Source organism: Nonomuraea sp. NPDC049649, from assembly GCF_040675175.1.
Taxonomy (GTDB): Bacteria; Actinomycetota; Actinomycetes; order Streptosporangiales; family Streptosporangiaceae; genus Nonomuraea.
The window spans coordinates 1-57,671 of sequence record NZ_JBFAOH010000005.1 but is presented as its reverse complement, the minus strand read 5'-3'; the positions used below and the strand labels follow the sequence as shown (position 1 = coordinate 57,671).

Sequence of the window (57,671 nt, the reverse complement as noted above, 5' to 3'; positions counted from 1 at the left end):
GTGGGCCTGATCGCGATCATCGTGGACCTGTTCGCGACCCGGCTGCGCAAGGCGGCGCTGGCCGGGCTGCCGCTGCTGGCGCTGGCCGCGGTGCCGGCCACGATCCTGGCCGACCCGATCAGCTGGCCGGCGTTCATCCTCGCGGCGCTCGGGTTCACCGGCCTGCTCATCGCGGACGGCCGTGAGCGGGTGGGCCAGTGGGGCCGCGCGGTGCTGGTGCGCCGCACCCGCCTGGGGGACGACCGGCGGCCGGGCGCGACCGCCGACACCAGCGGGCTGCGGGTGTCGGGCAAGCGCATCGGGTTCGCCGCGATCGCGCTGGCCGTGCTGCTGCCGGCGCTGCTGCCGCCCATGGAGCCGGTCTCGTTCTTCACCTTCGGCGTCGGCGGCAGCGGGGCCGGCCGGGGCAACTCGATCAGCATCCCGAACCCGATCGCGAACCTGAAGGGCCAGCTGGAGCTGCCCGAGCAGCGCACCGTGCTGACCTACACCAACAGCGACAACCGGCCCCGCTACCTGCGCATCTACTCGCTGGACACCTTCGACGGCGACCAGTTCGGCATGACGCAGCCGGAGGGCGCGCCCGAGAACCGGACGGAGAACGGCCCGCTGCCGCCCCCGCCCGGCCTGGGCGGCGGCGTGGAGCTGAGGCACATCCAGACCACGGTCGCCGTCAGCGACGAGATCGCCAAGCTGTCGTTCCTGCCGCTGCCGTACCCGCCGCGGGAGATCCGCATCGACGGCGACTGGCGGGCGGACGTCAGCTCGCTCATGGTCTTCTCCACCCGCGACCAGGCCGCGGGCCTGGAGTACCAGGTGGCGACCAGCGAGCCGGTGGCCACCGCCGACGTGCTGGACTCGGCGCCGTCGTCGCGCCAGAACATCGAGGAGCGCTACCTGGAGCTGCCGGACGACCTGCCTCCGGCGATCGTGGATCTGGCACATCAGGAGACGCGCGGCGCCCGTACGAACTACGAGGCGGCCGTGAAGCTGCAGGAGTTCTTCACCGACACCGGCGGCTTCGTCTACAGCCTGCGCACCCAGGGTCACGGCAACTCGGCGCTGGCCGACTTCCTGCTGCACAGCCGGGCCGGCTACTGCGAGCAGTTCGCCGCCTCGATGGCGGTCCTGGCCAGGGTCGTGGGCATCCCGTCCCGGGTGGCGATCGGCTACACGGGCGGTACGCAGATCGGCGGCGAGTGGACGGTGGCCACCAACGACTCCCACTCCTGGCCCGAGCTGTACTTCGAGGGCGTGGGCTGGCTGCCGTTCGAGCCGACGCCCACGGGCAGCCTCGGCCAGGGCAGCGCCCGGGTGCCCGACTACACCCGGCCGCAGCCCGAGGCCACGGCCGACCCCACCTCCCCGTCGCCGGACCGGACCTCCGCCGCCGGCTCCGAGGAGGAGCAGGACCCGCAGAGCCGGCGGAACGTGCGCGAGCTGGACCGGGAGGCGCTGCTGGCCGACGGCGGGCTGCCGCCGGAGGACACCACGCCGGTGGCCGCGCAGATCGGCATCGGCGCCGCGGTGCTGCTGCTGGTGCTGCTGATCCCGGCCGCGGCCCGGCTGATCGTCAGGAGCAGGCGGGTCCGTACGCTCGGCTGGAAGGTGTCGGGACCGGCCGACGAGGTGACGGCCAGGGTCGTGGCGGGCCGCCATCCGGCGGTGGCGGCGGCCTGGGCGGAGCTGGACGACGTGCTCTGCGACTACGGGATGGCCCGCGAGCCGAGCGAGACCCCGCGCCAGCTGGCGCGGCGGCTGACCGAGCAGTACGAGTTCGGGTCCGGACCGGCGGCGGCCGTCACGTCGATCGCCTCGGCCGTGGAGCGCGTGCTGTACGCCCGGGAGCCCGGCCGGATCCCGCCGCTGGGCGGGGACCTGCGCGAGGTGCGCAAGGCGCTGGCCGCGACCGTGTCACGCCCCCGGCGGGTGCGGGCGGTGCTGCTGCCGCCGTCGACGATGCGGCGGCTGCGGAACCTGGGCGAGGGGCTGCTGGACGGGTTCGACCGCCTGGAGAACATCAGGCTGCGCAGGACGGCGCAGAAGGGCGCGTGAGCGCATGACGGAAGGTGCGGTCGTCTCCCCTGGGGGGGGACGGCCGCACCTCCGGTTTAGAGGGATGTCTTTTCCGGGGGAATCGGATCAGCGCTCGTCGTGACGACGGCGCCAGCGCTCCTCCATGCGCTCCATGAAGGTACCCCGGTTGCCCCGGCGTACCTGCTTGCCCTGTGGCTGCCCCGGAGCCGGGGAGTCACCGAACCCATTCATGCGTTTCCAACTGGACAGGCCCCACAGACACGCGGCGAGCATGACCACGAAACCGCCGACGCCGAGCGGGATCATGTTGATCACCACGCCGACCATCAGCAAGACGACGCCGAGGGCAAAGCCGATGGAGGCCTTGATGAGGCGTCGCTTGTAATGGCTGCGTGGGTCACTGATCCTTACGGTGTTGGCCCACTTCGGGTCCTCGGCGTAGAGGGCCTGCTCGATCTGGTCGAGCAAGCGCTGCTCGTGCTCAGAGAGCGGCACGGCGCCTCCCAAGGACGGCCCCAGGACGGGGAAGACGGCAACGGACGACACGGGGTGTCCGAACCTCGCGGTCGGTTATCCCCAGAATACGAGGCTGTAGACGTAGGCGAAAGCAAACGTCCAAGGCAGACCAAACCGGAGGTGACGTCATAGCTTCATTCTGGGCCATCTTGGACTCCTCCCCCGAAGTCGTGACATCGCCTCACGCCTCCATTTCATCAAGTTTGCCCCGAACAAGCGAAGCCGGCAGCACCGCATCGGGTCCGAATCTCCGGATCGCCCGGTCCATCGCCTGTTCGGCCTCCCGCCAGCCTGCCTCGCGCTCGCCCAGAGTGAGCTGACGGGAGGCCGTCTCAGCAGGCCGGAGGTTCTCCATGCGGACGCCGACCAGACGCAGGCGCACCCGCTCCAGACCAGCCGCCCGGTAGAGCTCGCAGGCTGTGGCGTAAATCTCCTGGGCGACGTCGGTGGGCTCGGGGAGAGTCCGGGACCGGGTGATGGTGGAGAAGTCGGCACGGCGCAGCTTCACACTTACAGTCCTGCCCACGTGTCCGGCCTTACGCATCCTGGCGGCGACGCGTTCGGACAGCCGCAGCAGCTCGCGCTCGATGACCTCGGGGTCGTCGACGTCGACGGCGAACGTCTCCTCGGCGCCGATGCTCTTGTCGGGGACGTGCGGGCTGACCCGCCGCTCGTCGCGGCCCCACGCCAGCGCCGCCAGGTGGCTCCCGGCGGCCGGGCCCAGCTCGCGCTGGAGGGTGGCGACCGGCACCCGGGCCAGGTCGCCGACCGTGCGGATGCCGAGCCGCACCAGGGCCTGCTCGGTGCGCTCGCCGACCCCCCACAGGGCGGAGACCGGCAGCGGATGGAGGAACGCCACCACCTCGCCGGGCGGCACCACCAGCAGGCCGTCCGGCTTGCACTGCTTGGAGGCGAGCTTGGCGATGAACTTGCTGGCGGCCACGCCCACCGAGCAGGTGATGCCGTAGCGCTCCCGCACCTCCGCCCTGATCATGGCGGCGATCTTCGCGGGCGGGCCCAGCCGGCGCCGGGCACCGCCGACGTCGAGGAACGCCTCGTCGGAGGCGATCGGCTCGACCACCGGGGTGATCGCGTGGAAGATCTCCATCACGCCCTTGGAGACCTCGGAGTACTTCCCGTGACTGGGCGGGATGATCGTCGCCTGCGGGCAGAGCCGCCGCGCCCGGCTCATCGGCATGGCCGAGTGGACGCCGAACGCCCTGGCCTCATAGGTGGCGCTGAGCACCACGCCGCGCCCGGCGGGCGAGCCGACGATCACCGGGCGGCCGTGCAGCTCGGGCCTTTCGAGCAGCTCGACGCTGGCGAAGAAGGCGTCCATGTCGACGTGGAGGATCGGGCAGCCGGCGTCGTCGGCCCCGGTCCGCGGAGCGGGGCCGATGCCGGTGATCTGCTTGCGTGCCACGCCCCGATTCTATCCGAACAGGTGTTCTATGCCGACGGACGGCGGCCGACGACGTGCAACTGGGCCGCGATGTCGCGCAGCACCGGGTGGGACGAGGCGGTCTCCTCCAGCGCCACCAGCGCCTCCGCCGCGCCCGGCTCGCCGTCGACCAGCCGGCTCGGCACCAGGTCGGCGAAGACCCGCACCCCGAGGACGGGCCCCGCCTCCAGCCCGGCCTCGGCCAGCAGACCGGTGAGCGCGCCGCCGGTGAAGCGGCGCGGCGTCGGGTCGCGGTCGCCCCAGCTGCCGAGCGGGTCGGCCAGCACGGCCCCGGCCTCGTCGAACTGCCCGGCGAGCGCGCGGTGGACGGCGGCGCCCACCGGGTTGGCGGCCAGCACGCTCACCGCCCCGCCGGGACGGAGCAGCCCGGCCATCGCGGCCAGGGCGTCGGCCGGGTCCTCCACGTACTCCAGCACGCTGTGACAGAGCACCAGGTCGGCGCTGCCGGGGCTGAGCAGCTCACCCAGGTCGGCGGCGTCGCCCTGGAGCCCGCGGACCGCCACCCCGCTCTCCTTCGCCCGGCGTTCGAGCGCCGCCAGCGAGTCGGGGCTGGGGTCGACCACGGTCACCGTGTGACCCAGCGCCGCCAGGGGAACGGCGAAACCTCCGGTGCCGCCGCCCGCGTCGACGATGTCGAGCACGTCGCGCCCGGTGGCGCCGGCCAGCTCGGCCAGCACCGCGCGGAGCGCGTCCCAGACGACGGCGGTCCGCACCGCCGGGGTCCTCGTGACTTCAGCTCGCAACGTCGGCTCGCCTCCCTCTCCTCGTGGCTGCGCACCAGCCTACGCCGTACGCGCGATCGCCCGCTCCCCCACGACCGCAACGACTCCCCTGCCGTTCGCCAAGGCGGCGTGGAGGCTTCCGTGTACGGGAGAGGACCCGCCCTCTGCTGTCCGTGGACGCTCCCGTAAAAGGCCGACGGCGTTCCCCGGGCGCTCTCGTACGAGCGAGAACCCGCCCCGCGGACGCTTCCGTACGGACGAGAAGCAGGCGCCGGTCAGGCGTCGAAGGCTGCGGCGAGCCGTTTCGGGGCGCGCAGCCGCCAGGCGTCGGTCAGCAGCTCGCGCAGCTCCTCGTCGTCCACCTGCGCCAGCCGCACCAGCACGACGGCGTACCCGTCGAAGTGCGGCGTGGTGAAGAACGCGTCCGGACGGGCGGCGACCAGCTCCAGCTTGTGCTCCTCGGAGGGCACCGGCACGGCGAGCACGCCCGGCTCCTCCCGCATCCTGGCGAACCACTTGCGGCGGACGTAGAACGCGGGCGTGCCGTACATGGGCTTCTCGGCGGTCTCGGGCAGCGCGAGCGCCAGCCCGCGCACGTCGTCCTCGGTGGCCATGATCCGATCGTCACCCGGCCCGCCCCGCCGGGGCAACCTCCGGCCCGGGCGTCCGCAGCCGGGGCATGCCCCGGACCAGGAGCAGCGCGGGCGGCACGAGGAGGATGACGGCCGCCGCCGCGCCCAGCACCGCCGCGGGCCCGGCGATCCCGGCGAGCGGCCCGGCCAGCGCCTGCCCGAACGGCAGCAGCCCGAAGCCGCACAGCCAGGCGAACGAGCTGACCCGCCCGATCAGGTGCTCGGGGATCTCGCGCTGCAGGGCGACCTCCCAGTGGATCGCGTACATCTCCACCCCCGCCCCGGCGATCGCGAACGCCACGAGGATCGTCGCCGGGGACGGGGCGGCGATCAGGGACAGGGGCGCGGCGGCGTAGAGGGCGATCGCGGTCAGCGCCACGACCCCGGGGGCCCGGGGCCGCCACGCCATCGTGAGCAGGCCGCCCACCAGGCCGCCGGTGCCGTAGCAGGTGAGCGCCATCCCATACACGGCGGGCGTGCCGAACGCGGCGGTGGTCATCACGGGCAGCAGCACCTGCGTCGGCGCGATCACGAACATGAGGTTCACGGCGGAGAAGACGAGGACGGCCCGCACCCAGGGCCGCCGCCGCGCCTCCGCGACGCCGTCGCGGACGTCCCGGGCGAACGAGGCCCGGGGAGCGCTTGCCCGGCGCGGCTCCCCGGCGAGCCGGAGCGCCAGGACCGCGCCCGCGAAGACCACCAGGGCGATCCCGTACGCGGCCCGGGTGCCGGACACGGCGATGACGCCGACGCAGAGCGCGGGACCGCCCATGACGCCGGTGCGGACGGCCACGCTGACCAGCGACCGGCCGGAGACGCGCTCGCCGTCGGCCAGGACTCCTTGCAGGAGCGCGTTGAACGCGGGCCGGACGAACGCCTCGGCCAGCCCCGACAGCAGGACGGCCGCACCCGCGGCCCAGACGGGGAAGGCACCCGGCACGGCCAAGGCCGCCGCCAGCAGGGCCTGGGCGGCGTAGGCGGCCGTCAGGACCCGCCGCCGCGGCAACCGGTCGGCCCAGACGCCGCCCACCGGCAGGAACGCCACCAGCGTGACCCCGCGCACGGCGAGCACCAGGCCGAGCGCGACCGCGTCGCCCCCGGCCTCCAGGACGGAGACGGTGATGGCGACGGCGAACAGCTGCTCGCCGACGACCGCGAGCGCCTGGCCGAGCAGGAGCCGGCGGAAGCGGGGGGTGCGGAGCGCGGCGAGCCTGGGCAACGGCTCAGCGCGGGGCCGGGGATCTCATGGGGACGATGCTCGCACAGCGGGCGCGTCACCGGCGGCGGTTACGCCGGGCGCGCAAAGCCCCGGGTCAGAGCGTCAGGCTGGGCTTGAGCTGCTTGAAGCGCGCCAGCAGCCCGTTGACGAACTGGGGGGACTCGTCCGTGGACAGCTCGCCGGCCAGGTGGACCCACTCGCTGATGACCACGCCCTCCGGGACGTCGGGCATCCACAGCAGCTCGTAGGTGCCGCCGCGCAGGAGGTTGCGGTCGACGGCGGGCATGCGTTCGAGGGACCAGCCCTCGGAGTAGGTGGTGATCAGCTCGTCGATGCGGGGCAGCTGGCGGGTGACCCCTTCGACGAGGGTTTTCGTGTACTCGTTCACCGGCGGCTCCCGCCGCTCGATCCGCTCGGCCAGGATCTTCAGCGGGTCCTCGCTCCGGAGCTCGGCCTCGAACAGGATGTCGAGAGCACGCCGGCGTGCTTTGCCCCGTGCCGACACCTCAGGCCCGGCCGAGGTACTCGCCGGTGCGGGTGTCGACCTTGACCCGCTCGCCGGTGGTGATGAACAGCGGCACCTTGATCTCGGCGCCGGTCTCCAGCGTGGCGGGCTTGGTGCCGCCGGTGGAGCGGTCGCCCTGAAGGCCCGGCTCGGTGTTGGCGATGGTGAGCTCGACCGCGGCGGACAGCTCGACGTAGAGCGCGGAGCCGTCGTGGAAGGCCACGGTGGCCATCGTGTTCTCCAGCATGTAGTTGGCGGCGTCGCCGACGGTCGCCGCGGACACGTGGACCATGTCGTAGGTCTCGGTGTCCATGAACACGAAGTCGTCGCCGTCGCGGTAGGAGTACTGCATCTCGCGCCGGTCGACGTTGGCGGTCTCCACCTTGACGCCGGCGTTGAAGGTCTTGTCGAGGACCCGGCCGGTGAGCACGTTCTTGAGCTTGGTGCGCACGAACGCGCCGCCCTTGCCGGGCTTGACGTGCTGGAACTCGACAACGGCCCACAGCTCGCCGCCTTCGAGCTTCAGCACCATGCCGTTCTTGAGGTCGTTGGTCGTCGCCACTCGTTCTCTCCCGCGTGCGGCCGCTCTAAAGGACGAGCAGCTCCTTGGTCGTCTTGGTGAACAGTTCCGCCCCACCCCGCCGGGTCACGAGGGTGTCCTCGATGCGAACACCGCCCCGGCCCGGAAGGTAGATCCCCGGCTCAACGGTGATCGGAACTCGATCCTCGAGTCTACCGGTCCGTGCGGGACCCAGGAACGGCTCCTCGTGGATCTCGAGCCCGACGCCGTGGCCGAGGCCGTGCCGGAAGTGGTCGCCGTGGCCTGCGGCGGCGATGACGGAGCGGGCGGCGGCGTCGACCTCGCGGGCGCCGGCGCCGGGGGCGACGGCGTGCCGCCCGGCCCGCTGGGCCTCGGCGACGAGGTCGTAGATCTCGCGCTGCCACCCGGCGGGCGGGCCGAGGCAGACGGTGCGGGTCATGTCGGCGTGGTAGCCCTGGTAGGCGGCGCCGAAGTCGATGGTGACCAGGTCGCCGGAGCGCAGCTCCCGGTCGGTGGGGGCGTGGTGCGGGATGGCGCCGTTCTCGCCGGCGGCGACGATGGTGTCGAAGGCGGGCTTGCTCGCGCCCAGTTCGATCATGCGGGCTTCGAGGAGGCGGGCCACGTCGCGTTCGGTGACGCCGGGCCCGATGGTGTGCAGGACGTCGGCGAAGGCCTGGTCGGTGATGGCGCAGGCGGTACGGAGGAGCTCCAGCTCGTCGTCGTCCTTGACGGCCCGCAGCCCTTCGACCAGGGGCCCGAGCGGGACGAGCCCGGGCCCGAGCCGCTGGTAGGTGGCCACGCTCATGTGGGCCGCCTCGATGCCGACGCCGGGGGCGGCGAGCTCGCCGGCCACGTCGGAGGCCTCGACCGCCTGGACGTCGAGGCCGTGCGTCTTCTCGATGTACCGGTTGTCGGTCACGAGCAGCGCCGAGCCGTCGGCCCTGACCAGGACGGCCGCGTTGGAGCTGGTGAGCCCGGTGAGGTAGCGGACGTTCACGGCCGAGGTGACCAGCATGGCGTCGACCTCGTGGGCGGGCAGCAGGGCGGCGAGCTTCGCCCGCCGCTGTGCGTAATTGAAGGTCACGCGTTCAATGTACGTTGATCACCGGTTGGTCCACTATCCGGCTAGACCCGCCAGTCGTCGAGCCATTCCGACAGCGGGCCTTCCGGGGCGACCTCCCCCTTCGCGCGGGCCCTCTGCAGGTCGCGCATGACGCGGGAGACCTCACGGACGCCGGACCGTTCCTTGCCCTCGGCGAACTTCCGCGCCGCCTTCCTGAGCTTGTCCTGGGCCTTGCCGGCGACGCGCGGGTCCACCAGGCCCATCGCCATCTGGCTGCCGATCGCCTGGTCGAACTGGCTCACCCAGGCGTTCCAGCCGCCCGCGGGGGCGAACTGGCCGACGGTGCCCTTGGGGACGGGCAGGTCGGTCCCGCGCAGCTCGGTGGGATCGGGATCCGGTTCGTAGTCGGGCGACGGCGTCGCCGGGGTGGGCGTGGGGGTCGGCGTCGGGGTCGGCGTCGGGGTGACGGACGGGGCCGCCTCGCCGGTGACCTGCGTCGTGACGGGGGTGGCGGGCGGCTCGTCCCGGTTGCCCAGCATGATCATGCCGGCGGTGACCGCCACGATGGCCGCCAGCGCCGCCCCGGCCTGGATGAACAGGCGGCGGTTCTCCCGGTCGGGCTCGGGGGCGAGCTCGGCCGCGTCGAAGATCGCGGTGTCGCCGGCGCGTGCCTGCGGCGGCGCGGCGGGCGGCGGGGGCGGCGAGGGCACGGCGGTGCGCGGCCTGGCGATGGCGGCCAGCGCGCGGCGGACGGTCTCGCCGCTCGCGGGGCGGGCGGCGGGCTCGGGGGCGAGCAGGGCGAGCAGTAAGCGGTCGAGCTCGGCGGGCACGTCCTGGCGCAGGGTGCTGGGCGGCGCGATCGGCCCCTCCGCCGCGGGCGGGCGGCCGGTGAGCAGCTCGTAGCAGACGGCGCCGAGCCCGTACAGGTCGGACCGGGCGTCCCCGTCGCCTCCGGCGCGCCGCTCGGGCGCCAGGTAGCGGGGGTCGCCGCCCCGCTGGCCGGGCAGGCCGAACCCGACGACCTTGAGCACGCCGCTGCCGGCCAGGCGGAAGCTGTCGGGCTCGACCTTGCCGTGGGCCAGCCCGGCCCGGTGCGCCGCGTCCAGCCCGCCCGCGGCCTGGCCGGTCAGGTCGCAGACCTCCACCACCTTGAGCGGGCCGCGCGCGGCCAGTTCCTCGCCGAGGCTCGGCCCGGTCAGGAACTCCGTCACCAGGAAGGGCGATCCGTCGTGCTCGCCGACGTCCAGCACCATGGCGACGTTGGGGTGGATTACCCGGGCGACGGCCTGCGCGTGCTGCCGCAGCACCTCCCTGGTGGCCGCTCCGGCCGCCTTGGCGCCCAGCATCTTCACGGCCACGGTCCAGTCGGCGCGGGTGTCGTATCCCCGCCAGACCTCCCCCATCGAGCCGCTGCCGATCCGCTCATCGAGCCGGTACCGGCCGGCGATCAGGGACGGCGTCGCGTCGGACATATCTCCGCCAATGCATAGCAAACTTCAGTTTCGACCCACCATAGGGCCGAACGGAAACGCCCGCCTCCCCAGCTACGGGAAGGCGGGCGTTCCTACGAAGTGCAACCGGTGTGCAGGTCGCCTCTCGGCGAAAGGCACAACGCGGCTCCAGCCGTACGGTATTCCGCGAAGGCGATAGGTGAGGCCCGGGGACACTGGACACACCGGCCACGCTCAATGTAACGGCGGGCCACCTCCGGACATTCCCGGCACCGCCCCCGGCCTCCCGGCAGCGCGCAGCCAGGCGAACGAGCCGACCCGCCCGTCAGGCGCTCGCACCGCGGGGCGGGCGAGCCGACCCGCCCGTCAGATGCTCGCGCCGCCAGGCGGGCGAGCCGGCCCGCCCGTCAGATGCTCGCGGCGCGGGGCGGTCAGGAGGCGAGGTTCGTGATGGTCTCGATGAGGCGGACGCGCTCCTCGTGGGTGCGGCCGAGCGGGGTGACGTTGAGGGTGGTGACGCCCGACTCCTTCATGGCCTGGAGGCGGTCGCGGATGAGGCCCTCGTCGCCGATCAGCGAGGTCTTCTCCAGCAGCTCGCGCGGCACCAGCGCGGCGGCCTCGTCCTTCTTGCCGTCGAGGTAGAGCTCCTGGATCTGCTCGGCCTCCTTCTCGTAGCCGTAGCGCCGGGCCAGGTTGTTGTAGAAGTTCTTGCCCTTGGCGCCCATGCCGCCGATGTAGAGGGCGGCCATCGGGCGGCCGAGGTCCAGCAGGCCTTCGGAGTCGTCGCCGATGTAGAGGGACGCCTGGGCGACCACGTCCAGCTCGCCGAGCTCCGGGTCGCGCTTGGCCTTGCCGGCGGCCAGCGCGGCGCCCCACACGTCACCGGCCTTCTCCGGCACATAGAAGATCGGCTCCCAGCCTTCGGCCAGCTCGGCGGCCATCTCGACGTTCTTGGGGCCGATGGCGGCGATCACGATCGGGATGCGCGGCCGTACCGGGTGGTTGATGAGCTTGAGGGGCTTGCCGAGGCCGGTGCCCTGGTCGGCAGGGAGGGGCAGCGTGTAGTGGCGGCCCTGGTACTCCAGGCGCTCGCGCCGCCACACCTTCCGGCAGATCTCGATGACCTCCCGGGTACGGCCGATCGGCGCGGTGTAGGGCACGCCGTGGAAGCCCTCGATGACCTGCGGGCCGGAGCTGCCGAGGCCGAGGGTGAAGCGGCCGTCGGAGACGTAGTCGAGCCCGGCGGCGGTCATGGCCAGCAGGGCGGGGGTGCGGGAGTAGAGCGGCAGGATGCCGGAGGCGATCTGCAGGCGCTCGGTGACCGCCGCGATGTACCCCAGCTGGCTGACCGCGTCGAAGCTGTAGGCCTCGGGCACGAAGACGATCTCCAGCCCGGCCTTCTCGTAGTCGGCCAGCGCGGTGACCGTCTCCTTGAAGCCCCCTGAGTAGTTGAGTGTCATTCCGATACGCATGCCGGCTCCCACCCACAGAATGATGTTCCGTTCGGTTGCCGCCAGGTTAGCGTGTCCCCGGACAGGTCATGGAGGGGCTACCTTGTTCGGGTGCTGAAGCGCGTCGTCGTCGTCCTGTCCGCGGCCGTCGCCGCGGTGCTGGCCGGACACCGGTTCGTGCCGTCGCTGGGCGGTTTCACGACGGTCATGGAGAGCCTGCTGCCGTGGCTGGGCCTGGCCGTGCCCGTCCTGCTGCTCGGCGCCGTGTTGGCACGCTCCACGGCCGCCGCCGGGGCCGTCCTGGCGCCCGCCTTGGTGTGGGCGTTCATGTTCGGGCCCGCGCTGCTGCGCCGGCCGCCCGGCGGGCCGAGCGACCTGGCGGTCGGCACGGTGAACGTGGGCGTGCGCAACAACGCCTCCGGCGAGGCCGTGCGCGCCGTCGCCAAGGACCTCGACCTGCTGGCGGCGCAGGAGCTCACCCCGGGCGGCCCGGCCGCCGCGCAGCTCGACCGGATGTTCCGCCACCGTTACGCGGTGAGCACGGTCGGCCTGTGGAGCCGCTACCCGATCACCCGCAAGCGCCCACTGGACGTCGGCATGGGCTGGGTGCGGGCGCTGCGCGCGACCGTGCGGACCCCCAAGGGCGACGTGACGGTGTACGTGATGCACCTGGCCTCGGCGCGGCCGGGCGCGACCACCTCCAGGGACGCCTCGCTGGAGCAGGCCCGCAAGCTGATCGACGGCGACGCCAGCAAGCGGATCCTGCTGCTGGGCGATCTGAACACGGCCACGACCGACCGGGGCATGCGCGGGCTGACGCCGCCGCTGCAGGACGCGCAGGAGGTGGCGGGCGGCGGGTTCGGGTTCACCTGGCCGGCCCGGTTCCCGGTGACGCGCCCCGACCACATCCTGTTCCGCGGGATGGTGGCGACGGAGGCGAAGGTGGCGCCGGCGACCGGCAGCGACCACCGGGCCGCCATCGCCTCGTTCCGGCTCTGAGGCCCTACAGGAGCGCCCGCAGGCGGGCCAGGTCGTCCGGGGTGTCGATGTCGGCGGGGTCGCCGGGGCACGGCACCTCGGTCACCAGTTCGGGGTGGGCGGCCAGGAACGGCCGGGCGCCGACGTCGCCCCGGGCCAGGGCGGCCACCTCGGCGAAGTGGCGGCGGCCGAGCAGCACCGGGTTCCGGCGCCTGCCGCCGTACGTGGCGACGGCCACCTCGGCCCCGGAGCCGATGAGCGCGCGGACGGCCTCCGGGCGCACCAGCGGCTGGTCCACCAGCGCGATCACCACGGCCCGCGGCTCGGCGGGCAGCGCCGCCAGCCCGGCGCGCAGCGAGGACCCCATGCCGGAGCGCCAGTCCGGGTTGCGCACGGTCACCGCGCCCCGCACCTGGACGGTCGCGGCCCCGAGCACCACCACGACCGGGTGGCAGCCGCCCTCCTGCAGCAGCCGCACCCCCCGGTCGACCAGCCGCTCCCCGCCGAACTCCAGCAGCGCCTTGGGCGTCCCGAGCCGGGCGCCCTCGCCCGCGGCGAGCAGCAGCCCGGCCACAGCGCTCCCCGTGCTGTCCTTCACGCCGTCCTCTTTCACACCGGCCTCCTACGTGTCGCGGTGGATGCGGCCCCGGGTGGTCGACAGCGGCTTGCCGGACCCGCCCCAGCGGATCTGGATCAGCTCGGCGGCGATGGACACGGCGGTCTCCTCGGGCGTGCGCGCCCCCAGGTCCAGCCCGATGGGCGAGCGCAGCCGGGCCAGCTCGTCCTCGGTCATCCCGGCCTCGCGCAGGCGGGCCATCCGGTCGTCGTGGGTGCGGCGTGAGCCCATGGCTCCCACGTACCCGGCGGGCGTGCGCAGCGCCACCTCCAGCAGCGGCACGTCGAACTTGGGGTCGTGGGTGAGCACGCAGATGGCCGTGCGCTCGTCCACCTCGACGGACGACAGGTAGTCGTGCGGCCAGCTGACCACGACCTCGTCGGCCTCCGGGAAGCGCTTGGCGGTGGCGAAGACGGGCCGGGCGTCGCAGACGGTGACGTGGTAGCCGAGGAACTTGCCGATCCGGGCGACCGCCGCGGCGAAGTCGATGGCGCCGAAGACGAGCATCCGGGGCGGCGGCGCGAACGAGTGCACGAACACGGCCAGGTCGTCCAGCCGCCGTTCGCCCTCGCCTCCGTAGTGGCGGATCCCGGTCAGCCCCTGGGCCAGCATGCCGCGCGCGTCGTCGTCCACGGCGTCGTCGAGGCGGCGCGGGCCGAGCGAGCCGGAGGCGCGGTCGGGCCAGATGACCCGGCGGGCGCCGACCTGGCCGGGGCCGGAGATGACGGTGGCGACGGCGACCGGCTCGTGCTTCTCGATCGACTCGGCCACCTGGCCCAGCTCGGGGAAGGTGTCGCGGGAGACCGGCTCGACGAGGATGTCGATGATGCCGCCGCAGGTGAGCCCGACGGAGAACGCGTCGTCGTCGCTGACCCCGTACCGCTGCAGGACGGGGGCGCGGGTCTGGGTGACCTCGGTGGCCAGCTCGAACACCGCGCCTTCGACGCAGCCGCCGGACACGCTGCCGACCACCTCCTGGCCGTGCACGGCCATGGCGGCGCCGGGTGGCCTGGGGGCGCTGCTGAAGGTGCCGACCACGGTCGCGAGCCCGAACTCGAGCCCCGACCTCCACCAGGACATGATCTCGGGGAGCACGTCACGCATGGGCGAGCCTTTCGGTGAGTTCCTCGTAGGCGGCCAGGCTGTGCCCGGCCACCAGAGCGTCGAGGTAGGGCAGGGCGGCCCGCATGCCGCCGGTGAGCGGCTGGTAATCTTCGTACCCTTTATGCGGGTTTACCCAGATTACCCGGTGTGCCTGCCTGGCGAGCCTGGCCATCTGCGCGCGCAGCAGCTCCGGGTCCCCCCGCTCCCAGCCGTCGGAGGCGATGACCGCGATCGCGCCGCGCGCGCTGTACCGGCCCAGGAACTCCTTCAGCTCCTCCCCCAGCCGGGTGCCGCCGCTCCAGTCGGGGATGGCCCGCGACACCGCGTCCAGGGCGGTGCCGGGGTCGCGGTGGCGCAGCTCGGCGGTGACGGGGGTCAGCCGGGTGCCGACCGAGAAGACGCGGGTGGCGCGCGGCTCGCTGCGCACCAGGGCGTGCGCGTAGCGCAGCAGCGTCTCCGCGTACGGCGCCATGGAGCCGCTCACGTCCACGAAGAGCACGACGCGGCGCGGCTTGGTGGTGTGCCTGCGGTGCCGCAGCCGGGCCACCTCGCCTTTCCTGAGCGCGTCGCGGATGGTGCGGCGCTGGTCGAGCACGCCCCGGTGGGCGCTCTCGTACCGGCGCGATCGGCGCGGCGCCCGCCCGGCCCTGAGCATGGCGAGCATCCGGTGCACCTCGGCGCGCTCGGCCTCGGTGAGCCGGGCGACGTCCCGGTGGCGCAGGACCTCGGTGCGGCTGGCGGTGGCGGGCGCGGCCTCGCCGTCCTGCTCGCCCTCGGCGCTCTGCGCGTCGGCGGCGGTGTGCCGGGTGACGGAGGTGACGGCGGCCGGGGCGGCGGTGGCCTTGGCGCCGCCGAAGTACGCCTGGAAGCAGCGGTCGTAGCGGGGCAGGTCGTCGGGGCCCGCGCAGAGCGTGAGGCGGCCCGCCCAGTAGACGTCGCCGGGGTCGGCGACGTCGAGCTGTTCGAGCGCGCTCAGGAAGCCCTGCGTGCGCTCGTGGTCGGCCGCCACCCCGGCCGCCCGCAGCGTACGGGCGAAGCCGGTCATGGTGGCGGCCAGGTCAGCGCTCATGGCGGAGCAGCCCGTCGCCGAGGACCCGTTCGACGTCCTCGCGGTACTTGAGCGCGGCGCCCAGCGTGGCGGCGGCCCGGTCCGGGTCCAGCTCGCGGGCGCCGAGCGTGAGCAGCGCCTCGGTCCAGTCGAGGGTCTCGGCCACGCCCGGCGGCTTGACCAGGTCGGCCGCGCGCAGCCGGGCCGCGGCCCCGGCGACCTGCCGCGCCAGCGTCTCGGTGCAGGCGGGCAGGCGGCGCAGCAGGATCGCCACCTCGCGGTCGAAGCTCGGGTGCTCCAGCCAGTGGTAGAGGCAGCGCCGCTTGAGCGCGTCGTGCACCTCCCTGGTCCGGTTGGAGGTCACCACGACGACCGGCGGCGTCTCCGCCTTGATCGTGCCGAGCTCGGGGATGGAGATGGTGAAGTCCGACAGCACCTCCAGCAGGAACGCCTCGAACTCGTCGTCGGCCCGGTCGATCTCGTCCACCAGGAGCACGCTCGGCTCCGTCTCCAGCGCCTTGAGCAGGGGCCGGGCGATGAGGAAGCGCCGGTCGTAGATCTCCCCTTCGAGTCGCCGCACGTCGGTCACGCCCGCCGCCTCGGCGGCCTTGAGGTGGAGCAGCTGCCGGGCGAAGTCCCAGTCGTACAGGGCCTGGGCGGCGTCCAGGCCCTCGTAGCACTGCAGCCGGATCAGCGGCGCGCCGAGCAGGCCGGCCAGCGTCTTGGCCAGCTCGGTCTTCCCGACGCCCGCCTCTCCTTCCAGAAACAGCGGCCGCCGCATGCGCAGCGCCAGGAACGCCGCGGTGGCCAGTCCGTCGTCAGCCAGATACGCATGCCGGTCGAGCAGCTCGATGAGCTTCTCCGGCGACTCGATGTCCATCGCCCTTATTGTCGGCCGTGTGGCGCTTTCAGGCTATGGGTCACCGCGCTTTCCTGATATTCCCCGTACTCCGTGACTACTCGGTGGCGACTACTCGGGGGCGACTACTCGGGGGCCTCGCTGCGGGCCCGGATGAGCGCGGCGAGCTCGGCGATGGCGCGGCGGGCGGCGGGCTTCTCGGAGCCCTGGATGCCCATCGCGCCGATCGTCCGCCCGTCGGAGAAGTCGATCCGGGGCCACGGATCTCCCTGCGTGAAGGTCACGGCGATGACCTCGGGCCAGGTGTAGCGGTGGGTGCGGAGCGCGTTGACCAGGGTGACGCCCTCCTCGTCGGCCTCCACCCGGACCCGGCCCAGCAGGTGGAGCACGTACGCCACCGCGCAGCCGAACCCCACGATCCCGATCCGGTCGGGCAGCTGGAACGGCGGGGCGATCAGGATCGCCATCACCACCGCGCCGAGGATGATCAGCGCGGCGAGGACGTAGGCGACGATCCTCCCCCGGCGCGGACGCCAGGTGACCGGCAGCGGAGGAGGAGTTACGGACGCAGACACGATCGTGAATCTACCGCAGGTCAGGCCAGGGCCCTCAGGAGGAGTGCGGTCTCCAGCGCCGCGATCGCGGACTCGTACCCCTTGTCCTCCTTGCTGTCCGGCAGTCCCGAACGGTCGAGCGCCTGATCGAGGGTGTCGCAGGTGAGCACCCCGTTGCCGACCGGGGTGCGTTCGTCGAGCGAGACCCTGGTCAGCCCGGCGGTGACCGAGTCGCACACGTAGTCGAAGTGGGCGGTCTCGCCGCGGATCACCGCGCCCAGCGCCACCACCGCATCGCAGCGGCGGGCCAGCGCCTGGGCGATCACGGGCAGCTCCAGCGAGCCCGGCACCCGTACCACCGTGGCGGTGGCGCCGGCGTCCTCGCAGGCGCGCACCGCGTGGTCCACCAGCCGGTCGGTGATGTCGGCGTGCCAGCGCGCGGCCACCACGCCGACGGTCAGCCCCGACGCGTCCGGCACCGCGGTGATCGCCGGACGTCCCTCGCCGCTCATGACGCCTCCTGGATCTTGTCGATCTCGCCGTTGATCTCGTGTCCCAGCCGGTCGCGCTTGGCCTGCAGGTAGCGCGTGTTGTACGGGTTGACGGCGACGGGCATCGGCTCGCGGCCGAGGACCTTGATGCCGTAGCCGTCCATTCCCGCCATCTTGGCCGGGTTGTTGGTCAGCAGCCGCACTCCCTTGATCCCCAGGTCGGCGAGGATCTGGGCGGCGTTGGAGAACTCCCGGGCGTCCACCGGCAGCCCCAGCTCGACGTTGGCGTCGACGGTGTCGACCCCGGCGTCCTGGAGGCTGTAGGCGCGGAGCTTGGCCAGCAGCCCGATGCCGCGGCCCTCGTGGCCGCGCAGGTAGACGATCACGCCGCGGCCCTCCTCGGCGATCGCCGCCATCGCGCGGTCGAGCTGCACCCCGCAGTCGCAGCGCAGCGAGCCGAACACGTCGCCGGTCAGGCACTCGGAGTGGGCGCGGACCAGCACGTCCTCGCCGTCACCGAGGTCGCCCAGCACGAGCGCGACGTGCTCGCCGCCGTCGAGGGCGCTGGAGTAGCCGTACGCCCGCCAGAGCCCGTGCTCGTTGGGCAGCTTGGTCTCGGCCACCCGGGTGACCATGTTCTCGGTCCGCCGCCGGTGGTCGACGAGCTGCTCGATGGAGACGAGCGCCAGGCCGTGCTCGTCGGCGAAGGCGCGCAGCTCGGGCAGCCTGGCCATGGTGCCGTCGTCGTTGACCACCTCGGCCAGCACCCCGGCGGGGGCGAGCCCGGCGAGCCTGGCCAGGTCGACGGCGGCCTCGGTGTGGCCGCGCCGGACCAGCACGCCGCCCTCGCGGTAGCGCAGCGGGAAGATGTGGCCGGGCCGGACCAGCTCGTCCGGCTCGGTCGCGGAGTCGGCCAGCGCCCGGATGGTCTTCGCCCGGTCGGCGGCCGAGATGCCGGTCGTGATGCCGTCGCGGGCGTCCACGCTGATCGTGTACGCGGTGCGCAGCCGCTCCTGGTTGTCCTGGACCATGAGCGGCAGGCCGAGCCGGTCGAGGTCCTGGCCCTCCATCGGCACGCAGATCACGCCGCTGGTGTACCTGATGGTGAAGGCGAGCAGCTCGGGGGTCGCCTTGGCGGCGGCGAAGATGATGTCGCCCTCGTTCTCGCGGTTCTCGTCGTCGACGACCACCACGGGGCGGCCGTTGCGGATGTCGTCGATCGCCCGCTCGACGGGGTCGAGGATGCTCCCGGTCATGCCGCCACCGCCACGCTCGCCGCGGTGGTGGCCCGGTATTCGCGCAGCCACTTGACGAAGCCGGCCAGCACCATCACGAAGAAGATCGCGTACACGGTGCCGGAGACGTACAGCCCGGAGTTGAACGCGACCGGCACCCCGACGAGGTCGACCGCGACCCAGACGATCCAGAAGTCGACGAGCGCGCGGCCCTGCGCCCACGTGGCGACCGCGCCGCCGACGAAGATGTAGGCGTCGGCGGCCACGATGGCCAGCGGCGCGTCCGGGTACCAGGAGAGGTTGAACGTCTTGAACAGCGCCGTCACCACGATCGTGCCGACCACGGCCGCGGCGATCAGCGCCAGCCGCTCCCGGCCGGTCGCGGGCCGCACCCGCAGCGCGTGCTCCTGGGTGCCCTGGCGCCACTTCCAGAAGCCGTAGACCGCCAGCAGGCCGAACAGGACCTGCTTGAGCGCGTTGCCGGTGACGTGCGCGCTGACGGAGGCGGCGAACAGCAGGACGGCGCCGGTGAACTGGACCGGCCAGGTCCAGATGGACTTGCGCATGGCGAACACCACGGTCGCCAGGGCGCAGATGTTGCCGATCAGATCGGTCCACCGCACCGGCAGACCGAAGATCTCGATCGATGCGTCCGCCCAGCTCATCGGGCGCCCACCAGCCTCTCCACGTACTTCGCGATCACGTCCACCTCGATGTTCACCAGGTCGCCCGGCTGCCGCTCGCCCAGGGTGGTCAGTTTGAGCGTGGTCGGGATGAGGCTCACGCCGAAGCTTCCCTCGTCAACGGTCGTCACGGTCAGGCTGATTCCGTCGACGGCGATCGAACCCTTCTCCGCGACGTACCTGCCGAGGGAGGCGGGCAGGGTGAAGCGCATGTTCTCCCAGTTGTCGCCGGGCTCCCGGGACAGCAGCTCGGCGGTGCCGTCGACGTGACCCTGCACGATGTGGCCGCCGAGCCGCTGGTCGGCGCGGACGGCACGTTCCAGGTTGACCCCGGACCCCTCCGACAGGGCGCCCAGCGAGCTGCGGTCGAGCGACTCCTTCATCACGTCCACGGTGAAGACGTCGCCGCGCACCTCCACGACGGTGAGGCAGACGCCGTTGACGGCGATCGAGTCGCCGTGGCGGGCGTCGGAGGTCACCACGGGGCCGCGCACCGACAGCCTGGCGCCGCCGCCTTCCGGCTCCACGGCGACGACCTCGCCCTGCTCCTCGATGATTCCGGTGAACATCACTTCTCCCTGCGGGGTTGCGGGGGCGCGGGGCGTGCGACGAGCCGCACGTCAGGCCCGATGGAGGAAACCTCTTCGAAGATCAGGCGGTGCGCCTCGCCGATGGTGCGCACCCCGGCCTCGCCCAGCGCGGCGGCGCCCGCGCCCAGCAGGGCGGGGGCGACGTAGGCGACGATCCGGTCGACCAGCCCGGCGGCCAGGAACGCTCCGGCCAGCGTGGGGCCGCCTTCCAGGAACACGCTGATCACGTCGCGGGCGGCGAGTTCCTTGAGCAGCGCGCGCAGGTCCAGGCCGCCTGCGTCGCGGGGCACGCGCAGCAGGTCGGCGCCGAGGGCCGTGACGGTGTCGGCGGCGACGGCGACGAGCGTGGGCGCGGCGCCGTCGAGCACCCGCGCGGTGGCGGGGGTCCTGGCGTCCGGGTCGGCCACCACGCGCAGCGGGCGGCCCTCGGTCAGGGCGGGCCTGGCGGTGAGGTGCGGGTCGTCGGCCAGCACGGTGCCGACGCCGGCCAGGATTGCGTCGCTGCGGGCGCGCAGCCGGTGCACGTCGGCCCGGGCCTCGGGGGAGGTGATCCACTGGCTGGTGCCGTCGGCGGCGGAGGAGCGGCCGTCGAGGGTGGCTGCGAACTTCCACGTCACGTGCGGGCGGCCGAGCCGGGCGAAGGTCAGCCACTCGGCGTTGACCCGCTCCGCCTCCTCGGCCAGCACTCCGGCCGTCACGTCGATCCCGGCCGCGCGCAGCCGCGCGGCGCCGCCGGCGGCCTTCGGGTTGGGGTCGGCGACCGCGTAGACGACGCGGGCCACGCCCGCTCTCAGCAGGGCGCGGGTGCACGGGCCGGTCCTGCCGGTGTGGTCGCAGGGTTCGAGGGTCACGTACGCGGTGCCGCCGCGAACCCGCTCCCCCGCCTCGCGCAGGGCGGCGGCCTCGGCGTGCGGTCCTCCCGCGTACGGATGGAACCCCTCCCCCGCGACGCGGCCCGCGGCGTCGAGCACGACGCAGCCGACGACGGGGTTGGGGCTGGTGCGGCCGTGCCCGCGGGCGGCCAGTTCGACGGCGCGGGCCATGTGGACCGCGTCCTGCGGGGATCCCGCCACCGGGGCCTCCTACTCGCCAGTAGCTCCAAGCCGTGGCGGGCCCCGGGGGGTATGACGGGTGCGCGAACGCACCTTCTCGGCACCCGGCGAGACGCCGGGCACCCGCGCGCTTCCTCCCATCCGGACTTTCACCGTCGGTCCCGGAATTTCACCGGGTCAACCGGCCGATGGCCTCGGCCGGGTCGCGGACTGTCACCGCCGGTTCGGACTTTCACCGACCCCGGAGCACGCTAGCTCTGTCTCTACCAGTGTGCCATGCCGGAAATCATGCGTGCGACCAGGGCCGGGGATCTTAGGGGTCAGGCGGTCATGAGCCTGCGGGCGCGGCGGGCGTCCGGGCTGTAGCGGACGTTCGCCGGGACCAGGCCGATGCCGGTCTGCAGGGTCCGCAGGACTCCTGTCGCCCACAGGTCGCCGAACGGCGTCGCGGGCACCCCGTACAGGCGTCTGGCCCAGCGCGGCAGGGTGGCGAAGGCGAGCACGGTCAGGGCCGGCACCACGGGCCGCAGGGTGGCGAGCAGGCCCGGCAGCGGCGTGCTGAGTGAGGAGCGGAGCGGATGCGCCGCCTCCGGGACGAGGCGCAGCCACGGGCGGGCGGACTCGATGTAGGCGTGCAGCTCGGCGACGGAGCCGGGCACGCTCCCCGGGTCCAGGCCGACGACCTCGGCGGCGCGGCGCCACTCGGCCACGAAGGCGTCCGCGTCGGCGTCGCTCAGCCGCACCCCGGCGCGGCGGGCCACGGTCAGGTAGGAGTCGACCTCGCCGACGTGCACCCAGCGCAGCGACTCGGGCTCGTCGAGGCGGTAGCGCTCGCCGGTGTCGGGGTCGCACGCGGTGAGCGTGGCGTGGATCCTGCGGACCCGGCGGCCCGCCCGCTCGACCTCGGCGCGCGTCCCGTACGTGCGGACGCGGACGAATTCGGTGGTCCGGACGAAACGCGCCCAGGCTTCGGCGGGATCCATAAGTGCGGAGTTCTGCAGGACGCCGCGCATCGCACGGGGATGGAGGCCCTGCATGAGAAGCGCCCGGAAGCCGCCGACCAGCAGAATCGGCTCGCCCATCACCCGCCACGTCACGGACTCCGGCCCGAACAGCCCGTGGTCTTCCATGCCGACGGGGTACCCAGCCAGGGCCGGGGTTATGTCACAGATGTGTCCTGATTGTGCCGTGATTCCGTGAATAAGGAGGGTTTATCCGGGTCACTATGCTGGCATCTTTCACTACGCAGGGTCAACGACTTTGCGAGCACGACCGAATGTAATTTTTACAACAAATTTACAAGAAGCCGCCGGGCCATTGTCATTTCCCGACAGGACTGGAAACGTCACCTCTGGCCCGGAATTTCCGGATTTCGTACGTGCTTGAGGGACCCCGACTTCATGACGACACCGACGTCCACCACGATCACCCCCGACGCGGCGTCCGTGACCGAACCCCAGGAGACCGCCGGCCGCTCACCCGGCCAGCTCATGTGGATGCGCTTCCGCCGCGACCGCGTCGGCATCGCCTCCGCGGTGATCGTCCTCTTCTTCTTCCTGGTCGCGCTCTTCGCCCCCGTGATCTCGTGGCTGTACGGCAAGGACCCGTACACGCTGTACGGGCAGGACATCCCCGGACTGCTGAACGACTACGGCTATCCGATCCTGCCCAACGGCGGCATCAGCTCCGAGTACTGGTTCGGGCTGGAGCCCAGCCTGGGGCGCGACGTGTTCACGCAACTCGTGTACGGCATCAGGACGTCGCTCGGCATCGCCGTGGCCGCCACGCTGATCATCACCACGCTCGGCATCGTGATCGGCGTCGTGGCCGGCTACCTCGGCGGCAGGACCGACTACTTCGTCGGGCGGATCATCGACCTGACGCTGTCCTTCCCGTCGACGATCTTCATCATCGCGTTCATGCCGGTGGTGGAGAGCCTCCTGGTCGCGCCCGACGAGGAGACGCCGGTCATGCTGCGCGCGGTCTCACTGACGATCATGCTCAGCGCCTTCGGCTGGGCGGGCCTGGCCCGGCTGCTCCGCGGCTACGTGCTGTCGCTGCGCGAGCGGGAGTTCGTCGAGGCCGCCAAGGTCACCGGGGCGTCCCCGGCCCGGATCGTCTTCAAGGAACTGCTGCCCAACCTGTGGACGCCGATCCTCATCCAGTCGACGCTGCTGCTGCCGGCGATGGTGACGGCCGAGGCGGGGCTGTCGTTCCTCGGGGTCGGGATGGGCGAACTGGTGCCCGACTGGGGGCGGATGTTCCTGCGGGCGACCCAGGTCTACCAGAACGACATCACGTACCTGATCTTCCCCGGCGTCGCTCTGCTGATCTTCGTGGTCGCCTTCAACCTGCTCGGCGACTCCGTACGCGACGCTTTCGACCCCAAGATCAAGCGCTAGAGGAGAGAGATGAACCACCGTACGAGGTCGGTGCTCGCGGTGCTCGCCGCGGCGTCCCTGGCGTTGGTCGGCGCGTGCGCGCCGGGCAACCAGGGCGCGCCGTCGGCGGCCCCCAGTTCCGGAGAGACCGCCGCGCCGCCACAGGCGGAGTACAAGGTCCCCGTGATCAGCCTCGGCACCGCCGAGGACTCCGTGGGCCCGGCCATCGAGCCGGAGGGCGTGGTCAAGGGCGGCACCGTCACCATGATCGACCGTGACGACTTCGCCCACCTGGACCCGGCCCAGATCTACACCAACACCGAGGCCAACTTCAGCCTGCTCATCCACCGCGGCCTGACCGGCTACAAGCGGGTCGCCGAGGGCGAGTACAAGCTGGTGGGCGACCTGGCCACCGACGCGGGCACGGTGTCCGACGGCGGCAAGACCTGGACCTTCACCCTCAAGGACGGGGTGAAGTGGCAGGACGGCTCGCCGATCACGTCCGAGGACGTGAAGTGGTCGATCGAGCGGATGTTCGCCCCGTTCATCACCTTCGGTCCCGCGTACATCCAGCAGTGGCTGACCGAGGAGGACTACCGCAAGGCGTACGAGGGCCCGTACGACGGCAAGCGGCTCGACGCCATCGAGACGCCGGACGAGAAGACCGTCGTCTTCAAGTTCAAGACGCCGCACGCCGACGCCAACTACGCCTTCGCCATGGCCGGCTACTCCATCGTGCCCAAGGACAAGGACACCAAGGAGAAGTACGACAAGGAGCCCGTCTCCTCCGGCCCGTACATGATCAAGTCCCACACCGTCGACAAGTCGATGGAGCTGGAGCGCAACCCGCACTGGGACCCCGCCACCGACCCCATCCGCGGCGCCTACCCGGACGTGTGGAAGCTGGAGTTCGGCCAGGAGAACCTGCAGATCACCGACCGCCTCGTCGCGGACAACGGCCCTGACCAGCAGGCGTTCACCTTCTACGCGTCCGTGCCGCCGGAGCGTCTGCAGCAGGTGCTCCAGGACGACAGCCTCGCCGAGCGGCGCATGATCAGCCCCTCGCCGTACGGCAACTACTACTACTTCAACCTCGACCGGGTGAAGGACATCAAGATCCGCCAGGCGATCAACTACGCGTGGCCGTCGAAGCAGATCCAGCAGACGATGGGCGGCCCGGCCGCCGCGGCGCTGCCGACGACGATCCTGAACGAGAACACCACGGTCGGGTACGAGGCGTACGACCTGTACGGCAAGACCGAGAAGCCCGAGGGCGACATCGAGAAGGCCAAGGAGCTGCTGGCCGAGTCGAGCGACCCGAACCCGACCATCGTCTACGCCTACAACCAGACGCCGGTCCAGGAGCAGATCACCGTCGTGATCAAGAACGCCCTGGAGAAGGCCGGCATCAAGGTCGTGACCAAGCCGCTGGACCGCAAGACGTACTACGACTCGATCAGCCAGGTCGAGAACGGGTTCGACCTGTACTGGGGCGGCTGGGGCGCCGACTGGCCGTCCGGCTCGACCGTGATGCCGCTCATCTTCGGCCCGGTCCGCGACGGCGGCTACAACCTGACGCACCTGCGCGACCCCGAGCTGGACGCGAAGATGAAGGAGATCTCCGAGAACCCGGACATCGACGCGGCCAACGCCGCCTGGATGGCCCTGGACCGGGAGGTCCAGGAGAAGCACGCGCCGCTGGTCGTCGCCGAGAACCGGATCGGGACCTGGCTGCGCGGTTCCAAGATCGGTGGTGCGGAGGTCGATCCGCAGATGTGGATCATCTCCCCGAACACCATCTTCGTGAAGCCGTAGTGCCCCCGCCCCGGGCGTCCGCGCGGGCGCCCGGGGCACCCTCTTGGAGATCTCGTGCTGCGATTCCTCATCCGCCGCGTGCTGGGAGCGGCGGTCATCCTGCTGGTCATCTCGGCGGTGACCTTCTTCCTGTTCTACGCGATCCCCGCCGACCCGGCCCGGCTCGCCTGCGGCAAGGTGTGCCCGCCGGAGACGCTGGAGCAGGCCCGCCGCAACCTGGGCATCGACCAGCCGCTCCTGGTGCAGTTCGTGTCATGGCTGTCCGGGATCTTCGTCGGCCGCGACTACGAGGGCCTCGGCAACTGCCCGGCGCCCTGTCTCGGCTTCTCGTTCGTCAACAAGGCCCCGGTGTTCGAGACGATCATGGACCGGATGCCGGTCACGATCGCGCTCACGCTCGGCGCCGCGGTGATCTTCCTGATCTTCGGCGTGGCCACCGGCATCGTCGCCGCGCTGCGCCAGGGCAAGCCGCTCGACAAGATCGCCAGCGTGTCGTCGCTGATCGGCGCGTCGGTGCAGATCTACTTCGTCGGCACCCTGGCCATGTATTTCTTCGTGTACCAGACCCAGGTGTTCCACCAGCCCAAGTACGTGCCGATCACCGAGGATCCGCTCGGCTGGTTCAACGGCCTGCTGCTGCCCTGGCTGGTGCTGGCGATCATCTTCACCGCCAACTACACCCGTATCACCCGCTCCACCATGGTGGAGAACCTCAACGAGGACTTCGTCCGCACGGCCAGGGCCAAGGGCATGCGGGAACGGAGCGTGGTGCTGCGGTTCGCGCTGCGCGGCACGCTCACGCCGATCGTCACGATCTTCGGCGTGGACCTGGGCACCCTGATCGGCGGCGCTATCATCACCGAGACCACGTTCGGCCTGCAGGGCATCGGCCGGCTCGCGGTCCGCGCGGTCGACTACTCCGACCTGCCGACGCTGATGGCCACGGTGCTGCTCGCCGCCGCCGCGATCGTGGTGATGAACGTGGTCGTCGATTCCCTGTACGCCGTCATCGACCCCCGCGTGAGGCTGAGCTGATGTTTCTCGAAGTCAACGACCTCACCGTCGACTTCCACACCGAGGACGGCGTCGTGCACGCCGTGGACGGGCTCTCCTTCGAGGTCGAACGGGGCAGCACCCTGGGCATCGTGGGCGAGTCCGGCTCCGGCAAGTCGGTGACGAACCTGGCCGTGCTCGGCCTGCACAACCCGGAGACCTCGAAGATCTCCGGCAGCATCAAGCTCGACGGCAAGGAGCTGCTGGGCGCGTCCCGCTCCACGATGGAGCGGCTGCGGGGCAACGAGATCGCGATGATCTTCCAGGACCCGCTGACCTCGCTGTCCCCGTTCCACAGCATCGGCGCGCAGATCGCCGAGGTGTACCGCAAGCACAAGGGCGCGTCCAAGTCGGCGGCGTGGGACCGGGCGATCGAGATGCTCGACCGGGTCGGCATCCCGCAGCCCAAGGTCCGCGTCGACCACTACCCGCACCAGTTCTCCGGCGGCATGCGGCAGCGCGCCATGATCGCGATGGCGCTGGTCTGCGACCCCGGCCTGCTCATCGCCGACGAGCCGACCACCGCGCTGGACGTCACCGTCCAGGCGCAGATCCTCGACCTGCTGCGCGACCTGCAAGAACAGTCCGGCAGCGCGATCATCCTGGTCACGCACGACCTGGGCGTGGTGGCCAGCACCGCGCACGACGTGCTGGTCATGTACGCGGGACGCGCCGTGGAGCGCGGCACCATGCGCGAGGTGCTGCGCGAGCCCCGCCACCCCTACACCTGGGGGCTGCTCGGGTCCATGCCGAGCCTGGCCCACCCGGTGGACGTGCCGCTGCGCCCGGTCCGCGGCACCCCACCCAGCCTGATCAACGTTCCGCCGGGCTGCCCGTTCCACCCCCGCTGCGACTACATGGAGCTGCTGGGGCGCGAGGTGTGCACCGGCGAGCGGCCGGAGCTGTCGCCGCACCGCGGCCACGGCGACGCCTGCTACCTGCCGCTGAAGCAGAAGGCGGAGATCCGCGCGCGGGCCGCCGGTAAGGAGACGACGTGACGGAGAAGCTGCTGGAGCTGTCCGGCCTGGAGAAGCACTTCCCCGTCAGAGGCGGCTCGTTCATCAAGCGCCAGGTCGGCGCCGTGCACGCGGTGGACGGGCTCGACCTGGTGGTGCACGAGGGCGAGACGCTCGGCCTGGTCGGCGAGTCGGGGTGCGGCAAGTCCACCACGGGCAGGCTGGCCGCCCGGCTGCTGGAGCCCACCGGGGGCACGATCAGCTACCGGGGCGCCGACATCAGCCACGCCTCCCGGCGGGCGCTGAAGCCGATCCGCTCCGAGATCCAGATGATCTTCCAGGACCCGTACTCGTCGCTCAACCCGCGCCACACCGTCGGGTCGATCATCAAGGGCCCGATGGAGATCAACGGCATCGACCCGCCGGGCGGCCGGGAGGCCAGGGTCCGCGAGCTGCTGGAGATCGTCGGGCTCAACCCCGAGCACTACAACCGCTTCCCGCACGAGTTCTCCGGCGGCCAGCGCCAGCGCATCGGCGTCGCCCGGGCGCTGTCGGTCAACCCGAAGCTGATCATCGCGGACGAGCCGGTGTCGGCGCTGGACGTGTCGATCCAGGCCCAGGTGATCAACCTGCTGCAGCAGCTGCAGCGGGAGCTGGGCATCGCGTTCCTGTTCATCGCGCACGACCTGGCCGTGGTCCGGCACTTCTCGCAGCGGGTCGCCGTGATGTACCTCGGCAAGATCGTGGAGATCGCCGACCGGGAGTCGCTGTACGAGCAGCCCCGCCACCCGTACACGCACGCCCTGCTGTCGGCCGTCCCCGACCCCGACCTGGACGCGCCGCCCCGCGAGCGCATCCGCCTGGCGGGCGACGTGCCCTCGCCGATCAACCCGCCGTCCGGCTGCCGCTTCCGCACCCGCTGCTGGAAGGCGCAGGACAAGTGCGCGACCGAGGAACCGCCGCTGGTGCGCCTGGACGGCAACCGCGACGGCCACCTCACCGCCTGCCACTTCCCGGAGGACCAGGCGACGGCGGGCAGGGACATCGTCCTCGACCCGGCCCTCAAGGACTGACCCGTCCTCAACCTGGCCTTCCGGCACTTACCCGGGGCCCTGCCCGCAGGGCGGGGCCCCTTCAGCCGGTCAGGACGCCTGTTCGGCCAGGGCGCGCAGCTTGTCGATCGCCGCCTGCCGGTCGTCGGCCCCGTAGACGGCGCTGCCCGCGACGAACACGTCGGCCCCCGCCTCGGCGCACCGCTCGATGGTGTCGGCCGCGACCCCGCCGTCGACCTGGAGCCACACCTGGCCGCCGTGGCGTTCGATGAGCGCCCGCGCCCGCCGGATCTTCGGCAGCACCATGTCGAGGAACTTCTGCCCGCCGAACCCGGGCTCGACCGTCATCAGCAGCAGCATGTCGAGCTCGCCGAGCAGGTCCTCGTACGGCTCCACGGGCGTCGCCGGATTGAGCGCGAGCCCCGCCCTGGCCCCCTGCGCCCGGATCTCCCGCAGCGTGCGCACGGGCGCCGACGCCGCCTCCGCGTGGATGGTCACGCTCCCCGCCCCCGCCTCCGCGTACGACGGCGCCCACCGGTCGGGGTCGCTGATCATGAGGTGGCAGTCGAGCGGGATCGAGGTCGCCTTGCGCAACGCCTCGACCACGGGCAGCCCGAGGGTCAGGTTGGGCACGAAGTGGTAGTCCATGACATCCACGTGCAGCCAGTCGGCGTTAGGCACCGCGGCGGCCTCGTCGGCGAGGCGGGCGAAGTCCGCGGAGAGGATGCTGGGAGAGATCTGTACGGCCATGATGCCCCGAGTCTATTGGTCGCCTCTCCCCGCCATCCCCCGGGAGGCCCGCGTGTTACGGACGCTTCCGGAGCAGGGCCAGGAACATCGCGTCGGTCCCGTGCCGGTGCGGCCAGAACTGCGCGTGCGGCCCGTCGCCCAGCCCGCCGACCTCCGGCAGGTAGTCGCGCGCGTCGAGCTGCTCCACGTCGTCCCTGCGCGCCAGCACGTCGCCGACGACCACCCGCGTCTCGGCCAGATGCGGCGAACAGGTGACGTACGCGACGACACCCCCCGGCCTGACCGCCTCCAGAGCGGTGACGAGCAGCCGCCGCTGCAACCCGCTCAGCTCCGCGATCCCCGACGGATCCCGCCGCCACCGCGCCTCGGGCCTGCGCCGCAGCGCCCCCAGCCCGGTACAGGGCGCGTCCAGCATGACCCGGTCGAACGTCCCAGGCCGCCAAGCCGGCTCGGTCCCATCCGCCGTGACCACCCCGGCCTCACCCACGGCCTGCCGCACCAGCCGCGCCCGATGCTGCTGCACATCAGCGGCCACCAGCCGCGCCCCACCCCGGAACACCCGCACAGAACCCCGGCCCCCGGCCCCACCGGCCCCAGACACACCGGACACACCGGACACACCGGACTCGCCGATGAGCGAGGCACCTCCAGCTGCCGCACCGATCTCTTCTGCCGGAATACGTCCGCTCCCGCCGGGACCACTGACCTCACCGGCCTCGCCGACGGGCGTGCCGCCACTCCCACCGTCCTGGATGGACGGTGTAGCGCCCTCCAGGTCGCCGTGGGTGGCGATGGCGTCGAGCAGGCCCGCCTTGCCGCCGGGCCCCGCGCACAGGTCGAGCCAGCGTTCGTCACGCCCGTCGATCGGGACGCGGGTGAGGGCGAGCGCCACCAACTGGCTGGCCTCGTCCTGCACCGCCGCCCGGGCCTCGGCCACAGCCGGGATCTGGCCGGGGTCGCCCTCGGGCAGGTAGGCCCCGTACGGGGAGTAACGCGCGGGTTCGGCGCCCGCGTCACGCAGCTCCTTCACCGAGGAGCGCCCGGGCCGGGCCACCAGCGTCACCAGCGGCCGCTCGTTGTCGGCCGCCAGCACCTCGACGGTCTCGCCGGCGTCCGGGCCGAGCGCGTCGCGGAAGGCGGTCACCACCCAGCGCGGATGGCTGTGGGCGACGGACAGATGGCCGGCAGGGTCGCGCTCAGGATCGGGCGCGACGATCGCCACCCACTCCTCCAGCGTCCGCCCGGCGATCTTGCGCAGCACCGCGTTGACGAACTTGGCCGGCCCCTGCCCGACGCGCAGCCGTACCAGATCGACCGTGGTGCCGACGGCGGCGTGCGGCGGGACGCGCATCTTGAGCAACTGGTGGGCGCCGAGCCGGAGCGCGTCGCGCACCACCGGATCGGGCGCCCGGTCGCCGCACACGTCGATGATCGCGTCGTAGGTGCCGAGCCCGCGCAACGTCCCGTAGGTCAGCTCGGTGGCGAGCGCCGCGTCGCGCCCGGTGATGCCGCGCTCGCGCAGGAGCTTCGGCAGCAGCAGGTTGGCGTACGCGTCGCGCTCGGCGACGGCGCGCACCACGTCGAAGGCGGCGTTGCGCGCCTGATCGCGCACCGGTCGGCGCGGCCTGCCCTTGCCCGCGGACCCCCGTGGTCTCATGCCCCCCGACTTCCCATCGCGCCGCCGGACCGACCGGCCCAGGCACTCACACAAGACGCTCCCCGCCCGCCGGACCCACCGGCCCGGGCGCTCACGTAAGACGCTCCCCGTCGGCCGGGCGCACGCCGCGCGCCCACTCGACCGCGGTCATCACTCGCTTGCCCTGCGGCTGGACCTCGACCAGCTCGACCGGGTCGGTGGCGGTGCCGGCCAGGACGCGGTGCTTGCCGGCGGCCAGCTCGCCGGGGGCCAGGCGCTCCTCACCGGCGGCGACGCGCACGGGGCCCAGCTTGACCCGCTGCCCGCGGAACTCGGCCCACGCCCCCGGGTTGGGGGTGCAGGCACGGATGAGCCGGTCGACACGCATGGCGGGCGCGGACCAGTCGACCCGGGCGTCCGAGACAGTGATCTTGGGGGCGAGGCTCACCCCCTCGGACGGCTGCGGCCGGGCTTCGAGCGTGCCGTCCTCGATGCCGTCGAGGGTGGCGGCGAGCAGCCCGGCGCCGGAGACCGACAGCCGCTCCAGGAGGGCGCCGCTGGTGTCGTCGGGCCGGATCGGCTCGGTGACCACGCCGAAGACCGGGCCGGCGTCGAGCTCCTTGACGATGCGGAACGTGGTCGCGCCGGTGATCTCGTCGCCGTGCAGCACGGCGTGCTGCACGGGGGCGGCGCCCCGCCAGGCGGGCAGGATCGAGAAGTGGAGGTTGACCCAGCCGTGGCGCGGGATGTCGAGCGCCGCCTGCGGCAGCAGCGCCCCGTACGCGACGACGGGGCAGCAGTCGGGTTCCAGGGCGCGCAGCCGGTCGAGGAAGTCCGGGTCGCCGGCCTTCGCCGGGCGCAGCACCTCGATGCCCGCCTCCTCGGCCAGCTCGGCCACCGGCGAGGGGTGGACCTTGCGGCCGCGCCCGGACTGGGCGTCGGGCCGGGTGACGACCGCGACGACCTCGTGGCGCGGTGAGTCGATGAGGGCCCGCAGCGACGGCAGCGCCGTCTCCGGGGTGCCGGCGAAGACCAGGCGCATCGTCAGAGGGCCTTTCCGCCGGTCGGGTGAGGCGAGAACTTGACCGTGGGCGGCTGCATCCCGCTCCACTCGGCCTCGCGGACGGCCTTCATGGCGAGCTTGCGCTGCTGCGGGTCCATCCGGTCGATGAACAGGATGCCGTCGAGGTGGTCGGTCTCGTGCTGGAGGCAGCGCGCCATCAGGTCGGTGCCCTCCACCACGACCGGCTCCCCGTACATGTTGAAGCCCTTGGCGACGGCGCGCACCGAGCGCGGCGTCGGGAAGGACAGGCCGGGGAAGGACAGGCAGCCCTCCTCGCCCTCCTCGTCGATGTCGCCCGACAGGTCGAGGTCGGGGTTGACGAGGTGGCCGAGCTGGTCGTCGACGTAGTAGGTGAACACCCGCAGCCCGACCCCGATCTGCGGCGCGGCCAGGCCGGCGCCCGGCGCGTCCATCATCGTGTCGGTGAGGTCTTGGACGAGCTTGCGGAGCTCCTTGTCGAAGTCGACCACCGGAGCCGCCGGGGTGCGCAGCACCGGGTCTCCGAACAGCCGAATCGCCTGGATCGCCAAGGGTCACTCCGTTTCTTCGAGGGATCGACTCAGTCTAATGGGCCGCCGAGCGCGCCTTCATCGCCGCTTTGCGGGCGGCCTTGACGACGGCCTCGTCGTCGTGGGCGCGGGCGATCATGTCGAGCACGGCGACCGTGTCGGGATGGCCGACGGCGGGCATCTCGGCGACGAGGCGGATCAGGTCCTCACTCGGCTCGGGCGTGTCGAGCCGTTCGGTCGCGTCGCCGGACAGGTGCATGAGGGCGGCCAGCGAGTCGACGGCGATCCAGGTGTGGTCCTCGGGGCTGAGCGGCGGCGCGTCGAGGTCGCGGATGTGCAGCCAGGAGGCGGCGTAGCGGCGCATGAGCGGCAGGTCGAGCGCCTCGCGCAGGGGCTTCTCGGCCTCTGGGCCCAGCTCCTCCAGGACGGCTCCGACGGCGCCGCGGCTGCCGGCGGTGCCTTCGGCGGCGATGGCGATCAGCTCGCGGGCGGCCTGCTCGGCCGGGCGGCGCTCCAGCCATCCGGCCACCGCGCTCTGCGTGGCGGTCCCGCTGACCAGGGCCTCGACCAGCTCGGTGGCGGTCAGGTCGGCGAACACCTCGACCTCGGCCGTGGTCGGCGCGTCGTGGCCCTCGCGCAGCAGGTCGCGCCGGACGGCCCAGACGCCGAGCGGGGTGAGCGCGGTGCGGCCGGCGGCGGTCTGCTCGACGATGCCGCAGTAGGCGAGCAGCGACAGCGCCTGCAGCAGGTCGCCGGGCAGCGCGGCGGCCAGGCGGCGCATCCCGGCCGGGCCGGGCGCGCAGGCCACCTCGTGGGACTGCAGGATGCCGCGGGCCAGGTTGGCGACGGCGACGCCGCTTCGTACGGAATAGATCGTGGCGAGCATCTCGGCCAGGTGGTCGTCGACGACACGTGACCCGGTCAGGCCCTCGTCGGCGCGGTCGAGCACGTCCATGACGACGCCGTCCCAGAACTCCAGCGTGGCCTCGACGGTGAGCCGCTGCGGCAGCGGCCCGCGCGAGGCGCGCCCGCCGAGGATCTGGAGCAGGCCGGTGTTGACCGCGACGATCCAGATGAGGCGCAGGCGGGAGGCGTCGAGACCGAGCTCGGCGACGGCGGCGCGGGCGTCGGCCTCGATGAGCAGCCCCTCGGCGGTGACGGGGCGCTCGCCGGTCCAGCCGGCCAGCCGCACGGCGTCGGCCACCAGCGGCACCCGAGGGACCTCCCGCGCCAGCTCGGCGTCACCGGCGAGGGTGACGGGCGGGAAGGTCAGCGCCTCGCGCTCCGCGGGCGTCTCCTCCGGCGGCCGGGACGGCACGGCGGCCTGATCATCGATCAGCTTGCGCAGCTCGGCGAGGTCGAAGACGTTGTTGGCCACCCACGAAACTTACTGCACGTCCGTCACAGAAGCGTACTTCAACGGATCGCGCCCGAGCGTGCCTTGACCGCAGCCTTCGCCACGAACTCCACACCAGTCACAGAAGCGAACCTCAGCGAATCCCGCGCGACCGCGCCTCACGCGCAGCCTTGACCGCGAACTCCACACCACGCCAACCTCAGCGGATCGCCCGTGACCGCGCCTTGAACGCGGCCTTGCGCGCGGCCTTGGCCGTGGCGGTGTCGGGCAGCGAGCGTCCGAGCAGTTCCAGGACCTCGACCACGTCGGGGTGGTCGACCTGCCACATCTCCTCGATCATCTGGGCGGTCGGGCCGGAGGCGGCCATGTTCTCGGCGAACATGTCGGGGGCCTCCTCGGCGGCGGGCAGCGCCAGCGCCAGCATGTCGACGCTGACCCACAGCAGCTCGTCGTGGGTGAGCTGCGGGGCGGGCAGGCCGCGGGCGGTGAGCCAGTGGATGGCGTGCGGGCGCAGCTCGGCGTCGTCGAGCACGCCACGCAGCGCCGGCTCGGCCTCGGCGCCGAGCCGGTCGACGATGGTGACGGCGATCCCCCGGGCCACGGCGGGCGCCCCCGAGGCGGCGCCGAGCAGCTCCGCGGCGGCCTCTCCGGGGCTCCTGGCCGCCAGCCACCGATCGATGTCGTCCTCGGCCAGCTCGGCCGGCACGCCGTCGAGCAGCCCCTCGATGAGCCCGCGCGCGTCGGCCTCGGCCAGGTCGGGCGCCTGCGGCGCGTCGAGGCCCAGCGCCAGGTAGTGCTCGCGCAGCGCCCACACGGCCGCCGGGGTGAGCTCGGCCTCGTCGCCGGTGACGCGGACGAGGCCGCACCAGGCGAGCCGGTCGAGCACGGCGGGCACGTCGACCTCGTGGTCGACGAGCTCGTCCAGGTATTCGCCGATCACCTCGGCGGGCACCGGCGCCTGCACCCGGTAGAACATGTCGAACAGGTCGTGGAGCTCCTCGTCGAGCTCTGCGGAGCCGGTGACCTCGCCCTTTGTGTCGCCCTCGACCAGGTGGGCGACGACGGCCGCCCACCGGCCCAGCGGGTCGCCGGGCGCGGACAGCCCTTCGAGGTACGGGACGGCTCCCCGGTCGAGCTCGGCCAGGAGCGGGACGCCGCGCAGCTCCTCCTCCAACGCCTCGGGCGCGGCGAGCCGGACGGCGGGGCGCGGCATGCAGCCGGGGCAGTCGCAGGGCGCCTCCCCCAGGTCGGGCACCTCACCGGACGGGATGGCGATGGACTGTTCGAGCGCCTCCGGCCCGATGGAGCTGAACAGGCTCTTGGCCATGCCGAAGTTGGCCGGGTCGGCCAGGGCCTGCGGCATCCGGGTCTCGATGTCGTCCAGCCGCTCGCGCATGGCGGCGGCGGTCTCGTCGCCCACCTCGCCCGACTCCTGCAGATAGCGGACGAGGGTGCGCCCGGCGGCCACGGTCTCCTGGGCGCTCTCCGGCGGTGCGATGACCTTGCGCGGATAGATGGACAGCAACAGCTCGTCGAAGGTCGCGGGCGTGAAGTCAGCGAGCTTGTTGACGTTCAGATAGTCGCTGGCGTAATCGCAGAGCAGGCGGACCTCGTCCGCATCCACCTCGACGCCCTGAGCACGCCCCCACGCGCGCAGGTCGTCGATGGCCGAGTTCACCCATTCGATCGACACACAGGCACGCTAACGGCTTGCTTACAGATGAGCGAATCGGGGAAACCGTCTAAATCAGGTCGAGCGGGTCAACACACACCTTCACTACCTCTGGTGCTTTCCGGGCAGCACGCACCCCATTCGCCCCTTTAAGCGCAGCCGCCAGAGCAGCCCCCGCCGGGCGCGGCACCCGTACCATGGCCCGTTCCTGACCCCCGTCGTCCACCGGCACCGGGCCCAGCACCTGCGCCCCCGCGGGCAGCCGCGTCTCCTCCAGCAGCTGCCGCACCGCCGAGGCGGCGCCGGTCAGCGTGGCCATCCGCACCGCCGGCGGGAACCCCAGCTCCGCCCGGTCGGCCAGCTCCCGCTCGGCGAACGTCACCGGATCCCAGCGCACCACCGCCTGCACGGCGGGCAGCGCCGCGTCGGCCAGCACCACCAGCTCGCCCCCCGGGCGGAGCAGAGCGGCGGCGTTCAGCCACCGCCGCACCGCCTCCTCCCCCGCCCGCAGATCGGCCCGCCCCAGCAGCGCCCACCCGTCGAGCAGCACGGCCGCCGCGTACCCGCCCTCGGCCACCGGCTCCGCCCCCGGCGTCGCCACCACCAGCGCGGGCTTGCCGTTCACCTGGGTCAACACCCCGTCCCGCCCCGACGTCCGCACCGGCACCGACGGGAACGCCCTGCCCAGCTCCTCCGCCGTCCGCCTGGCCCCCACCACCACGGCCCGCATCCGGCGGCTCCCGCACCCCGGGCACTTCCACCCGGCGTCGACCCTGCCGCACCACCGGCAGAAGGGCGCCGCATGCCCGCCGCGCAACGCCAGCGGCCCATGACAGAACTCCTCGCCGCCCCCACCCGGCACATCGCCTGACGGAACTCCTCCGTACGCCTCGGACCCCACACCCTGCGCTGGGCCCCCAACGGCGTCGGAGCGGCCACGCGCCCTCCCCCCGCCTGCATCGCCTGCCCCCGGGCCACGCCCGGCGGCTTCCTCGTACGGGATCCGCCCGTCATCGGGGAACCGGCCGGAACCCGGCACGGGCAGGCTGACCCTCGTCGGCGGATGGGCACACCGGGCGGGGGCCCGGCAATGAGCGCAGGCGAGAGCAGGCAGATACCCCCGCCGCGGAACCTGCACCAGCACCGGCCCATGCTCCAGCCCCTGACGCAGCGCCCGCCACGCCACACTGGGCAGCCGCGCCGCCCGCGCCGCCTGGTCCCGCGCCAGCTCGGCATCCTCCCCAGCGGCCCTCACCCGAGGAGCCCTGCGCCTGATCTCCTTCCTGGCCGCCACGATCGGCCGCGCCCACCCGGCGGCGATCAGCTGCGTGGCCTCGGCCGTACGCGCGTACCCGCCGATCAGCATCCCCGCCCCAGTCCGATGCGCGCGCAGCCCCAGCACCTCGCGGGCATGCGGGTACGGAGCCAGCCGCTCGGCGTGCAGATCGTCGCCGTCGTCCCAGATGGCCACCAGCCCGAGCCCGGCCACAGGCGCGAACATCGCCGCCCGCGTCCCCACCACCGCCCGCACCTGCCCCCGCAGCACGCTCAGCCATCGCCGGTACCGCTCCGCAGGCCCCAGATCCGACGTGAGCGCCACGTGCCGCCCCGGCCCCAGCACCCGCCCCAGCTCGGCATCCAGCAACGCCACATCCTTGCCGTCGGGCACCACGGCCAGCGCGCCCCTGCCGCCCTCCAGCGTCGCCCGCACAGCCTCGGCGAACCCCGTCGCCCACCCGCCCCCACCGGGCAGCGCCGTCCACACCGCCCGCGGCGCCCTCCCCTCCCGCAACGCCTCCACAAACGACGGCCCCACCGGATAATCCGCCCACGACCCCGCACCTGGGTCGCCCACGCCCTCCCGCGAAGACACCGGGTTCTCCGATCCGGGCACACCTCGCTCCGGGAAAGCCGCCTCGTGCGCACCCTCACCCGCCGAGGGCACCTCTCCGGGAGAGTCCTCCCGCCTGGACGAGGCTTCCTGCCAGGGCGTCTTTCCCTGCACGGGGCCGGTCTCCCGCGCCTGTGCGTACGCCTCTCCCCCGCCTTCGCTCCCCCGCACGGGTGTCTCCGCACGTGCGGACACGACTTCCCGGGCGGCGGCATCCCGTGCGGGGAGATCTTTTCGTACGGGCACAGCCTCCGGCTCAGGAGACGGCCGGGTGGCGTTCTCGGTTCTGGCGTGGCGGGGCGGGATGGCGAGCCGGAGGACGTCGGCCAGCGTGCCCGCGTAACGGTCGGCCACCGCCCTGGCCAGCCCGGCGATCTCAGGCGTCAGCACCCGCTCGGGCGAGATGACCCGTTCCAGCGGCGTCAGCTTGCCCACATGGTCGCTCTGCTCCACGCGCTCCAGCAGGAACCCGTCCACCAGCTTGCCGGCGAACCGCACCCGGACCCGCACCCCCGGCCGAGCCGTCTCGTGCAGGCGCTCGGGCACCAGATAGTCGAACGCCCGGTCGAGGTGGGGCAGCGGGTTGTCCACGGCCACCCGGGCGACGGGCAGCTCGGGGGCGGGGACGACGGCTCCCTTGACGTCCTTCGGCGACGGCGCGGGCCGCACGGCGTCGAGCGGCAGGAGGGCGTCGTCGGAGTCGGTCACGAACTACGTCTACCAGACCCGCCGACCTGGAAAGCCCACCTCACCCGGAGCCGGGGACGCCCCTTCCCGGGCACGGCGAAACGACCGCGGAAGCTCTCCAGGAGAGCAGACGACCTCTCCGGAAAACGTCACGTCCGACAACCCCGGCAGGGTCCGTCCCACAGACAGCGGCGCGAAGCCACAGGGCCAGGGACGGGAGGAAAACCCAGAAGGGCCACGGGCACATGCGGCCCGTGACCCTTCGGAAAGCGTCGTCAGAGACCCGCGGCCGTGCGGAGGGACTCGGCGCGGTCGGTGGACTCCCAGGAGAAGCCCTCACGCCCGAAGTGCCCGTACGCGGCGGTCTCGGTGTAGATCGGCCGCAGCAGGTCGAGGTCGCGGATGATCGCGGCGGGACGCAGGTCGAACACGTCCAGCACGGCCGCCTGGATCTTCTCCACCGGCAGCTTCTCGGTGCCGAAGCACTCGACGAACAGCCCGACCGGCTGGGCCTTGCCGATCGCGTAGGCGACCTGGACCTCGCAGCGGTCGGCGAGCCCGGCGGCCACGACGTTCTTGGCGACCCAGCGCATGGCGTAGGCGGCCGAGCGGTCGACCTTGGACGGGTCCTTTCCGGAGAAGGCGCCGCCTCCGTGGCGGGCCATGCCGCCGTAGGTGTCGATGATGATCTTGCGGCCGGTGAGGCCGGCGTCGCCCATCGGGCCGCCGATCTCGAAGCGGCCGGTGGGGTTGACCAGCAGGCGGTAGCCGTCGGTCTCGATGTCGGTGAGGTCCTTGAGCACGACGTCGACGACGTGCTCCTTGATGTCGGGGGTCAGCATCTCCTGCAGGTCGATCTCGGCGGCGTGCTGCGTGGAGACCACCACAGTGTCGAGCCGGACCGGCTTGTCGCCGTCGTACTCGATCGTGACCTGAGTCTTGCCGTCGGGGCGCAGGTACGGGACGGTGCCGGACTTGCGGACCTGGGTGAGCTGCATGGCCAGGCGGTGGGCGAGCGTGATGGGCAGCGGCATCAGCTCGGGCGTCTCGCGGCACGCGTAGCCGAACATCAGGCCCTGGTCGCCGGCGCCCTGGCGGTCGAGCTCGTCGGCGTCGCCCTCGACGCGGTACTCGTAGGCGTCGTCGACGCCCTGGGCGATGTCGGGCGACTGCGCGCCGATGGACACCGACACGCCGCAGGAGGCGCCGTCGAAGCCCTTGTGGGAGGCGTCGTAACCGATCTCAAGGATCTTCTCCCGGATGACGCCCGGGATGTCGACATAGGTCTCGGTCGTCACCTCACCCGCGACGTGGACCTGACCGGTGGTGATCAACGTCTCGACCGCGACCCGGCTCTTCGGGTCGTCTTTGAGCATGGCGTCCAGAATCGCGTCACTGATCTGGTCGGCGATCTTGTCCGGGTGGCCCTCGGTGACCGACTCGGAGGTGAACAGGCGACGTGACAACTCAGTGGCTCCTCATGCAGCGGCTGCTGACAAATCAAGGGCTCAGCGCGAGTTGACACGCCAGAGCCTCGCCGAAGTCTAGCCCTACCCGGCACTCCGCCGCGAAACAGACCACGATCGAAATGGTCAAAGGTGGGGCAGAGGATCCAGAGGAAGCCTCTCCGGAGCGAACGCCTCCACGTCGGCGGCGGCGACCACCGCGGCGTACTCCTCGTCGATCTCGAACGTCATGTCGCCGAGCTCGATGACGGGCCCGGGCGCCCGCGTGATCGGGCCGAGCCGCGTGTCGCGCGGGAACGTGGCGTACACCGAGACCGGCCGGTCCCCGCGGAACATCCGCGTGGCCAGCACGGCCACGGCCAGGTCCGTGACCACGATGAGGAAGTTGGCCGACCCGCCCGGCCCGACGGACAGCGCGGGGAACACGTAGCGGATCGCGCCCTTGTTTCCCAGCACCGTCCTGCAGCGGTCCCTGACAGCAGAATTCACCGGCATGCCGCCCTCCTTCGCCCCAGTATCAGCGGGCATTCCGGGCGCTGCAACAGGCGATCGGGTAATCATTCCAACCCGTTCGTCCCGTACGTCCCGGAAGGATGTTCGAGCACCTACCGGAGGGAGCGAAGAAAGACAGGGCGCTTCGTCCCGTACATCCCGAAAGAACGTCCGAGCGCCTACCGGAGAGGGCGAGAACCGGAGTCAAGGGAAGACGGTCGCGCACGTCCCGGAAGAACGTCCAAGCATTTACCGGGAAGAGCGGGGGCCGGAGTCAGGAAAGGCGGGGCGCGACGGCGTCCCAGACGGCGTCGGCGACGTCGTCCTTGGGGCCGCGCGGGACCTCGATCGGGTCGCCGCCCGCCACCAGGATGGTCGCCGCGTTGTCGGGGGTGCCGAAGGCGAGGTTCTCGCCGACCTGGTTGACCACGAGCAGGTCGCAGCCCTTGCGGGCGAGCTTGGCCTGGCCGTTGGCGAGCACGTCGTGGGTCTCGGCGGCGAATCCGACGAGCACCGCGGGCGAGCCGTCGTCGCGCTCCTTGCGGAGGGTGCCGATCTCGGCCAGGATGTCGGGGTTCTCGACCAGGTGGATGGGCGCGGGTCCGGCGTCCGTCTTCTTGATCTTGACGTCCTGGCGGTCGGCGGGCCGGAAGTCGGCGACCGCGGCGGCCATCACCACCGCGTCGGCGCCCTCGGACGCGGCCAGCACCGCCTCCCGCAGCTCGACGGCCGACTCCACGCGCACGACCGTGGCACCGGCCGGGTCGGGCAGCGACACGTTCGCGGCCACCAGCGTCACCTCGGCGCCGCGGGCGGCGGCCGTGCGGGCGAGCGCGTAGCCCTGCAGGCCGGAGGAGCGGTTGCCGATGAAGCGGACCGGGTCGATGGCCTCGCGGGTGCCGCCCGCGGAGACGACGACCCTGCGGCCGGCGAGGTCGCGCGGCGCGCCGCGCAGCACGCGCAGGCACACCTGGAAGATCTCGGCGGGGTCCGGCAGGCGCCCGGGGCCGGTGTCGGCGCCGGTGAGCCGGCCGACGGCCGGGTCGATCACGATGGCGCCGCGCTCGCGCAGCGTGGCGACGTTGGCCTCGGTGGCCGGGTGCTGCCACATCTCGGTGTGCATCGCGGGCGCGAACACCACCGGGCAGCGCGCGGTCAGCAGCGTGTTGGTCAGCAGGTCGCCGGCCAGCCCGTGGGCGGCCTTGGCCAGCACGTCGGCGGTGGCGGGGGCGACCACGACGAGGTCGGCCGCCTGGCCGATGCGCACGTGGGGCACCTCGTGGACCGAGTCCCACACGTCGGTCGTCACCGGGTTGCCCGACAGGGCCGCCCAGGTGGGCTCGCCGACGAAACGCAGCGCGTCGCGGGTGGGCACCACCCGCACGTCGTGACCGGACTCGGTGAACAGGCGCAGCAGCTCACACGCCTTGTAGGCGGCGATGCCGCCGCTGACGCCCAGAACGACGTTCATCGAGGCGTCAGGCCGCGCCTTCGATGGGCTCGGCGTTGAGCAGGCCCTCGGAGACCTCGCGCAGCGCGATGGAGAGCGGCTTCTCCTGGGCGTGCGTCTCGACCAGCGGCCCGACGTACTCAAGCAGGCCCTCGCCGAGCTGGGAGTAGTAGGCGTTGATCTGGCGGGCCCGCTTGGCCCCCATGATCACCAGGGAGTACTTGCTGTCGACGATGTCGAGCAGCGCGTCGATCGGCGGGTTGGTGATGCCCTCAGCGACCGGGGCAATTCCTGCCACGATTGATCAGACCTCTCGGTTGGTGGTTGCGGTGACCCCCTGAGGGTCGGTCATCAAGGCTATCAGCCGGTGGCACACGTCTTTGACGTCCGTGTTCACCAGCGTGAGGTCGAACTCCTTCTCCGCCGCCATCTCGATCCGCCCGGCCTCCAGCCGGCGGGCGATGACGTCCTCGGGTTCGGTGCCCCGCCCGCGCAGACGCTTCTCCAGCTCCGCCCAGCTGGGCGGAGCCAGGAAGACGAGCAGCGCGTCGGGCATGCTCCGCCGCACCTGCCGGGCGCCTTCCAGGTCGATCTCCAGCAGGGTTGGCACGCCGGCGGCCAGCTTGTCGAGCACAGGCTGCCGCGGCGTGCCGTAGCGGTTGCCCGCGAACTCCGCCCACTCGAGCAGCTCGCCCCGCTCCACGAGCCGGTCGAACTCCTCGCCGTCGACGAAGTAATAGTGGACCCCGTGCACCTCGCCGGGCCGGGGCCGCCTGGTGGTCACCGAGACCGACAGCCACACCTCAGGGTGCGCCCGCCGGAGCTCGGCCACGACCGTCGACTTGCCGACGCCCGACGGCCCGGACAGGACCGTCAGCCGCCTCTCCGAGGGGTGGAAGCCCCCGACTCTGCCGACGCCGGACGCCTCGTAGGCCATCACACCGCCGGACCAGGACCTGTCGGTCACTTCCTACCCCCCGTCGAACCAGAAGCTCCGTGTGGAACCGAGATTAGCTCTCGCCGCCACCGAACTCGCGCTCGAGGGCGGCCCTCTGGTTCGCGCCGAGGCCCCGCACGCGGCGGGACTCGGCGATGGCAAGCTTCTCCATCAACTGCTTGGCGCGGACCTTGCCCACGCCAGGGAGCGACTCCAACAATGCCGACACCTTCATCTTGCCGATGACGTCGTCGGTCTGCCCATCCTTGAGCACCTCAGCCAGAGAAACCGCGCCATGCTTGAGCCGGTTCTTGACCTCGGCACGCTCTTTACGGGCCTTTGCAGCCTTCTCCAGGGCTGCGGCGCGCTGCTCGGGGGTCAGGGGAGGAAGAGCCACGCCGGGTCACCTCGAATTTCTGTCGATGTACTCGGACGGGAAGGGAAACTAGCTGGTCATTGCCCCCTAGGCAACGCCAAGGGCGGTTTCTCTCGCCACAAAATCCACTTCATCACATTCCGTGTTCGTAAAATCACTGACTGCTGATCAAATCGCCCTCACTTCCGGGTTTCAACCGCGCACGCGGACGCGGCGAGGGGCGCTACGATGATCACGTACGGACATGCGGGGCGTGTCCGAAAGCGGGGCTGACCTGTGTCCGAAACCTGGCCGCGCCGTGCCGGAGTGGCGCCCGGCCCGGCCGCGCGCCGGCGTCGGCGATCTCAGGCCGCCGCCCCCTCTCGCGCCCGTCCCGCCGCCACGGGAACCTCCCGCTGTGGAGCCTCGTGTCAAGATTTCTCGTACGAACGACCGCACCGACACCGCACCCCCAGAGCGGTTCGGTGAAGCCCACGCCGGCTAGCCCCCGGCACCTAGGAGCCACCGGGCCGCGCCCGGGCCGGCTTAAACCGCGGAGGCCCATCGCTCACGGCCTCCACAGGCTGGCCCCTCACAAGCCACGCGCCGCGACCGACCGGCCGCGGCGCAGCCAACCGGGTCGGAACCGACCACGCCGGAGCCCACCGCGCCAGGCACCTCGTGTCCGACCTGCCCGCGCCCGGCACGGCCGGCCATGGCAGACCCCGTCGGAACCGCCCGCACGGCGCGGCCTCCGACGCGCCGGATGTCGCAGAGTCGGACCTTCCGCGTCGGGCGGGTGGGTGAGCGCCGGTATCACCACGACGCCTTGGCACCGTCCGCCCTCCAGCCCTGGGTGGGTCGCTTCCCCCTGGCCGGGCCATCCTCCGGCTCTGGCCGTCGCCTTCCCCCCTTTTGGCCGGGCCGCCCTCCAGCTCTGGCCGTCGCCTTCCCCCTTCTTGCCGGGCCGCCCTCCCGCGCTGGCCGGGGTGCCCTCCTGCCTTGTGCGCGGCGCCCTCCGGCTCTTGCCGAGGTGCCCTCCAGCTCTGGGCGGGGCGCCCTCCTGACTTGGGCGGGTCTCCGAGCTCTGGCTGGGGCTCACGAGGGTCACAGGCTGTTTTCCTGATCCGCCGACCACCGCGGGGCGATCAACGGCGTGCTGGGGCGGTCGCTCACCCCCGCCCTGCCGACGGCCGTCGGGCGGCAGGGGGCGCGCTGCCGGAAGAACGGCTGTCAGGCGTGGCTGGTGCGGCGGAGGGAGGCGGCGATGGCCGCGGCCGCCGCGCCCGGGTCCGGGGAGGCGGTGATGGGCCGGCCGATCACCAGGAGGTCGGCGCCGTCGGCGAGGGCCTGTTCGGGGGTGGCCACGCGGGCCTGGTCCTGGGTGGCCGAGCCTGCCGGGCGGACGCCCGGGGTGATGAGGGTGATGTCGTCGCCCACCTCGGCCCGGACGGCGCGGAGTTCGTGCGGCGAGCAGACGAGCGCGGTGGCGCCCGCCGACACGGACAGGGCCGCCAGGCGGCGGACGGCGTCGGGCGCGGGGCCGGCGAGCCCGATGCGCTCCAGGTCGTCGTCGGAGAGCGAGGTGAGCACGGTGACGGCGGCGATGCGGGTGTGCGGGGCCGCCTCCACGGCCGCCCTGATCATGGCGGGGCCGCCCGCGGCGTGGACGGTGAGGATGGAGGGCCGCAGCCGGGCGACGGCGCCGGCGGCGCCTGAGACGGTGTTGGGGATGTCGTGCAGCTTGAGGTCGAGGAAGACCTCCACGCCGCTGGCCCCGCGCACGGAGTCGATCACGTCGGGCCCGTAGCGCAGGTAGAGCTCCAGGCCGACCTTGACCGTGGTGACGTGCGGGGTCACCAGCGCGGCCCAGCGGGCGGCGGTCTCCAGGTCGGGGGCGTCGAGGGCGACGGCTATGGGTGCGGGAGTCAAGAGGTGCTCTCCTCGGTGTCGACGAGCAGGTGCCGGGCGGCGCTGCCCGGCGGCCGGTGGGCCAGGCCGACCGCGTCGGCCAGCCGCTGGAAGCCGCGCGCCTGGAGCAGGTCTTCGAGCTCGCGCTCGATGCGCAGGCACGCGTACGGGTCGTGGAACAGGGCCGTGCCGACCCCGACGGCGCAGGCGCCCGCCAGGATGAGCTGGAAGGCGTCCCTGCCGGTCATGACGCCGCCGACGCCGATGAGCGGCACGCCGGGCAGCGCGGCGTGCACCTGCCAGACGCAGCGGACGGCGAGCGGCAGGATGGCGGGCCCGGACAGGCCCCCGGTGACGGCGGCCAGCGACGGCCGGAGCGTCTCGGTGTCGATGGCCATACCCAGCGGGTTGTTGATCATGCAGAGGGCGTCGGCCCCGGCGTCCACGCAGGCGCGGGCGACGGCCACGATGTCGGCCACGTCGGGCGCCAGCTTGGCGACCACGGGGACGTCGTAGCGCATGATGGACCGGACCGAGGCGATCACCTCGGCGGCGGTGCCGCCCTCGCGGGCGAAGACCCGCCCGCGGTCCTCCATGTTGGGGCAGGACAGGTTGACCTCCAGCGCGGTCACCCCGGGCGCGTCGGCGAGCCTGCGGGCCAGCTCGGAGTATTCGGCGACGGTGCCGCCGCCGATGGACACGATGGTCTTGATGCCGCGCTGGGCCAGCCAGGGCAGCTCACGGTCCAGGAAGGTGTCGATGCCCGGCCCCTGGAGGCCGACGGCGTTGAGCATGCCGGAGGGCGTCTCGGCCATCCGGGGCGTGGGCCGCCCGGCGCGCGGCGCCATGGTGACCGAGCGGGTGGTCAGCGCGCCAAGCCGGTGCAGGTCGAAGAACTGGGCCAGCTCGCGCCCGGAGGAGGCGCAGCCGGCGGCCGTGGTGATCGGGGTGGCGAGCTCCACGTGGGCGAGGAAGGTGCGCATGTCGACGGACATCGCGTTCACCCGCTATCCGGCATGGCGGGCACCGCCTCCGGGGGCGCCGAGTGCGTCGAACGGGATCGTTCCGACGTCCTCGAAGCGCACCCGCTCACCGCGGAACACCGGGCCCTCGGCGCAGGCGCGGACCATCCGGGTGGTGCCGTCGTCGCCGATGACCGGCAGGACGCAGGTCATGCAGACGCCGATGCCGCACGCCATCGCCTCCTCGACCGCCACCTGGACGGGGATGTCGAACTCCATCGCGACCGCGGTGACGGCGCGCAGCGACTCCATCGGCCCGCAGGCGTAGACGGCGTCGGCCCGGGTGTCGGCGATCACGGACGGGAGCGCGTCGGTGACCCGGCCGCGCAGCCCGAGCGAGCCGTCCTCGGTGGTGAGCGTGGTGGTCTCGGCCAGGCGGCGGGCCCGCATGGCGCCGAACACCCGGTCGGCGCTGGCCGCGCCGAGCACGAAGTCGACCCGGCAGCCCCGTTGCAGCAGCATGTCGGCCAGCGGGAACAGCACGGCCGACCCGTACTCGGTGCCGACCAGCACGCAGTGGACGGGGTCGCGCGGCAGCGGGAAGGGCCGGCCGAGCGGGCCGACCAGGTCGAGCGTGTCGCGGGCGCGGCGCTCGGCCAGCCAGGCGGTGCCGGGGCCGCGCACGGTGAAGACCAGCTCGACCGTGCCGCCGTAGTCGGCCTTGACGTCGTGGATCGTCAGGGCGCGCCGCGTCACCATGGACGTGTGCGCGCCCCCGACCGCGACGGAGACGAAGTGGCCGGGGCGGTGGCGTTCGGCGATGCCGGGTGCCACCACGGTCAGCGCATGGTAGGCGTCGACCCGGCGCGTCGTCAGCACCGTGCCCGTCACCTGCACCGGAGTGCCGGCCAGTCTGCTTCACCTCCTGGGGTCAGCCCCGTAGTGCCTGTGCGTGCTCCTGGAGGGACCGTACGCCGACGTCCCCCCGCACGATGGCCTGGATGCCGGCCGCGGCGGCGGCGAGCCCGGCCACCGTGGTGATGCACGGTATGCCGCGCAGCACGGCGGCGGTGCGGATCTCGTAGCCGTCGAGCCGCGACCCGGGCTGGCCGGGGCTGTCGAACGGGGTGTTGACGATCAGGTCGATCTCCCCGTCGAGGATGGCCTGCACGCTGGTCGGTTCACCTCCTGGACCGGTCCCTTCGCTGTGCTTGCGCACGATCTTGGCATGGACGCCGTTGCGCCGCAGCACCTCGGCGGTCCCCTCGGTGGCGAGGATCTCGAAGCCCAGGTCTGCCAGCGCCTTCACAGGGAAGATCATGGCACGCTTGTCCCTGTTGGCCACGGATACGAACGCGCGTCCCTTGGTCGGAAGTTCGCCGTAGCTGGCCGCCTGCGACTTGGCGAAGGCGATGCCGAAGAACGCGTCGATGCCCATGACCTCGCCGGTGGAGCGCATCTCGGGCCCGAGCACGATGTCGACGCCGCGGAACCGGTTGAACGGCAGCACCGCCTCCTTGACCGCGATGGAGGCGTCCAGGGGCAGCGTGCCGCCGTCGCCCTCGGCCGGGAGCATGCCCTCGGCGCGCAGCTCGCGCAGGGTGGCGCCGAGCATGATCCGGGCGGCCGCCTTGGCCAGCGGCACCGCGGTCGCCTTGGACACGAACGGCACTGTCCGGCTGGCCCGCGGGTTGGCCTCCAGCACGTACAGCGTCCCGGAGGAGATCGCGTACTGGACGTTCAGCAGCCCGCGCACGCCGACGCCGCGGGCGATGGCCTCGGTGGCGGCGCGGACGCGCTTGATGTCGGCGCCGCCCAGCGTGATGGGCGGCAGCGCGCACGCCGAGTCGCCGGAGTGTATGCCGGCTTCCTCTATGTGCTCCATGACGCCGCCGAGGTAGAGCTCCTCGCCGTCGTAGAGGGCGTCGACGTCGATCTCGACGGCCTCGTCCAGGAACTTGTCGACGAGCACCGGGTGGCCGCCCTCCTGGGCGGCCATGTAGCGGGTGAGGGTCTCGTCGTCGTGCACGATCGCCATGCCGGCGCCGCCGAGTACGTACGAGGGACGCACGAGCACCGGATAGCCGATCTCCCCGGCGACGGCGACGGCCTCGGCGACGGTGGTGGCGGTGCCGTGCCGGGGCGCGGGCAGCCCCGCCTCGGCCAGCACCCGCCCGAACGCGCCGCGTTCCTCGGCCAGGTGGATGGACTCGGGCGAGGTGCCGACGACGGGCACGCCCGCGTCCTTGAGCGCCTGGGCCAGGCCGAGCGGCGTCTGCCCGCCGAGCTGCACGATGACGCCGGCGACGGGGCCGGTCCGCTGCTCGGCGTGGACCACCTCCAGGACGTCCTCTAACGTGAGCGGCTCGAAGTAGAGCCGGTCGGAGGTGTCGTAGTCGGTGGAGACGGTCTCCGGGTTGCAGTTGACCATGACCGTCTCGTAGCCGGCCCTGGACAGCTCGAAGGAGGCGTGCACGCACGCGTAGTCGAACTCGATGCCCTGCCCGATCCGGTTCGGCCCCGAGCCGAGGATGATCACCTTCTGGCGGGTGCCGGCGGGGACCTCGTCCTCCTCGTCGTAGGTGGAGTAGAGGTAGGGCGTCTTGGCGGCGAACTCGGCGGCGCAGGTGTCGACGGTGTTGTAGACCGGCCGCAGGCCGAGCGCGTGGCGCAGGTCGCGGACGCGGGCCTCGCCGATGCCGCGGATCTCGCCGATCTGGGCGTCGCTGAAGCCGTGGCGTTTGGCGGCGGCCAGCACCTCGGCGGTCAGCTCGGGCGCGGCGGCGACGGCGCGGGCCTCCTCGTCGAGCTGGAAGAGCTGGTCGAGGAACCACGGGTCGATGCCGGTCGCCTCGTACAGCTCGCCGGGGGTGGCGCCGGCCCGGATGGCCTGCTGGACGGCGCGGAGCCGGCCGTCGTGCGGGGTGCGGACGGCGGCCAGCAGCTCGTCCTTGTCGCCGGGGTCGCCGGCCCAGGAGAAGGAGGAGCCTTTCCGCTCCAGGGAGCGCATCGCCTTCTGCAGCGCCTCGGTGAAGGAGCGGCCGATGGCCATCGCCTCGCCGACCGACTTCATGTGGGTGGTGAGGGTGCGGTCGGCGCCGCGGAACTTCTCGAAGGCGAAGCGCGGCACCTTGACCACGATGTAGTCGAGGGTCGGCTCGAAGGAGGCCGGGGTCTCCTGGGTGATGTCGTTGGGGATCTCGTCGAGCGTGTAGCCGACGGCCAGCTTGGCGGCGATCTTCGCGATCGGGAAGCCGGTGGCCTTGGAGGCCAGCGCACTGGACCGCGACACCCGCGGGTTCATCTCGATGACGATCATCCGGCCGGTGCGCGGGTCGACCGCGAACTGGATGTTGCAGCCGCCGGTGTCGACGCCGACCTCGCGGATGACCGCGATGGCCACGTCGCGCATGTTCTGGTATTCGCGGTCGGTGAGGGTGAGCGCGGGCGCGACGGTGATGCTGTCGCCGGTGTGGACGCCCATCGGGTCGAGGTTCTCGATCGAGCAGACGATGACCACGTTGTCGTTCTTGTCGCGCATCACCTCCAGCTCGTACTCCTTCCAGCCGAGGATGGACTCCTCCAGGAGCACCTCGGTGGTCGGGGAGGCGTCGAGCCCCGCCCCGGCGATGCGCCGCAGCTCGTCCTCGTCGTGGGCGAACCCGGACCCGACCCCGCCCATGGTGAACGACGGCCGCACCACCACCGGGTAGCCCAGCTCGCCGGCCGCGGCCAGCACCTCGTCCATGCTGTGGCAGATGGCCGAGCGGGCCGACTCGGCGTTCAGCCCGCGCTCGGCGGCGACCTTGGCGACGATCTCCTTGAACCGCTCGCGGTTCTCGCCCGCCTGGATGGCGTCGAAGTCGGCGCCGATCAGTTCGACCCCGTACTGCTCCAGCACGCCCGCCTCGTGCAGCGCGACCGCGGTGTTGAGCGCGGTCTGGCCGCCGAGGGTGGGCAGCAGCGCGTCGGGCCGCTCCTTGGCGATGATCTTCTCGACGAACTCGGGGGTGATCGGCTCGACGTAGGTGGCGTCGGCGAACTCGGGGTCCGTCATGATGGTGGCCGGGTTGCTGTTGACCAGGACGACGCGGAAGCCCTCGTCGCGCAGCACCCGGCACGCCTGGGTGCCGGAGTAGTCGAATTCGCACGCCTGCCCGATCACGATCGGCCCGGAGCCGATCACCAGCACGGACTTGATGTCCTCACGCTTGGGCACGGCTCATGACCTCGCAGAACTCGTCGAACAGGTAAGCGGCGTCGTGGGGGCCGGCGGCGGCCTCGGGGTGGTACTGGACGCTGAAGGCGCGCCCGTCGAGCAGGCGCAGTCCTTCCACGCAGCGGTCGTTGAGGTTGACGTGGGTGACTTCGGCCGGCCCGTACGGGGTGTCGAACGGGCCGTCGAGCGGCGCCTCGACGGCGAACCCGTGGTTGTGGGAGGAGATCTCCACTTTGCCGGTCCGTACGTCCTGGACGGGCTGGTTGACGCCGCGATGGCCGTAGCGCAGCTTGTAGGTGGGCAGGCCGAGCGCCCGGCCGAAGAGCTGGTTGCCGAAGCAGATGCCGAAGAACGGGATCCGCGCGGCCAGCACCTCGCGCAGCGCGGTGATGTCGGCGGTGGCGGGGTCGCCGGGGCCGTTGGAGAAGAACACGCCGTCGGGGCGGACCGCCTCGATGTCGGCGAACGTGGCGGTGGCGGGCAGCACGTGCACCTCGCAGCCGCGTTCGGCCATCCGGCGCGGGGTCATGTCCTTCATGCCGAGGTCGATGGCGGCCACGGTGTGGCGCTTGGCGCCGACGGCGGGCACGACGTACGGCTCGGCGGTGGCGACCTCGGCGGTCAGGTCGGCGCCCACCATGGAGGGCGTCTGACGCACCCGTTCGACCAGCGCCTCGACCGGCTCTTTCGGGCTGGAGAAGACTCCGGCCCGCATGGCGCCGCGTTCGCGCAGGTGGCGGGTGAGGGCGCGGGTGCCGCGCAGGGCGATGCCGACGACGCCCTGGTCCTTCAGGTAGTCGTCGAGGGAGCGGGTGGCCCGCCAGCTCGACACCACCCGGGAGGGCTCGCGCACGACGTATCCGGCGACCCAGACGCGGGCCGACTCCGGGTCCTCGTCGTTGACGCCGGTGTTGCCGATGTGGGGGGCGGTCATGGCGACGATCTGGCGGTGGTAGGAGGGGTCGGTGAGGGTCTCCTGGTAGCCGGTCATCGCGGTGTTGAAGACGATCTCGCCGAACGTCTCGCCTTCGGCGCCGTAGGGGGTTCCGTGGAAGACGCGGCCGTCCTCCAGGACGAGCAGGGCTCCGCTCACACCAGTTTCCCTTCGAGGACGGTGGGCTTGCCGCGCAGGAACGTCGCCACCACCCGGCCGGGGAGGGTCATCCCGACGTAGGGGGTGTTGCGGCTCCTCGACGCGAAGGACGAGGAGTCCACGGGGGCGCGGTGGCCGGGATCGTAGAGGGTGAGGTTGGCGGGGGCGCCGGGCGCGATCGGGTGGCCGTGGCCGGTCAGCCGGCCGATCCGGGCGGGAGCGTACGACATGCGGTCGGCCACGCCCGCCCAGTCGAGCAGGCCGGTGTCGACCATCGCCTCCTGCACCACGCTGAGCGCGGTCTCCAGGCCGATCATGCCCATCGCGGCGGCCGACCACTCGCTCTCCTTGTCCTCCACCGGGTGGGGGGCGTGGTCGGTGGCGACGATGTCGATGGTGCCGTCGGCGAGCGCCTCGCGCAGCGCCTCCACGTCGGCGGCGGTGCGCAGCGGCGGGTTGACCTTGTAGATGGGGTTGTAGGCGCCGACCGGCGAGTCCTCCACCAGGTCGTCGGTGAGCAGCAGGTGGTGGGGGGTCACCTCGGCGGTGACGTTCCAGCCCTTGGACTTGGCCCAGCGCAGGATCTCGACCGACCCGGCGGTGGAGACGTGGCAGACGTGCAGCCGGGAGCCGACGTGCGCGGCCAGCAGGCAGTCGCGGGCGATGATCGCCTCCTCGGCGACGGCGGGCCAGCCGGTGAGGCCGAGCCGTCCGGAGACGATGCCCTCGTTCATCTGCGCGCCCTCGGTGAGCCTGGGCTCCTGGGCGTGCTGGGCCACGACGCCGTCGAACGCCTTCACGTACTCCAGGGCCCGGCGCATGAGCACCGCGTCGGAGACGCACATGCCGTCGTCGGAGAAGACCCGGACGCGGGCGGCGGACTCGGCCATCGCGCCCAGCTCGGCGAGCTGGCGGCCCTCCAGGCCGACGGTGACCGCGCCGACGGGCTGCACGTCGCAGTGGCCGTACTCGCGGCCGAGCCGCCACACCTGCTCGACCACGCCCGCCGTGTCGGCGACCGGGGAGGTGTTGGCCATGGCGTGTACGGCGGTGTAGCCGCCGCGGGCGGCCGAGCGGGTGCCGGTCTCGACGGTCTCGGCGTCCTCGCGGCCGGGCTCGCGCAGGTGGGTGTGGAGGTCGACGAGGCCGGGCAGGGCGATCGCGCCGCCGCCGTCGACCTCCTCGTCGTCGCCCGTGAGGCCGGGGCCGACCTCGGCGATCTCGACGCCGTCGACGCGGATGTCGACCGGTTCCTCTCCTAGAATCCGTACGTTACGGATGATCACGCTGTTTCTCCCCCGAGTAGCAGATAGAGGACGGCCATGCGGATGGTCACCCCGTTGGCGACCTGTTCGACGATCGTCGAGCGCGGGGAGTCGGCCACCTCGGCGGCGATCTCCATGCCCCGGTTCATCGGGCCGGGGTGCATCACGATGGCGTCGTCGGGCATCTTGGCGAACCGGTCGCGGTCCAGCCCGTAGCGGCGCGAGTACTCGCGCTCGCTCGGGAAGTAGGCGGCGCTCATCCGCTCCTTCTGGACCCGCAGCATCATGACCGCGTCGGACTTCGGCAGCACCGCGTCGAGGTCGTACGAGACCGCGCACGGCCAGGTGTCGACCGAGACGGGCAGCAGGGTCGGCGGGGCCACCAGCGTGACCTCGGCCCCGAGCAGGTGCAGCAGCAGCACGTTGGAGCGGGCGACCCGGCTGTGGAGCACGTCGCCCACGATGGTGATGCGGCGGCCGTCGAGATTGCCGAGGCGCCGGCGCATCGAGAAGGCGTCGAGCAGCGCCTGGGTCGGGTGCTCGTGGGTGCCGTCGCCGGCGTTGACCACGCTGCCGTGGACCCAGCTGGCCAGCCGGTACGGAGCGCCGGAGGCGGCGTGGCGGATGACGACCGCGTCGGCGCCCATCGCCTCCAGGGTCAGCGCGGTGTCCTTCAGCGACTCCCCTTTGGAGACGCTGGACCCCTTCGCCGAGAAGTTGATCACGTCGGCGGAGAGCCGCTTGGCCGCCGCCTCGAACGAGATGCGGGTCCGGGTGGAGTCCTCGAAGAACAGGTTGACGACCGTGCGGCCGCGGAGTGTGGGCAGCTTCTTGATGGAACGTTCCGAGATCCTCGCCAGCTCCTCGGCGGTGTCGAGGATGAGCAGCGCGTCGTCGCGGGTGAGGTCACCGGCCGAGATGAGGTCCCGTTTCACCTGGCGTCCTCCTTCCTGAGGATGACGGCGTCGCGCCCGTCGATCTCCCGCAGGAACACCTTCACCTTCTCGCTCTTGGCCGTGGGAAGGTTCTTGCCGACGAAGTCGGCGCGGATGGGCAGCTCGCGGTGGCCGCGGTCGACCAGGATGGCGAGCTGCACGGCGGCCGGGCGGCCGAACTCGCTGAGCGCGTCGAGCGCCGCGCGGACCGTGCGGCCGGAGTAGAGGACGTCGTCGACGAGCACCACGGTCTTGCCGTCGACCCCGTCGGGCGGCAGTTCGGTGCGGCCCAGCGGCCGGGCGGGGCCGTGACGCAGGTCGTCGCGGTACATCGTGATGTCGATCGAGCCGACCGGGACCTTGACGCCTTCGAACCGCTCGATGCGCTCGCCGAGCCGGTGGGCGAGGGTCACGCCGCGGGTGGGAATGCCGATGAGGACGACCTCGTCGGCGCCCTTGTTCCGTTCGAGGATCTCGTGGGCGATACGGGTCAGCGCCCGATGGATGTCCGGGCCTTCGAGCACGGCCCTGGATTCGGACATGCCGAAATCTCACCACCTTTCCCGCCTCACAGGACGGGGCTTAAAGGGTGTTGGTCGGGTCACAGAGTACCAGGGGGGATCCGCCCGAACCGGGCGCCCCCTGGCGGGTGAACCGGGGACGAGCTGGGGGATAGAGACACAATGACCTGTCATCGTCGCCAGTGCGCCCAAGGGAGCCGGTGATGACAGTCGTGCGGCGGCTCCTCCGTACCAAGCCCACCGAGCGGCTGGTCGCGGAGAGCGGCCACGGCGAGGGCGGCGAGCTGCGCCGCACCATGGGGCTGTGGCAGCTGACGCTCTTCAGCGTCGGCGCCACCCTCGGCACCGGCATCTTCGTGATCCTGAGCCAGGCCGTGCCCAAGGCGGGCCCGGCGGTCACGGTGGCGTTCGTGCTGGCGGCGGTCACGGCGCTGTTCTCCGCGCTCTCGTACGCGGAGCTCGCCGGGACCATCCCGGTGTCCGGATCGTCCTACTCCTACGCGTACGCGACGATGGGCGAGCTGGTCGCCTGGGTGTGCGGGTGGTGCCTGATGCTGGAGTACGCGGTGTCGGTGGCGGCCGTGGCGGTCGGCTGGGGCGAGTACCTGAACGCGTTCCTGGAGAGCCTGGCCGGCTGGCGCCTGCCCGACGCGATCACCCGCTCCCCCGGCCAGGACGGCGGCGTGGTGAACGTCACCGCCATCCTCATCGTGCTGCTGGCGACCTGGCTGCTGCTGCGGGGGGCCTCCGAGAGCGCCACGGCCAACGTGGTGTTCGTGGCCATCAAGGTGGCCGTGCTGCTGTTCTTCTGCGCGGTGGCGTTCACCGGTTTCAGCGCGGGCAACTTCTCGCCGTTCGCGCCGATGGGGGTGGCCGGGGTGACGGCGGCGGCCTCGCAGGTGTTCTTCTCCTACATCGGCTTCGACGCCGCCTCCACGGCCGGCGAGGAGGCCAGGAACCCGCGGCGCGACCTGCCGCGGGCCATCGTGCTGTCGCTGCTCATCGTGACCGTCGTCTACGTGCTGGTGGCGGTGGCCTCGATCGGCGCGATGCCGTGGACCGCGTTCGACCCCGCCCACACCGAGGCGAGCCTGTCCTTCATCGCCGATCTGGCCACCGGCTCCACCTGGGCGGGCCTGATCATCTCGTTCGGCGCGGTCGTCGCGATCGCGAGCGTGGTGCTCACGGTCATGTACGGGCAGACCCGCATCCTGTTCGCCATGTCCCGCGACGAGCTCGTCCCCCGGGTGTTCCAGCGGGTGAGCCCGAGCCGGCAGGTGCCCGCGGCCAACACCCTCATCGTCACCGCGTTCGTCTGCGTGCTGGCCGGGCTCGTCCCGCTCGGCCACCTCGCCGAGGCGACCAGCATCGGCACGCTGTTCGCGTTCGCGATCGTGAACGCCGGGGTGCTGGTGCTCCGCCGTCGCCGGCCCGACCTGCCGCGGAAGTTCCGCACGCCGTTCTTCCCCGTCACCCCGGTGCTCGGGGTGGTGTTCTGCGTCCTGGTCATGGCCGGTCTGGCCGGGGTCACCTGGGTGGCGTTCGCGCTGTGGATGCTGGCCGGGCTGCTCTGTTACTTCCTGTACGGCTACCGCCACTCGCGGCTGAGCACCGAGGAGGTGTCCCTGTGAAGATCGAGACGGTGCTGAGCGGGTTCGTCCCGGAGCCGCGGGGCCGCGACGGCCTGACCCTGGCCAGGCTGCTGGCCGGGCAGAGCGGCGCCCGCCTGCAGGTGGCGTACGTCAAGGCGCCGGCCTGGCCCGCGCCGGGTCCGGCACGGGCGGAGGCGGGCGCCTGGGCGGCCTTCCTGGACGAGCAGGCCGAGGCCACGCTGGCGCAGGCCCGCGAACTGGCCGGCGAGGACGCGGACCTGCTCACGTACACCCAGCGGGGCAGCGGGCGCGGACTGGTGGAACTGGCGCGCAAGCGCGGCGCCGACGTGGTGGTGATCGGCTCGGCGCCGCGCGGCAGGCGCGGGCGCATCTCCCTGGGCAGCACGGCCGACCAGCTCCTGCACTCCTCGCCGGTGCCCGTGCTGCTGGCCCCGCGCGGGTACGCCGACGACGTCCCGCCCGCGCTGACCCGCCTGACCGTCGCCTACCGCCGCGGGCCCGGTGCCGACGAGACGGTCAAGGCGGCGGCCAGGATCGCGGCCGCGCTGGACCTGCCGCTGCGGCTGGTCACGCTGGTCATGGCGACCTACCGGCGGCATCCGCTGGGCGGGGAGATGATGGCGGGGATGCGCGAGCAGGCGATGATGGACCTGACCGCCGCCGCCCGCGGCCCCCGGCGGCGGCACCAGGTGGACCTGGAGGTGCTGGAGGGCAGGACCGTCGGCGCGGCCATGCGGATGGGCGACTGGGAGCGGAGCGAGCTAATCATCTGCGCCTCCAGCTCCGCCGGGCCGCTCAGGCGGGTGTTCCTGGGCGACACCAGCATCAAGATCGTGCGGGCGGCCACCTGCCCGGTCATGATCCTGACACGGCAGCCCTGACTTGTCCGGGCCCGGTGCGAAAACCGCTGTGGTTACTCGGCAAACTAGGACGAAGTACAGTTAGTACGGGGACAAGAGGGGCTTATGCGTCGTTCTATGCCTGATCGGATTCGGCATCTTTTTTCCAATCAGCTTGACCTTAGGCGTCGGCCCCTTTACCGTCACTGTGCGTAACCAGCACCGCGCGGCGTTCTGGGGTGAACCCAGGGCCATCGCTACCGATGAGTGCCCGACAGGCACCGGACCCCCGGTAGCAGCGGCCTTCGCCGCGAGGGAGCACAATCTACTGAGAGCTATTAGAACGAGGAGCCGGGGGGCCACACGATGCCGTCTGAGTACGCTAAGTCGCTGGGTGCAAAACTCCGCGCGATCCGCACCCAGCAGGGCCTGTCCCTGCATGGAGTCGAGGAGAAGTCGCGCGGCAGGTGGAAGGCCGTGGTGGTGGGATCGTACGAGCGGGGCGACCGTGCGGTCACGGTGCAGAAGCTTGCCGAACTTGCCGACTTCTACGGGGTGCCCGTCTCCGAGCTGCTGCCCGGCGGTGCCGCGCCGAGCCCGCTCGGCCCGACCCCCAAGCTTGTGATCGACCTGGAGAGGCTGGCCGCGCTGCCCAAGGAGAAGGCGGGGGCGCTGGCCCGCTACGCCGCCACCATCCAGAGCCAGCGGGGCGACTACAACGGCAAGGTGCTGTCCATAAGGCAGGAGGACCTGCGCTCCCTCGCCGTCATATATGACAAGTCGCCCAGTGAGCTCACCGAGGAGCTGATCAGCTGGGGCGTCCTCGACGCCGAGGCCCGGCGGGCCGTCGAGACGTTCTGACCGACCCGGCTCCGCACAGCCGCCGATGAGGGGCGCGCCCATCCCAGGGCGCGCCCCTCATCGCGTTCCTGACAAAACCTCAAAACTCCCCCACATCCCGACATTTCACCACCCTCGAAAATCAGCCATTCCCGAATGAAACCTTTGACCATTCAACAAACCCCTGCACTTCCCCCTTCTCCTGTCAACCTCCCTCGCCCCAACCCGTCATGAACACTCCAAACAGCACCTCGTAGCCACGGCTCGATGCAGATGTACGAGCACGGGCACAGCACCTCCGTAGACGCGGCTCGGTGCAGATGTACGAGCGTGCGCACGTGACCTCCGGGCGGTTTCCCGACGCTACGAGGATGAGCCTCGGGTGAGCGAGGACGTGACTCCCTCGACATCGTGACGCGGGAACCCCGGCGTCAAAGCGGCAAGGCGCAGTGGTCCCTTGATGCTGAGCGCCGCGGCATGGGTTCGGCGCGCATGCCGTTCGTGGCCTGCGCCGCGGGGGCCTGGGCGCCAACAGGGGTTCCCACCACACAGGGGTAGTGGGGCCGGCGGCGGAGCTGTCCCCCATGGCGACGAGCACCGGCTCCACGGCCTTCCCCCCCTGCGGTTAGCTGCGTGTGCGTGCTCTTGCGGAATCATGACGCCCCCGACGTGTCGGGCGATTCCGGGAGTTCTCCCCGGCGCTAAGGCGTGGCAGCGCGACGACCCCCTGCGCCAAGGCGTGACGGCGCGTCTCGGGGCAGCCATGACGACCTCAACATTCGGGGCGACGCCATGGTTCTCCCCCGCCGCGCGAAGACATGGCGGCGCGGCAATCCCTGGCCGCCAGGCACGGCGGAGCGGGTTCTGCCGGGAACTCGCGTCGGGCGTAGCGGCCCGCGATCTTCACGGAAAGCCCGTGTGAGCGCCCGCGAGCGAGAGGATTCCCTGCAGCCCGACCACGGTCTTGGCCCTCTGGCTGGTCATCAAGCTCAGGCAGATGATGCCGTCCAAGCCGGGCGTGCGGTGGGAAGGAAGCATCAGCCGACGGCTGTCAACGACGGCCGAATTCTGACCCCCTGACGACGGTTGAATCTTGACCCCCTGATGTTGTCGTTGACTACTGTTCGTGCTCGGATCGGGCC

General features: G+C 72.1%; 53 protein-coding genes and 1 riboswitch (1 of these 54 running past the window's edge). Of the genes, 10 read left to right on the top strand and 43 right to left on the bottom strand.

Annotated elements, in window-relative coordinates; genetic code table 11:
• Positions 1-2,055: the 3' portion of a DUF3488 and transglutaminase-like domain-containing protein gene (locus tag AB0J42_RS09150; protein WP_364290620.1), read on the top strand. It extends 363 nt beyond the left edge of the window; the window shows 2,055 of its 2,418 coding nt (coding positions 364-2,418); the start codon falls outside the window, past its left edge; its stop codon occupies positions 2,053-2,055.
• 87 nt (positions 2,056-2,142) lie between these two features.
• Here the strand turns inward: AB0J42_RS09150 and AB0J42_RS09145 are convergent, their stop codons facing one another.
• From AB0J42_RS09145 to AB0J42_RS09100, 10 genes are all read right to left on the bottom strand, one after another.
• On the bottom strand, positions 2,143-2,532 hold the full coding sequence (locus AB0J42_RS09145) for a DUF3040 domain-containing protein (protein WP_364290618.1): 390 nt from the start codon (positions 2,530-2,532) through the stop codon (positions 2,143-2,145).
• A 202-nt stretch (positions 2,533-2,734) separates the two neighbouring features.
• The gene (dinB, locus tag AB0J42_RS09140; RefSeq protein WP_364290616.1) at positions 2,735-3,976 is read right to left on the bottom strand and encodes a DNA polymerase IV; all 1,242 of its coding nucleotides are present in this window, start codon (positions 3,974-3,976) and stop codon (positions 2,735-2,737) included.
• Positions 3,977-4,002: 26 nt separating this feature from the next.
• Entirely contained in the window at positions 4,003-4,728 is a 726-nt protein-coding gene (locus AB0J42_RS09135) for a methyltransferase domain-containing protein (protein ID WP_364290614.1), read from the bottom strand.
• Between the two features lie 284 nt (positions 4,729-5,012).
• Positions 5,013-5,351 (bottom strand): MmcQ/YjbR family DNA-binding protein, encoded by a 339-nt coding sequence (locus tag AB0J42_RS09130; protein WP_364290612.1) that lies wholly within the window; start codon positions 5,349-5,351, stop codon positions 5,013-5,015.
• Between the two features lie 10 nt (positions 5,352-5,361).
• Positions 5,362-6,588 carry an MFS transporter gene (locus AB0J42_RS09125; RefSeq protein ID WP_364290610.1) on the bottom strand — a complete coding sequence of 409 codons (1,227 nt, stop codon included), beginning with the start codon at positions 6,586-6,588 and terminating at the stop codon, positions 5,362-5,364.
• A gap of 94 nt (positions 6,589-6,682) precedes the next feature.
• The gene (nusB, locus tag AB0J42_RS09120; RefSeq protein ID WP_364290608.1) at positions 6,683-7,093 is read right to left on the bottom strand and encodes a transcription antitermination factor NusB; all 411 of its coding nucleotides are present in this window, start codon (positions 7,091-7,093) and stop codon (positions 6,683-6,685) included.
• Position 7,094: 1 nt separating this feature from the next.
• Complete coding sequence (efp, locus tag AB0J42_RS09115; protein WP_364290606.1) at positions 7,095-7,655, bottom strand: elongation factor P; 561 nt, start codon at positions 7,653-7,655, stop codon at positions 7,095-7,097.
• Between the two features lie 25 nt (positions 7,656-7,680).
• Positions 7,681-8,718, bottom strand: coding sequence for a Xaa-Pro peptidase family protein (locus AB0J42_RS09110; protein WP_364290604.1), 1,038 nt, complete (start codon positions 8,716-8,718; stop codon positions 7,681-7,683).
• A 41-nt stretch (positions 8,719-8,759) separates the two neighbouring features.
• Entirely contained in the window at positions 8,760-10,169 is a 1,410-nt protein-coding gene (locus AB0J42_RS09105) for a serine/threonine-protein kinase (RefSeq protein ID WP_364290602.1), read from the bottom strand.
• Between the two features lie 410 nt (positions 10,170-10,579).
• Positions 10,580-11,620, bottom strand: a complete 1,041-nt coding sequence (locus tag AB0J42_RS09100) for an LLM class F420-dependent oxidoreductase (RefSeq protein WP_364290600.1) — start codon at positions 11,618-11,620, stop codon at positions 10,580-10,582.
• A 90-nt stretch (positions 11,621-11,710) separates the two neighbouring features.
• On the opposite strand from AB0J42_RS09100, the gene AB0J42_RS09095 reads away from it, so the two are divergent.
• Positions 11,711-12,598 (top strand): endonuclease/exonuclease/phosphatase family protein, encoded by an 888-nt coding sequence (locus AB0J42_RS09095; protein WP_364290598.1) that lies wholly within the window; start codon positions 11,711-11,713, stop codon positions 12,596-12,598.
• 4 nt (positions 12,599-12,602) lie between these two features.
• Here the strand turns inward: AB0J42_RS09095 and AB0J42_RS09090 are convergent, their stop codons facing one another.
• From AB0J42_RS09090 to AB0J42_RS09040, 11 genes are all read right to left on the bottom strand, one after another.
• Positions 12,603-13,151, bottom strand: a complete 549-nt coding sequence (locus AB0J42_RS09090) for a nucleotidyltransferase family protein (protein WP_364291107.1) — start codon at positions 13,149-13,151, stop codon at positions 12,603-12,605.
• Positions 13,152-13,199: 48 nt separating this feature from the next.
• Positions 13,200-14,297, bottom strand: coding sequence for an XdhC/CoxI family protein (locus AB0J42_RS09085; RefSeq protein WP_364290596.1), 1,098 nt, complete (start codon positions 14,295-14,297; stop codon positions 13,200-13,202).
• Positions 14,290-15,366: a VWA domain-containing protein gene (locus AB0J42_RS09080; RefSeq protein WP_364290594.1), complete on the bottom strand. Its 1,077-nt coding sequence runs from the start codon at positions 15,364-15,366 to the stop codon at positions 14,290-14,292. The genes AB0J42_RS09085 and AB0J42_RS09080 overlap by 8 nt, the downstream gene beginning before the upstream one ends.
• Positions 15,356-16,225: a MoxR family ATPase gene (locus AB0J42_RS09075; protein ID WP_364290592.1), complete on the bottom strand. Its 870-nt coding sequence runs from the start codon at positions 16,223-16,225 to the stop codon at positions 15,356-15,358. The genes AB0J42_RS09080 and AB0J42_RS09075 overlap by 11 nt, the downstream gene beginning before the upstream one ends.
• A gap of 104 nt (positions 16,226-16,329) precedes the next feature.
• Positions 16,330-16,779: a PH domain-containing protein gene (locus AB0J42_RS09070; protein WP_364290590.1), complete on the bottom strand. Its 450-nt coding sequence runs from the start codon at positions 16,777-16,779 to the stop codon at positions 16,330-16,332.
• Between the two features lie 20 nt (positions 16,780-16,799).
• The gene (ribH, locus tag AB0J42_RS09065) at positions 16,800-17,270 is read right to left on the bottom strand and encodes a 6,7-dimethyl-8-ribityllumazine synthase (protein WP_364290588.1); all 471 of its coding nucleotides are present in this window, start codon (positions 17,268-17,270) and stop codon (positions 16,800-16,802) included.
• On the bottom strand, positions 17,267-18,505 hold the full coding sequence (locus tag AB0J42_RS09060) for a bifunctional 3,4-dihydroxy-2-butanone-4-phosphate synthase/GTP cyclohydrolase II (RefSeq protein ID WP_364290586.1): 1,239 nt from the start codon (positions 18,503-18,505) through the stop codon (positions 17,267-17,269). The genes ribH and AB0J42_RS09060 overlap by 4 nt, the downstream gene beginning before the upstream one ends.
• Positions 18,502-19,149 (bottom strand): nicotinamide riboside transporter PnuC, encoded by a 648-nt coding sequence (pnuC, locus tag AB0J42_RS09055; RefSeq protein WP_364290584.1) that lies wholly within the window; start codon positions 19,147-19,149, stop codon positions 18,502-18,504. Before pnuC ends, AB0J42_RS09060 begins: the two co-directional genes overlap by 4 nt.
• Positions 19,146-19,736, bottom strand: a complete 591-nt coding sequence (locus AB0J42_RS09050) for a riboflavin synthase (protein WP_364290582.1) — start codon at positions 19,734-19,736, stop codon at positions 19,146-19,148. Before AB0J42_RS09050 ends, pnuC begins: the two co-directional genes overlap by 4 nt.
• Positions 19,736-20,830, bottom strand: a complete 1,095-nt coding sequence (gene ribD, locus AB0J42_RS09045) for a bifunctional diaminohydroxyphosphoribosylaminopyrimidine deaminase/5-amino-6-(5-phosphoribosylamino)uracil reductase RibD (protein WP_364290580.1) — start codon at positions 20,828-20,830, stop codon at positions 19,736-19,738. The genes AB0J42_RS09050 and ribD overlap by 1 nt, the downstream gene beginning before the upstream one ends.
• 102 nt (positions 20,831-20,932) lie before the next feature.
• Positions 20,933-21,063: riboswitch (FMN riboswitch) on the bottom strand.
• 66 nt (positions 21,064-21,129) lie between these two features.
• Positions 21,130-21,939: an oxygenase MpaB family protein gene (locus AB0J42_RS09040; RefSeq protein WP_364290578.1), complete on the bottom strand. Its 810-nt coding sequence runs from the start codon at positions 21,937-21,939 to the stop codon at positions 21,130-21,132.
• Positions 21,940-22,209: 270 nt separating this feature from the next.
• Between AB0J42_RS09040 and AB0J42_RS09035 the strand changes: the two genes are divergently transcribed.
• From AB0J42_RS09035 to AB0J42_RS09015, 5 genes are read left to right on the top strand one after another with little or no spacing between them, the layout of a single operon-like run.
• Complete coding sequence (locus AB0J42_RS09035; protein ID WP_364290576.1) at positions 22,210-23,211, top strand: ABC transporter permease; 1,002 nt, start codon at positions 22,210-22,212, stop codon at positions 23,209-23,211.
• Positions 23,212-23,220: 9 nt separating this feature from the next.
• Complete coding sequence (locus AB0J42_RS09030; RefSeq protein ID WP_364290574.1) at positions 23,221-25,005, top strand: ABC transporter substrate-binding protein; 1,785 nt, start codon at positions 23,221-23,223, stop codon at positions 25,003-25,005.
• A 54-nt stretch (positions 25,006-25,059) separates the two neighbouring features.
• Positions 25,060-26,040, top strand: a complete 981-nt coding sequence (locus AB0J42_RS09025) for an ABC transporter permease (protein WP_364290572.1) — start codon at positions 25,060-25,062, stop codon at positions 26,038-26,040.
• Complete coding sequence (locus AB0J42_RS09020) at positions 26,040-27,056, top strand: ABC transporter ATP-binding protein (RefSeq protein ID WP_364290570.1); 1,017 nt, start codon at positions 26,040-26,042, stop codon at positions 27,054-27,056. Before AB0J42_RS09025 ends, AB0J42_RS09020 begins: the two co-directional genes overlap by 1 nt.
• Positions 27,053-28,087 (top strand): oligopeptide/dipeptide ABC transporter ATP-binding protein, encoded by a 1,035-nt coding sequence (locus AB0J42_RS09015; protein ID WP_364290568.1) that lies wholly within the window; start codon positions 27,053-27,055, stop codon positions 28,085-28,087. Before AB0J42_RS09020 ends, AB0J42_RS09015 begins: the two co-directional genes overlap by 4 nt.
• A 69-nt stretch (positions 28,088-28,156) precedes the next feature.
• On the opposite strand, the gene rpe is transcribed toward AB0J42_RS09015, so the two are convergent.
• The 21 genes from rpe to pyrR form a co-directional block, all read right to left on the bottom strand.
• Positions 28,157-28,816: a ribulose-phosphate 3-epimerase gene (gene rpe / locus AB0J42_RS09010; protein ID WP_364290566.1), complete on the bottom strand. Its 660-nt coding sequence runs from the start codon at positions 28,814-28,816 to the stop codon at positions 28,157-28,159.
• Positions 28,817-28,871: 55 nt separating this feature from the next.
• A complete protein-coding gene (locus tag AB0J42_RS09005) occupies positions 28,872-30,473 on the bottom strand; it encodes a transcription antitermination factor NusB (protein ID WP_364290564.1) in 1,602 nt (533 codons plus the stop codon).
• Between the two features lie 91 nt (positions 30,474-30,564).
• A complete protein-coding gene (gene fmt / locus AB0J42_RS09000; RefSeq protein WP_364290562.1) occupies positions 30,565-31,494 on the bottom strand; it encodes a methionyl-tRNA formyltransferase in 930 nt (309 codons plus the stop codon).
• Positions 31,495-31,496: 2 nt separating this feature from the next.
• The gene (gene def / locus AB0J42_RS08995) at positions 31,497-32,045 is read right to left on the bottom strand and encodes a peptide deformylase (RefSeq protein WP_364290561.1); all 549 of its coding nucleotides are present in this window, start codon (positions 32,043-32,045) and stop codon (positions 31,497-31,499) included.
• A gap of 34 nt (positions 32,046-32,079) precedes the next feature.
• Positions 32,080-33,402 carry a hypothetical protein gene (locus AB0J42_RS08990; RefSeq protein WP_364290560.1) on the bottom strand — a complete coding sequence of 441 codons (1,323 nt, stop codon included), beginning with the start codon at positions 33,400-33,402 and terminating at the stop codon, positions 32,080-32,082.
• A gap of 178 nt (positions 33,403-33,580) precedes the next feature.
• Positions 33,581-35,074, bottom strand: coding sequence for a hypothetical protein (locus AB0J42_RS08985; protein WP_364290558.1), 1,494 nt, complete (start codon positions 35,072-35,074; stop codon positions 33,581-33,583).
• 49 nt (positions 35,075-35,123) lie between these two features.
• On the bottom strand, positions 35,124-37,613 hold the full coding sequence (locus tag AB0J42_RS08980) for a primosomal protein N' (RefSeq protein ID WP_364291105.1): 2,490 nt from the start codon (positions 37,611-37,613) through the stop codon (positions 35,124-35,126).
• Positions 37,614-37,906: 293 nt separating this feature from the next.
• Positions 37,907-39,097, bottom strand: a complete 1,191-nt coding sequence (gene metK / locus AB0J42_RS08975) for a methionine adenosyltransferase (protein ID WP_364290557.1) — start codon at positions 39,095-39,097, stop codon at positions 37,907-37,909.
• A gap of 126 nt (positions 39,098-39,223) precedes the next feature.
• Positions 39,224-39,592, bottom strand: coding sequence for a hypothetical protein (locus AB0J42_RS08970; protein ID WP_364290555.1), 369 nt, complete (start codon positions 39,590-39,592; stop codon positions 39,224-39,226).
• Between the two features lie 271 nt (positions 39,593-39,863).
• Positions 39,864-41,060, bottom strand: coding sequence for a bifunctional phosphopantothenoylcysteine decarboxylase/phosphopantothenate--cysteine ligase CoaBC (coaBC, locus tag AB0J42_RS08965; protein WP_364290553.1), 1,197 nt, complete (start codon positions 41,058-41,060; stop codon positions 39,864-39,866).
• 7 nt (positions 41,061-41,067) lie between these two features.
• Positions 41,068-41,337: a DNA-directed RNA polymerase subunit omega gene (gene rpoZ / locus AB0J42_RS08960; protein ID WP_049577463.1), complete on the bottom strand. Its 270-nt coding sequence runs from the start codon at positions 41,335-41,337 to the stop codon at positions 41,068-41,070.
• Positions 41,338-41,343: 6 nt separating this feature from the next.
• Positions 41,344-41,976, bottom strand: a complete 633-nt coding sequence (gene gmk, locus AB0J42_RS08955) for a guanylate kinase (protein WP_364291104.1) — start codon at positions 41,974-41,976, stop codon at positions 41,344-41,346.
• Between the two features lie 73 nt (positions 41,977-42,049).
• A complete protein-coding gene (gene mihF, locus AB0J42_RS08950; RefSeq protein WP_364290551.1) occupies positions 42,050-42,373 on the bottom strand; it encodes an integration host factor, actinobacterial type in 324 nt (107 codons plus the stop codon).
• 1,191 nt (positions 42,374-43,564) lie between these two features.
• Positions 43,565-44,263 (bottom strand): orotidine-5'-phosphate decarboxylase, encoded by a 699-nt coding sequence (pyrF, locus tag AB0J42_RS08945; RefSeq protein WP_364290549.1) that lies wholly within the window; start codon positions 44,261-44,263, stop codon positions 43,565-43,567.
• Positions 44,260-45,237 carry a dihydroorotate dehydrogenase gene (locus tag AB0J42_RS08940; RefSeq protein ID WP_364290547.1) on the bottom strand — a complete coding sequence of 326 codons (978 nt, stop codon included), beginning with the start codon at positions 45,235-45,237 and terminating at the stop codon, positions 44,260-44,262. The genes pyrF and AB0J42_RS08940 overlap by 4 nt, the downstream gene beginning before the upstream one ends.
• A gap of 12 nt (positions 45,238-45,249) precedes the next feature.
• Positions 45,250-46,101: a dihydroorotate dehydrogenase electron transfer subunit gene (locus AB0J42_RS08935; protein ID WP_364290545.1), complete on the bottom strand. Its 852-nt coding sequence runs from the start codon at positions 46,099-46,101 to the stop codon at positions 45,250-45,252.
• Between the two features lie 34 nt (positions 46,102-46,135).
• Entirely contained in the window at positions 46,136-49,423 is a 3,288-nt protein-coding gene (carB, locus tag AB0J42_RS08930) for a carbamoyl-phosphate synthase large subunit (protein ID WP_364290543.1), read from the bottom strand.
• On the bottom strand, positions 49,410-50,516 hold the full coding sequence (carA, locus tag AB0J42_RS08925; RefSeq protein ID WP_364290541.1) for a glutamine-hydrolyzing carbamoyl-phosphate synthase small subunit: 1,107 nt from the start codon (positions 50,514-50,516) through the stop codon (positions 49,410-49,412). The genes carB and carA overlap by 14 nt, the downstream gene beginning before the upstream one ends.
• Entirely contained in the window at positions 50,513-51,802 is a 1,290-nt protein-coding gene (locus tag AB0J42_RS08920) for a dihydroorotase (protein WP_364290539.1), read from the bottom strand. The genes carA and AB0J42_RS08920 overlap by 4 nt, the downstream gene beginning before the upstream one ends.
• Complete coding sequence (locus AB0J42_RS08915) at positions 51,799-52,716, bottom strand: aspartate carbamoyltransferase catalytic subunit (RefSeq protein ID WP_364290537.1); 918 nt, start codon at positions 52,714-52,716, stop codon at positions 51,799-51,801. The genes AB0J42_RS08920 and AB0J42_RS08915 overlap by 4 nt, the downstream gene beginning before the upstream one ends.
• Positions 52,713-53,258, bottom strand: a complete 546-nt coding sequence (gene pyrR, locus AB0J42_RS08910) for a bifunctional pyr operon transcriptional regulator/uracil phosphoribosyltransferase PyrR (protein ID WP_364290535.1) — start codon at positions 53,256-53,258, stop codon at positions 52,713-52,715. The genes AB0J42_RS08915 and pyrR overlap by 4 nt, the downstream gene beginning before the upstream one ends.
• Positions 53,259-53,440: 182 nt before the next feature.
• On the opposite strand from pyrR, the gene AB0J42_RS08905 reads away from it, so the two are divergent.
• The 3 genes from AB0J42_RS08905 (at position 53,441) to AB0J42_RS08895 (ending at position 56,550) form a co-directional block, all read left to right on the top strand.
• The gene (locus AB0J42_RS08905; protein WP_364290533.1) at positions 53,441-54,868 is read left to right on the top strand and encodes an amino acid permease; all 1,428 of its coding nucleotides are present in this window, start codon (positions 53,441-53,443) and stop codon (positions 54,866-54,868) included.
• A complete protein-coding gene (locus tag AB0J42_RS08900; protein WP_364290531.1) occupies positions 54,865-55,731 on the top strand; it encodes a universal stress protein in 867 nt (288 codons plus the stop codon). The genes AB0J42_RS08905 and AB0J42_RS08900 overlap by 4 nt, the downstream gene beginning before the upstream one ends.
• A gap of 324 nt (positions 55,732-56,055) precedes the next feature.
• Positions 56,056-56,550, top strand: a complete 495-nt coding sequence (locus tag AB0J42_RS08895) for a transcriptional regulator (protein ID WP_364290529.1) — start codon at positions 56,056-56,058, stop codon at positions 56,548-56,550.
• Between the two features lie 882 nt (positions 56,551-57,432).
• On the opposite strand, the gene AB0J42_RS08890 is transcribed toward AB0J42_RS08895, so the two are convergent.
• A partial coding sequence (locus tag AB0J42_RS08890; RefSeq protein ID WP_364290527.1) for a hypothetical protein occupies positions 57,433-57,671 on the bottom strand: 239 nt, incomplete at its 5' end.

Excerpts from the sequence above, each read along its gene's own strand:
- AB0J42_RS09130 (WP_364290612.1), bottom strand. The coding sequence starts at position 5,351 with ATGGCCACCGAGGACGACGTGCGCGGGCTGGCGCTCGCGCTGCCCGAG.
- AB0J42_RS09105 (WP_364290602.1), bottom strand. The coding sequence starts at position 10,169 with ATGTCCGACGCGACGCCGTCCCTGATCGCCGGCCGGTACCGGCTCGAT.
- AB0J42_RS09100 (WP_364290600.1), bottom strand. The coding sequence starts at position 11,620 with ATGCGTATCGGAATGACACTCAACTACTCAGGGGGCTTCAAGGAGACG.
- AB0J42_RS09085 (WP_364290596.1), bottom strand. The coding sequence starts at position 14,297 with ATGCGTGACGTGCTCCCCGAGATCATGTCCTGGTGGAGGTCGGGGCTC.
- AB0J42_RS09080 (WP_364290594.1), bottom strand. The coding sequence starts at position 15,366 with ATGAGCGCTGACCTGGCCGCCACCATGACCGGCTTCGCCCGTACGCTG.
- AB0J42_RS09075 (WP_364290592.1), bottom strand. The coding sequence starts at position 16,225 with ATGGACATCGAGTCGCCGGAGAAGCTCATCGAGCTGCTCGACCGGCAT.
- ribH (WP_364290588.1), bottom strand. The coding sequence starts at position 17,270 with ATGAGCGGCGAGGGACGTCCGGCGATCACCGCGGTGCCGGACGCGTCG.
- AB0J42_RS09060 (WP_364290586.1), bottom strand. The coding sequence starts at position 18,505 with ATGACCGGGAGCATCCTCGACCCCGTCGAGCGGGCGATCGACGACATC.
- pnuC (WP_364290584.1), bottom strand. The coding sequence starts at position 19,149 with ATGAGCTGGGCGGACGCATCGATCGAGATCTTCGGTCTGCCGGTGCGG.
- AB0J42_RS09050 (WP_364290582.1), bottom strand. The coding sequence starts at position 19,736 with ATGTTCACCGGAATCATCGAGGAGCAGGGCGAGGTCGTCGCCGTGGAG.
- AB0J42_RS09040 (WP_364290578.1), bottom strand. The coding sequence starts at position 21,939 with ATGGAAGACCACGGGCTGTTCGGGCCGGAGTCCGTGACGTGGCGGGTG.
- AB0J42_RS09035 (WP_364290576.1), top strand. The coding sequence starts at position 22,210 with ATGACGACACCGACGTCCACCACGATCACCCCCGACGCGGCGTCCGTG.
- AB0J42_RS09030 (WP_364290574.1), top strand. The coding sequence starts at position 23,221 with ATGAACCACCGTACGAGGTCGGTGCTCGCGGTGCTCGCCGCGGCGTCC.
- AB0J42_RS09020 (WP_364290570.1), top strand. The coding sequence starts at position 26,040 with ATGTTTCTCGAAGTCAACGACCTCACCGTCGACTTCCACACCGAGGAC.
- rpe (WP_364290566.1), bottom strand. The coding sequence starts at position 28,816 with ATGGCCGTACAGATCTCTCCCAGCATCCTCTCCGCGGACTTCGCCCGC.
- AB0J42_RS09005 (WP_364290564.1), bottom strand. The coding sequence starts at position 30,473 with ATGAGACCACGGGGGTCCGCGGGCAAGGGCAGGCCGCGCCGACCGGTG.
- fmt (WP_364290562.1), bottom strand. The coding sequence starts at position 31,494 with ATGCGCCTGGTCTTCGCCGGCACCCCGGAGACGGCGCTGCCGTCGCTG.
- AB0J42_RS08970 (WP_364290555.1), bottom strand. The coding sequence starts at position 39,592 with ATGCCGGTGAATTCTGCTGTCAGGGACCGCTGCAGGACGGTGCTGGGA.
- coaBC (WP_364290553.1), bottom strand. The coding sequence starts at position 41,060 with ATGAACGTCGTTCTGGGCGTCAGCGGCGGCATCGCCGCCTACAAGGCG.
- gmk (WP_364291104.1), bottom strand. The coding sequence starts at position 41,976 with ATGGCCTACGAGGCGTCCGGCGTCGGCAGAGTCGGGGGCTTCCACCCC.
- AB0J42_RS08940 (WP_364290547.1), bottom strand. The coding sequence starts at position 45,237 with ATGTCCGTCGACATGCGCACCTTCCTCGCCCACGTGGAGCTCGCCACC.
- pyrR (WP_364290535.1), bottom strand. The coding sequence starts at position 53,258 with ATGTCCGAATCCAGGGCCGTGCTCGAAGGCCCGGACATCCATCGGGCG.
- AB0J42_RS08905 (WP_364290533.1), top strand. The coding sequence starts at position 53,441 with ATGACAGTCGTGCGGCGGCTCCTCCGTACCAAGCCCACCGAGCGGCTG.
- AB0J42_RS08895 (WP_364290529.1), top strand. The coding sequence starts at position 56,056 with ATGCCGTCTGAGTACGCTAAGTCGCTGGGTGCAAAACTCCGCGCGATC.